The organism is Pseudomonas fluorescens (assembly GCF_902497855.1).
In the GTDB taxonomy this organism is placed as follows: Bacteria; Pseudomonadota; Gammaproteobacteria; order Pseudomonadales; family Pseudomonadaceae; genus Aquipseudomonas; species Aquipseudomonas fluorescens_BI.
In genome coordinates, this window is the sequence record NZ_CABVHU010000001.1 from 1,005,052 (window position 1) to 1,061,359 (window position 56,308).

At 59.6% G+C, this 56,308-nt stretch carries 43 protein-coding genes (1 of these 43 cut by a window edge); 25 read left to right on the plus strand and 18 right to left on the minus strand.

What is annotated here, in order from left to right:
- From F8N96_RS04770 to F8N96_RS04790, 5 genes are all read left to right on the plus strand, one after another.
- On the plus strand, nt 1–911 hold the 3' end of the coding sequence (locus F8N96_RS04770) for a xanthine dehydrogenase family protein molybdopterin-binding subunit (protein WP_150796801.1). The gene continues 1,258 nt to the left of window position 1, outside the view; 911 of the gene's 2,169 nt are visible here — the last part of the coding sequence; the start codon falls outside the window, past its left edge; it ends in the stop codon at nt 909–911.
- A gap of 1 nt (nt 912) precedes the next feature.
- Nucleotides 913–1,491 (plus strand): hypothetical protein, encoded by a 579-nt coding sequence (locus F8N96_RS04775; protein ID WP_150796802.1) that lies wholly within the window; start codon nt 913–915, stop codon nt 1,489–1,491.
- Nucleotides 1,492–1,565: 74 nt separating this feature from the next.
- Nucleotides 1,566–2,147, plus strand: a complete 582-nt coding sequence (locus tag F8N96_RS04780) for a GGDEF domain-containing protein (RefSeq protein ID WP_150796803.1) — start codon at nt 1,566–1,568, stop codon at nt 2,145–2,147.
- 339 nt (nt 2,148–2,486) lie between these two features.
- Nucleotides 2,487–3,956 (plus strand): hypothetical protein, encoded by a 1,470-nt coding sequence (locus F8N96_RS04785; protein WP_150796804.1) that lies wholly within the window; start codon nt 2,487–2,489, stop codon nt 3,954–3,956.
- Nucleotides 3,957–4,041: 85 nt separating this feature from the next.
- Nucleotides 4,042–6,636 (plus strand): SET domain-containing protein-lysine N-methyltransferase, encoded by a 2,595-nt coding sequence (locus F8N96_RS04790; RefSeq protein WP_150796805.1) that lies wholly within the window; start codon nt 4,042–4,044, stop codon nt 6,634–6,636.
- A gap of 71 nt (nt 6,637–6,707) precedes the next feature.
- Here the strand turns inward: F8N96_RS04790 and fabI are convergent, their stop codons facing one another.
- The 8 genes from fabI to gloB form a co-directional block, all read right to left on the minus strand.
- Entirely contained in the window at nt 6,708–7,502 is a 795-nt protein-coding gene (gene fabI, locus F8N96_RS04795) for an enoyl-ACP reductase FabI (RefSeq protein WP_008152082.1), read from the minus strand.
- Nucleotides 7,503–7,524: 22 nt separating this feature from the next.
- Complete coding sequence (locus F8N96_RS04800; protein WP_150796806.1) at nt 7,525–9,135, minus strand: ABC transporter ATP-binding protein; 1,611 nt, start codon at nt 9,133–9,135, stop codon at nt 7,525–7,527.
- 1 nt (nt 9,136) lies between these two features.
- A complete protein-coding gene (locus F8N96_RS04805) occupies nt 9,137–10,156 on the minus strand; it encodes an ABC transporter permease (RefSeq protein WP_150749002.1) in 1,020 nt (339 codons plus the stop codon).
- 1 nt (nt 10,157) lies between these two features.
- Nucleotides 10,158–11,231 (minus strand): microcin C ABC transporter permease YejB, encoded by a 1,074-nt coding sequence (locus F8N96_RS04810; RefSeq protein ID WP_150796807.1) that lies wholly within the window; start codon nt 11,229–11,231, stop codon nt 10,158–10,160.
- A gap of 3 nt (nt 11,232–11,234) precedes the next feature.
- Complete coding sequence (locus tag F8N96_RS04815; RefSeq protein WP_150796808.1) at nt 11,235–13,076, minus strand: extracellular solute-binding protein; 1,842 nt, start codon at nt 13,074–13,076, stop codon at nt 11,235–11,237.
- The gene (locus F8N96_RS04820) at nt 13,073–14,905 is read right to left on the minus strand and encodes an extracellular solute-binding protein (protein WP_150796809.1); all 1,833 of its coding nucleotides are present in this window, start codon (nt 14,903–14,905) and stop codon (nt 13,073–13,075) included. The genes F8N96_RS04815 and F8N96_RS04820 overlap by 4 nt, the downstream gene beginning before the upstream one ends.
- Nucleotides 14,906–15,188: 283 nt before the next feature.
- Nucleotides 15,189–16,619, minus strand: coding sequence for a transglycosylase SLT domain-containing protein (locus F8N96_RS04830; protein WP_150796811.1), 1,431 nt, complete (start codon nt 16,617–16,619; stop codon nt 15,189–15,191).
- Between the two features lie 99 nt (nt 16,620–16,718).
- Nucleotides 16,719–17,486 (minus strand): hydroxyacylglutathione hydrolase, encoded by a 768-nt coding sequence (gloB, locus tag F8N96_RS04835; RefSeq protein ID WP_150796812.1) that lies wholly within the window; start codon nt 17,484–17,486, stop codon nt 16,719–16,721.
- Nucleotides 17,487–17,552: 66 nt separating this feature from the next.
- On the opposite strand from gloB, the gene F8N96_RS04840 reads away from it, so the two are divergent.
- The 5 genes from F8N96_RS04840 (at nt 17,553) to F8N96_RS04865 (ending at nt 23,006) form a co-directional block, all read left to right on the plus strand.
- Nucleotides 17,553–18,311: a class I SAM-dependent methyltransferase gene (locus F8N96_RS04840; protein WP_150796813.1), complete on the plus strand. Its 759-nt coding sequence runs from the start codon at nt 17,553–17,555 to the stop codon at nt 18,309–18,311.
- Between the two features lie 91 nt (nt 18,312–18,402).
- Entirely contained in the window at nt 18,403–18,855 is a 453-nt protein-coding gene (rnhA, locus tag F8N96_RS04845; protein WP_008028618.1) for a ribonuclease HI, read from the plus strand.
- 214 nt (nt 18,856–19,069) lie between these two features.
- Nucleotides 19,070–19,828: a DNA polymerase III subunit epsilon gene (dnaQ, locus tag F8N96_RS04850; RefSeq protein WP_150796814.1), complete on the plus strand. Its 759-nt coding sequence runs from the start codon at nt 19,070–19,072 to the stop codon at nt 19,826–19,828.
- A 293-nt stretch (nt 19,829–20,121) separates the two neighbouring features.
- The gene (locus F8N96_RS04860; RefSeq protein WP_150796816.1) at nt 20,122–22,377 is read left to right on the plus strand and encodes an arginine/lysine/ornithine decarboxylase; all 2,256 of its coding nucleotides are present in this window, start codon (nt 20,122–20,124) and stop codon (nt 22,375–22,377) included.
- A 14-nt stretch (nt 22,378–22,391) separates the two neighbouring features.
- Complete coding sequence (locus F8N96_RS04865) at nt 22,392–23,006, plus strand: GNAT family N-acetyltransferase (protein ID WP_150796817.1); 615 nt, start codon at nt 22,392–22,394, stop codon at nt 23,004–23,006.
- On the opposite strand, the gene F8N96_RS04870 is transcribed toward F8N96_RS04865, so the two are convergent.
- Nucleotides 22,972–23,865, minus strand: coding sequence for a LysR family transcriptional regulator (locus tag F8N96_RS04870; RefSeq protein ID WP_150796818.1), 894 nt, complete (start codon nt 23,863–23,865; stop codon nt 22,972–22,974). The two genes, F8N96_RS04865 and F8N96_RS04870, sit on opposite strands and share 35 nt — an antisense overlap.
- An 88-nt stretch (nt 23,866–23,953) precedes the next feature.
- On the minus strand, nt 23,954–24,214 hold the full coding sequence (locus F8N96_RS04875) for a hypothetical protein (protein ID WP_150796819.1): 261 nt from the start codon (nt 24,212–24,214) through the stop codon (nt 23,954–23,956).
- 173 nt (nt 24,215–24,387) lie between these two features.
- Here F8N96_RS04875 and F8N96_RS04880 point away from each other — a divergent pair, with 173 nt between their 5' ends.
- The 3 genes from F8N96_RS04880 (at nt 24,388) to F8N96_RS04890 (ending at nt 26,863) form a co-directional block, all read left to right on the plus strand.
- Nucleotides 24,388–24,948, plus strand: coding sequence for an NADPH-dependent FMN reductase (locus F8N96_RS04880; protein WP_150796820.1), 561 nt, complete (start codon nt 24,388–24,390; stop codon nt 24,946–24,948).
- A 241-nt stretch (nt 24,949–25,189) separates the two neighbouring features.
- Nucleotides 25,190–25,537 (plus strand): metalloregulator ArsR/SmtB family transcription factor, encoded by a 348-nt coding sequence (locus tag F8N96_RS04885; RefSeq protein WP_150796821.1) that lies wholly within the window; start codon nt 25,190–25,192, stop codon nt 25,535–25,537.
- Nucleotides 25,538–25,579: 42 nt separating this feature from the next.
- Nucleotides 25,580–26,863 (plus strand): arsenic transporter, encoded by a 1,284-nt coding sequence (locus tag F8N96_RS04890; protein ID WP_150796822.1) that lies wholly within the window; start codon nt 25,580–25,582, stop codon nt 26,861–26,863.
- Between the two features lie 129 nt (nt 26,864–26,992).
- On the opposite strand, the gene F8N96_RS04895 is transcribed toward F8N96_RS04890, so the two are convergent.
- Entirely contained in the window at nt 26,993–27,943 is a 951-nt protein-coding gene (locus F8N96_RS04895) for a DUF1853 family protein (RefSeq protein WP_150796823.1), read from the minus strand.
- Nucleotides 27,944–28,051: 108 nt separating this feature from the next.
- Between F8N96_RS04895 and F8N96_RS04900 the strand changes: the two genes are divergently transcribed.
- The 8 genes from F8N96_RS04900 to F8N96_RS04935 all read left to right on the plus strand — a co-directional run bounded on the left by F8N96_RS04900 (nt 28,052) and on the right by F8N96_RS04935 (nt 38,455).
- Nucleotides 28,052–28,942 carry an NAD(+) kinase gene (locus tag F8N96_RS04900; protein ID WP_064677955.1) on the plus strand — a complete coding sequence of 297 codons (891 nt, stop codon included), beginning with the start codon at nt 28,052–28,054 and terminating at the stop codon, nt 28,940–28,942.
- Nucleotides 28,939–29,913 (plus strand): metallophosphoesterase, encoded by a 975-nt coding sequence (locus tag F8N96_RS04905; protein ID WP_191630774.1) that lies wholly within the window; start codon nt 28,939–28,941, stop codon nt 29,911–29,913. The genes F8N96_RS04900 and F8N96_RS04905 overlap by 4 nt, the downstream gene beginning before the upstream one ends.
- Nucleotides 29,910–30,779, plus strand: a complete 870-nt coding sequence (locus tag F8N96_RS04910; RefSeq protein WP_150796825.1) for a rhomboid family intramembrane serine protease — start codon at nt 29,910–29,912, stop codon at nt 30,777–30,779. Before F8N96_RS04905 ends, F8N96_RS04910 begins: the two co-directional genes overlap by 4 nt.
- Nucleotides 30,780–30,813: 34 nt before the next feature.
- Nucleotides 30,814–31,074 carry a YeaC family protein gene (locus tag F8N96_RS04915; protein ID WP_150796826.1) on the plus strand — a complete coding sequence of 87 codons (261 nt, stop codon included), beginning with the start codon at nt 30,814–30,816 and terminating at the stop codon, nt 31,072–31,074.
- On the plus strand, nt 31,071–31,901 hold the full coding sequence (locus tag F8N96_RS04920; RefSeq protein WP_064677951.1) for a DUF2797 domain-containing protein: 831 nt from the start codon (nt 31,071–31,073) through the stop codon (nt 31,899–31,901). The genes F8N96_RS04915 and F8N96_RS04920 overlap by 4 nt, the downstream gene beginning before the upstream one ends.
- Before the next feature lie 10 nt (nt 31,902–31,911).
- Nucleotides 31,912–34,569: an aminopeptidase N gene (pepN, locus tag F8N96_RS04925; RefSeq protein WP_150796827.1), complete on the plus strand. Its 2,658-nt coding sequence runs from the start codon at nt 31,912–31,914 to the stop codon at nt 34,567–34,569.
- A gap of 399 nt (nt 34,570–34,968) precedes the next feature.
- Nucleotides 34,969–36,042 carry a WD40/YVTN/BNR-like repeat-containing protein gene (locus tag F8N96_RS04930; protein ID WP_150796828.1) on the plus strand — a complete coding sequence of 358 codons (1,074 nt, stop codon included), beginning with the start codon at nt 34,969–34,971 and terminating at the stop codon, nt 36,040–36,042.
- 28 nt (nt 36,043–36,070) lie between these two features.
- Entirely contained in the window at nt 36,071–38,455 is a 2,385-nt protein-coding gene (locus tag F8N96_RS04935) for an efflux RND transporter permease subunit (protein ID WP_150796829.1), read from the plus strand.
- A 176-nt stretch (nt 38,456–38,631) separates the two neighbouring features.
- On the opposite strand, the gene F8N96_RS04940 is transcribed toward F8N96_RS04935, so the two are convergent.
- The 4 genes from F8N96_RS04940 to F8N96_RS04955 form a co-directional block, all read right to left on the minus strand.
- On the minus strand, nt 38,632–43,497 hold the full coding sequence (locus tag F8N96_RS04940) for a dermonecrotic toxin domain-containing protein (protein WP_150796830.1): 4,866 nt from the start codon (nt 43,495–43,497) through the stop codon (nt 38,632–38,634).
- Nucleotides 43,498–43,719: 222 nt separating this feature from the next.
- Nucleotides 43,720–44,523 carry a hypothetical protein gene (locus F8N96_RS04945; protein WP_150796831.1) on the minus strand — a complete coding sequence of 268 codons (804 nt, stop codon included), beginning with the start codon at nt 44,521–44,523 and terminating at the stop codon, nt 43,720–43,722.
- A 58-nt stretch (nt 44,524–44,581) separates the two neighbouring features.
- The gene (locus F8N96_RS04950; protein ID WP_150796832.1) at nt 44,582–44,920 is read right to left on the minus strand and encodes a hypothetical protein; all 339 of its coding nucleotides are present in this window, start codon (nt 44,918–44,920) and stop codon (nt 44,582–44,584) included.
- Between the two features lie 34 nt (nt 44,921–44,954).
- Nucleotides 44,955–45,533 carry a dermonecrotic toxin domain-containing protein gene (locus F8N96_RS04955; protein ID WP_412071801.1) on the minus strand — a complete coding sequence of 193 codons (579 nt, stop codon included), beginning with the start codon at nt 45,531–45,533 and terminating at the stop codon, nt 44,955–44,957.
- Nucleotides 45,534–45,554: 21 nt separating this feature from the next.
- Between F8N96_RS04955 and F8N96_RS04960 the strand changes: the two genes are divergently transcribed.
- Complete coding sequence (locus tag F8N96_RS04960; RefSeq protein WP_150796834.1) at nt 45,555–45,794, plus strand: hypothetical protein; 240 nt, start codon at nt 45,555–45,557, stop codon at nt 45,792–45,794.
- On the opposite strand, the gene F8N96_RS04965 is transcribed toward F8N96_RS04960, so the two are convergent.
- The 3 genes from F8N96_RS04965 to F8N96_RS04975 all read right to left on the minus strand — a co-directional run bounded on the left by F8N96_RS04965 (nt 45,789) and on the right by F8N96_RS04975 (nt 53,273).
- On the minus strand, nt 45,789–50,630 hold the full coding sequence (locus F8N96_RS04965; protein WP_150796835.1) for a dermonecrotic toxin domain-containing protein: 4,842 nt from the start codon (nt 50,628–50,630) through the stop codon (nt 45,789–45,791). The genes F8N96_RS04960 and F8N96_RS04965 overlap by 6 nt on opposite strands.
- A gap of 131 nt (nt 50,631–50,761) precedes the next feature.
- Complete coding sequence (locus F8N96_RS04970) at nt 50,762–51,478, minus strand: FadR/GntR family transcriptional regulator (protein ID WP_191626298.1); 717 nt, start codon at nt 51,476–51,478, stop codon at nt 50,762–50,764.
- Between the two features lie 58 nt (nt 51,479–51,536).
- Nucleotides 51,537–53,273: an IlvD/Edd family dehydratase gene (locus F8N96_RS04975; RefSeq protein WP_150796837.1), complete on the minus strand. Its 1,737-nt coding sequence runs from the start codon at nt 53,271–53,273 to the stop codon at nt 51,537–51,539.
- Nucleotides 53,274–53,466: 193 nt separating this feature from the next.
- Between F8N96_RS04975 and F8N96_RS04980 the strand changes: the two genes are divergently transcribed.
- From F8N96_RS04980 to F8N96_RS04990, 3 genes are all read left to right on the plus strand, one after another.
- Complete coding sequence (locus F8N96_RS04980; RefSeq protein ID WP_150796838.1) at nt 53,467–54,789, plus strand: MFS transporter; 1,323 nt, start codon at nt 53,467–53,469, stop codon at nt 54,787–54,789.
- Between the two features lie 183 nt (nt 54,790–54,972).
- Nucleotides 54,973–55,965 (plus strand): AraD1 family protein, encoded by a 993-nt coding sequence (gene araD1, locus F8N96_RS04985; protein ID WP_150796839.1) that lies wholly within the window; start codon nt 54,973–54,975, stop codon nt 55,963–55,965.
- A 10-nt stretch (nt 55,966–55,975) separates the two neighbouring features.
- A partial coding sequence (locus F8N96_RS04990; RefSeq protein ID WP_150796840.1) for an aldehyde dehydrogenase family protein occupies nt 55,976–56,308 on the plus strand: 333 nt, incomplete at its 3' end.

The window sequence follows — 56,308 nt, forward strand, 5'->3', positions numbered from 1 at the left end:
GTGGGCCGGTGAAAACCGTCTGGTCGCGAGAGGATGATATCCGCGGAGGTTATTACCGCTCCGCGTTCCTGCATCACGCACGCATCGGCCTGGATGCCGCGGGTCTGCCCATCGCCTGGAAGCATGTCCTGGTTGGACAGTCGATCATGGCCGGCACTTCATTGGAAGCGACCATGGTCAAGGATGGCATCGACAAGACTTCTGTCGAAGGGGTTGCCGACAGTCCTTACCTGGCGGGGCTGGCCCATCACCAGGTCGATCTGCATTCGCCGAAAACCGGGATCAGCGTGCTCTGGCTGCGTTCGGTCGGGCACACCCACACCGCGTTCGTGATGGAGTCGCTGATCGACGAACTGGCTGAGGCGGCCGGCAAGGATCCGGTCGACTATCGACGAACCCTGCTCAAGGATCATCCACGGCACCTCGGCGTGCTGAACCTGGCCGTCGAGAAAGCCGGCTGGAAGGCCCCTTTGCCGGACGGCCACGCCTTGGGTGTCGCGGTGCATGAGTCTTTCGGCAGTTACATTGCCCAGGTCGCCGAAGTGTCCCAGGACAATCTGGCGATCCGCGTGCATCGGGTGGTATGCGCGGTGGATTGCGGCATTGCGGTCAACCCGATGAGCATCGCCGCGCAAATGGAGTCGGCGATCACGTTCGGCCTCGGATTTACCTTGCACAGCAAACTGACCTTCAAGGACGGACGGGTAGAGCAGTCCAATTATCACGACTATCAGGTGCTGCGGCTCAACGAGATGCCACTGGTCGAAGTGCATATCGTGCCCAGCAGCGAGAAACCCGGCGGTATCGGCGAGGCCGGCGTACCGCCCACGGCGCCGGCGGTGGCCAACGCGGTGTTCGCCCTGACCGGGCAGCGCCTGCGGGAACTGCCGCTGCAATTGTCGGGGGTGTGAGATGAAACGACATCTGCTGCTTGGCGCGGTGGTGTTGATCGGCCTGATCGCCTACGCCGAGCACGTGCTTGCTGATGAAAAGGAAGCAGTCAAGGCATTCGATACCGTGCAAAAAGTCTTCCAGAGCCCGCGCTGCCAGAACTGCCATATCCCCGGTGACTCACCCTTGCAGTTCGACGCCGGCATTCCCCACGCGATGAATGTGGTGCGGGGGATGGACGGCAAGGGGGCTGCCGGTTTGCCCTGTGCCACCTGCCATGCCGAACGCAACCCGCCGGCCAGCTATGGCCCGGGCATGCCGCCGGGAGCGCCGCACTGGAGCCTGCCGCCGGCGGCCCACAAAATGGCCTGGATCGGCCTGCCGGCGGACAAGTTGTGCGCCATGATCAAGGACCGCTCCAGCAATGGCGATCGCGATTTCGCGGCGTTGATCAAACATGTCAGCGACGACAAATTGGTGCTCTGGGGCTGGAATCCGGGTGTGGGACGCGCGCCGGTGCCGGTGCCGCACGACATTTTTGTCACCCAGTTCAAACTCTGGGCGGACGCGGGAGGGCCCTGTCCGATCGAGGGCAGTTGACCGGCGGTCCGTTAACAGGGAGTCAAACCGGGTATGGACGACTCTAAAGAACATACCCGCCAATGGAGTGAGCAATGCTGATCCCAGGCAAACCGGTCAAACACGGCCCTTGCGCAGACCCCATGCGCACGCCACTGCAAGAGCGCGAATTGCTGCGTGAGCTGGCCCGTAAAGCCGAGCAAGCGCTGATGGGCGTGCAAATGTCGAACATGGATGAGCTCACGCTACTCTCCAATCGCCACGGTTTTACCGCGCTTGCCCAACTGGGGCTGAACGCCTGCCAGCAGATGGGCCGGCCAGCGACGCTGCTGTTTTTCGATCTCGATGAGTTCAAACAGATCAATTATCTGTATGGCCGTGCCGAGGGCGACAGCGCCCTGAAAACCTTCGCGGATGTACTGCGTATCGCCTTTCGCGAAAATGACGTGATCGGCCGGCTGGGCGACGATGAATTTGTCGCGTTGTTGACCGGCTCGGGGTGGGTGGACATCGCCCCGATCAAGGCGCGCCTCGAAGAGATGCTCGACGAGCGCAATGCCACGGTGCACCGCGGTTATGACATCCGTTTCAGTATCGGGCAGATCGAATACGACGCAAATCTTCACCACGATGTCGAGGAATTGCTGGCAGAGGCCGAAAGGGCGTTGCACCGGTAGGTAGTCGTGGTTCAAAAAAAACGCCTCATATCGAAAGATGCGCGGCGTTTCTGTCGAGGCTTCATCGATAAAAACCCCGCTTGCTTGGCGAACGGTAGTTCAGGTGCGTGGACCTGGTCGCCATTCGTACTTTAAATTTTTAGTTGTGCGGATGTGTGGAATGTTTCTGGTGTCTTTTCGTGTCATTGATTCGTGCTGCATTCTGCTGGTTTAATTTTTCTTGATGTTACCTGTGTTTTGGCTTGAATGAATTGTCACGTATTGATAGCTGAGTCGTACGTGAATGTCTGCTAAATATATAAGGACTAAAGCAAAGCTGTACTTCATGAGGGTTGTATCTTGAATAATGCTATTTCCGAATTCTATTTCAAGCGACCAGAGAATCGCCTGCAGGATATTGATCATTTAACTGATTACATGGAGCGACTCGTCCATGGTACGTTGCGGAGTCATGGTTATTCTTCGTCCGCGCCACATTGCTATTACCCACCTCCCACCCATTCTGAACTGGACAATGTCTGCGCCGAAGCGTTTACGGTTTTGGAAAAGCTTGACGCGGACGAAGAATTTCAGCAGTACTTGCAGGACAGGAAAAACGCAATCAGCCGCCCCGGCGAAACGGATTGGATCTGGCACGATATTATCGTACCGTTGTTCAGCAGTCCCAAGGTAGCCGCAGTCTTGCCCGTACTCACTAGCAATAACATAAAGTTACTGCTGAAAGACGTCCCAGTTTGCTGGCAGCACGATATTGAGGTTCTTCTAGGCATCCATCGCATCATTGGCGACGGCATCAGAAGCAACCGAACGATTCGGCTCGATCTTGTTTTGAAGTATTACTTGATTATCCCATCGTCGCCGCAGACGGCGGTTCAATGGACGGCTGTGCTGGATAGCCTGAAGGAGCGTCGCGCTGCCCGTGTACTGGGTCACGACGGTCAATTGAGTGATCTTGATCTGATTATGGATGAACAGGACGATAAGTGCATACTCGATATCATCTATAAAACTCAAGCGGAACATAATGATTCGCTGATCAATTATTTGGCTGTGTCTTTTCTTACGATCGAGTTGCAGCGACAAATTGCCAATACGCCTACCGTTGTTCTTGAACGACTGGTGAATACGGAAAACAGCCTTGCCTTGGGCCGCAGGCTCGTCAAGGCGTTGGACTGGTATGGTAGCAAAGAAGGGGAAACCTGCCCACAACCGGTATTGGCGAAATTGGTATGGCGCGCACTTTGGCTGAGTGTCGCTGCGCCGCCGACTCATCCGCAATGTTTATATTCAAACTTTGACTTGGTGAGATTCACCGGCCAGAAGGTTAACTATTCCTTTATCCGTAATGACATCGTAAGGGACTTGATGGAACGCTTGGGTATTTTCGCGCCTGTCGTGCGTCTGGTTATGCGCGTCATCGAAGCGAATACCTCTTCCGAGCTCTGGGTCCGTGATATTCCGGATGACCTGACCTATGCCGGTTCCAGCACGTGGGTCAATTTCAGGAGCGGTTTTATCTTGGCGGAGGCTATTGCTCCCGGCTCGTCAAGACACATGAACTTCGAGCAGTTGCTCAACCTGCCAGCCGAACATAGTCGCGCAGCTTCACCTGAACGCCAAGCGCTGGTTGCTGCATCCAGACTGGCTCCGGCAGTGCAGTGGGCGGTCGGCAATGGCGTGCAGGCGATAAAACATCAAGGTTACTCGGCCGAAGAAATCGAGAGGGCCATTGAGGTTCTGGAGGAGCATGAGCGCGGTCCAGAACTAAACGCCGCGATGCTCAGGGCCGTGCCTCATTACGAGCCCTAGTTTCCACCAAGCTACTCTTTCGTCTTGTTTCAGGCGCACTTCCTTGAATGAGAAATTTGAATAATTATTTATCTGAGCAACCGTCATGGCTAAAAAACCCAAGATAATTACTGATCCCAACTCGTCTGACACTTCATCGACACTTCCCAGAACCTCGCTAGAGGGTGATGTGGTACAGGGTGACCCTTCCGGCACGTTTGGCAGCGCGCTGCGAGACGGAGATTCCGGCACGTTTCGCAGCTCTCTGCGAGACGGAGAGCAAACACCCGGCCCACACGACTCGACTATTTGGCCAGACGTTGTCCCTCATCAGCCGGTTGTCGTAACCGACAATCCTGTAGAAGGCACGAACCCGCCCGGGAGGTCTGAAACACTGGCGATCATTGGACCGGGCCTGGCCGGCAAACTGACAAAAGTAGCAGGGGACCTGTTCCGCTATGACAAGCAGAAAAGAATCTATGTCGATGTAATAGATGAAGGCACCGTCATGGTCCACAAAAATACGCACGGAGATTATCAGGCGACCTCTGCCAGAGAGTTGACCCCGTCTGGTCCGGTGCTCGAACCCATCGAAGGAACGACGCTTTGGCAACGAAAGCCGCAAAGTGCCATGCCCATGGAAGAAAGTCAGCCAGGCATTCCTCAACAGCCTCCAGCCGTTGTAGACCTCGGCCCTGGCCCGAGCAAGCGTCCTCGCTCGCTGACATTACGCGAGCTGGAAGATTCCGTCTCGCTTAAAGCTGCCGCGGCAGACGCTAGGCAAGTAAATAGAGGTATCACTCAACTCGGCAAACGGTCGATGAAGATGGTTTCCCCGGGCGCCATTCGTTATCTGGTCTCAGTGAATCCAACGACCTGGACACCGCTGCGAACCGGTGATCAGCTGAGCAATGTCGGCGGTATCGATAACGTCCCGGTGCGTAATACAGGCGACCTCGTTTCCCGCGACTATCGCCTGATCGACTCATCAACCAACCATGTTTTCGGACCGAGTTACCTGGAGCCGAGAACAGCCATCAGCAACGTAATCTACCAGCATTATGCAGCGCCGGCATCATGCATAGCAGGGCTCACACACAATGGCAAAGGGATTTATCGAAGTGTGGATGGTCAGCGGTGTTACATATGCAATGTCGATGAGAGTGGAAGCATCGCGGTGTATCAGGTTCGGGATAATTTTAATCTCACTGCCGATATTGTTTCTGTCGACATCGTCAATTATAGAACCAACGAGCATACGGGCTTACAGGTATCGTCAGTCAAGGCAGGTCAATGGCAGAAGATCAGGTTGGAAGGAGAGACGCCGGAGGATTACAACTTGGTTACCCACAAACACCTGGAGGAGTGGCAGGAGTTGAATGATTCGGTCGAAGAGATGGCGATAAGTCAATTCACCACAAGATACCGACTCGACCCTCAAGACTTCAGACAGTATGCGCAGTTGAGCGTCGGACTCACGGGGGAAGGGCAACAAGTGCTCCTTAGAGCGAGGAACGTTCAGACAGCGATCACCGCCAAACATTTGAGGCACTGGGAAACTCAATCTCAGGAAGGGCGTGATGGATTGACGCAAGAGGGGTTTGCCAACCGACATAACCTCAATCCTGCATCATTCATGGAACATATCGACCAGTATGGCAAGCTAAAAGCCGCTGGAAAGGTACTGGTGAAGCACGCTAAGGGTGAGGAGTTTACCAACATTACCTATGAGCATCTGGAAGCCTGGCAGGCGTTGTACAAGTCCCAAACCAATAAAATAACGGCGGGTGATTTTGCCGAGAAAAATAACCTGAATCCAGTGCGTTGGGGAACTTACGTGGATGAAACGGGTGCACTTAAACAGTCAGGCAAAGACCTTGTCATATTGGGCGAACCGACGCCAAGGCCGCACTTGGCGCGCAAAGGTTCGGCAAGGCACGATACATCCGAGGGCACTAAGCGTCCCGCAGAAGAGAGCCTGCCCGGAAGCAGCAAGCGCCCCCGGCCAGACCCTGAGGCTGCACAGAGTTCAGAACGGCTTCACCTGGATCATGACATAGACAATTCGTTGCCGATTCTGCAGGACCCGAAAAATGTTAAAGAAAGCCTGACGCTAAAGGCTGAAGGCCCCAGTGGACTTGAAGGGCGTGAATCAACTGTTGGTGAAATCGAGGTTACCTACTGGAATCAACTACTTGATCAAGTGTCCAAAACCAAAAGGTTGAGATTGCAGGAAGATATCACCGTGGAGGTGCGAGACTGGATTCGCAACGAGAATAATCTTGCGCCGAGGTTTGATAAACTCATGGAAGTTAAAGTGCTGAGCAATGGGCCGGAGCGTGGTCGGTCGGTCGTTGCAAAGCGCGACATTGAAAGATTCGAAGTGCTGGGTCCGTACTCAGGGAAATTGCATTTGGGCAGTAAAACCCTGCGGGAGGAAATTTCAGAAAAAGGGCATAAAGCTGTGAATAGCTACACATTTAGCACGTTTTCAAATGACGGAACGCTCAGCGCCCATGGCAGCGGTAATATTCTTAGTTTGATCAATAGTCCTAATGCGCCAGGCAGGCCATCTTTAGGCAGTGAAAATGTTGCATCCATTAACGTTGGAAGATACATGACGTTCTTTGTTGCATGGAAAGACATCAAGAAGGGGGGGGAACTCCTTCTCGATTATGGAGACGGTTACGATTGGACTTGAGCAGCGGCAAAAACCGCACTCAAAAAACCCGCCAAAACAACAGGCGGGTTTTTTATTGGAACAGCTGAAGATTACTCTTCTAGGCTACCCATGGCCGTGGTGTTGAAACCACCGTCCACGTACATGATTTCGCCGCTGATGCCCGACGCCAGGTCCGAGCACAGGAAGGCGCCGGCGTTGCCGACTTCGTCGATGGTGACGTTGCGACGCAGCGGGGTTTGCGCTTCGTTGGCGGCCAGCATCTTGCGGAAGTTCTTGATGCCGGAAGCGGCGAGGGTGCGGATCGGGCCAGCCGATACGCAGTTGACGCGGGTGCCGTCCGGGCCCAGGGAGCCGGCCAGGTAACGTACGCCAGCTTCAAGGGAAGCCTTGGCCATGCCCATCACGTTGTAGTTGGGCATGGTGCGCTCGGCGCCCAGGTACGACAGGGTCAGCAGGCTGCCGTTGCGGCCTTTCATCATTTCGCGACCGGCCTTGGCCAGGGCCACGAAGCTGTAGGCGCTGATGTCGTGAGCGATACGGAAACCTTCACGGGTGGTGGCTTCAGTGAAGTCGCCATCCAGTTGGTCGCCCGGGGCGAAGCCGACGGAGTGCACGATGCAGTCCAGGCCGTCCCACTTCTTGCCCAGCTCAACGAAAACCTTGGCGATTTCTTCATCGCTGGCCACGTCGCACGGGAAGCACAGGTCCGGGTTGGAACCCCAGCTCTGTGCGAACTCTTCGACACGACCCTTGAGTTTGTCGTTCTGATAAGTGAAGGCAAGCTCAGCGCCCTCGCGATGCATGGCGGCAGCGATGCCGGATGCGATGGACAGCTTGCTGGCGACACCGACGATCAGTACGCGCTTACCGGCGAGAAAACCCATGTGTTGCTCCTCTCTTTTCAGGTTATTGCGCAGTGGCGGGGGCCAGGAAAGCGGCTTCCAGCAACTGCTGTGTATACGGATGTTTGGGGGCGGCAAAAATACTTTGCGCGTCTCCCTGTTCGACCACTTGGCCCTGCTTGACCACCATCAGCTGGTGGCTCAGCGCTTTGACGACAGCCAGGTCATGGCTGATAAACAGATACGTCAGGTTGTACTTGGTTTGCAGTGAACGTAAAAGCTCCACCACCTGGCGTTGCACGGTCCGGTCGAGGGCCGAGGTCGGCTCGTCCAGCAGAATCAACGCCGGTTTTAACACCAATGCCCGGGCAATGGCGATTCTCTGCCGTTGCCCGCCGGAAAATTCGTGGGGGTAGCGGTTCCGGGTTTCCGGGTCCAGGCCTACCTCCTTGAGTGCCGCAATAATCGCTTGTTCCTGTTCTGCCTCGGTGCCCATCTTGTGGATCCGCAGGCCTTCGCCGACGATCTGGCTCACGCACATCCGCGGGCTCAGGCTGCCGAAGGGGTCCTGGAACACCACCTGCATCTCCCGGCGCAGCGGGCGAACCTGTTGCTGCGTCAGGCAGTCTAGCTGTTTGCCTTCGAAACGGATCGCACCGGTGCTGCCGATCAGCCGCAGAATCGCCAGGCCGAGGGTCGATTTGCCGGAACCGCTTTCTCCCACAATCCCCAGCGTCTGGCCCTGGGGCAGGCTGAAATTGATCCCGTCGACCGCCTTGATGTGATCCACGGTCTTTTTCAGCAAGCCTTTCTTGATCGGGAACCAGACTTTCAGGTCCTCGACTTGCAGCAATGGCGGGCCAATCACATTGGTCGCCGGCGTCCCGCTGGGCTCCGCTGCCAGCAGTTCCCGAGTGTACGGATGCTGCGGCGCGCGGAACAACTCTTCGCACGATGCCTGTTCGACGATGCAACCGCGCTGCATGACACATACGCGATGCGCAATTCTTCGCACCAGGTTCAAATCGTGACTGATCAACAGCAGCGCCATGCCCAGTCGGGCCTGCAGTTCCTTGAGCAATTCGAGGATTTTCAGTTGAACCGTCACGTCCAGTGCGGTGGTCGGCTCGTCGGCGATCAGCAGTTCCGGCTCGTTGGCCAGGGCCATGGCGATCATCACCCGTTGGCGCTGGCCGCCGGACAATTCATGGGGCAGGGCCTTGAGGCGCTTCTCTGGCTCCGGGATACCGACCATCTCCAGTAATTCCAGGGTGCGTTTGGTCGCTACTTTACCGATCAGGCCCTTGTGGATGCCCAGCACCTCGTTGATCTGCTTCTCGATCGAGTGCAGCGGATTGAGCGAGGTCATCGGCTCCTGGAAGATCATCGCGATCCGGTTGCCGCGGATGTGGCGGATGGTTTTTTCTTTCAGGCTCAGCAGGTTTCGCCCGGAATACTCGATGGTGCCGGACGGATGCCGGGCCAGCGGGTAGGGCAGCAGGCGCAGGATCGAGTGCGCGGTCACCGACTTGCCTGAGCCACTTTCGCCCACCAGCGCCAGGGTTTCGCCGCGCTTGATGTCGAAGCTGACGCCTTCGACCACCCGCTGTACACGCTCGCCGACGACGAATTCGACGGCCAGGTCGCGCACTTCGATCAGATTGTCCTGATTCATTTCACTTCCTCGGGTCGAAGGCATCGCGAGCGGACTCGCCGATAAACACCAGCAAACTCAACATCAACGCCAGCACGGCAAACGCGCTCATGCCCAGCCAGGGCGCCTGCAGGTTGGATTTGCCCTGGGCCACCAGTTCACCCAGGGACGGCGCGCCCGGCGGCAAGCCGAAGCCCAGGAAGTCGAGGGCGGTCAGGGTGCCGATGGCGCCGGTCAGGATGAACGGCATGAAGGTCATGGTCGAGACCATGGCGTTGGGCAGGATGTGGCGGAACATGATCGCACCATTTTGCATCCCCAGCGCCCGCGCCGCACGCACGTATTCCAGGTTACGCCCGCGCAGGAATTCGGCGCGCACCACGTCCACCAGGCTCATCCACGAGAACAGCAGCATGATCCCCAGCAGCCACCAGAAATTCGGCTGTACGAAACTGGCGAGGATGATCAGCAGGTACAGCACCGGCAACCCGGACCAGATCTCGAGGAAACGCTGCCCGGCCAGGTCGACCCAACCACCATAGAAACCCTGCAGTGCGCCGGCGATCACCCCGATGATCGAGCTCAAGATCGTCAGGGTCAGGGCGAACAACACCGAGATCCGGAAACCGTAAATTACCCGGGCCAACACGTCGCGGCCCTGATCGTCGGTGCCCAGCAGGTTGTCGGTCGAGGGTGGAGCCGGAGCAGGGACTTTCAAGTCATAGTTGATGCTCTGGTAACTGTAGGGGATCGGCGCCCACAGCACCCAGGCGTCCTTGGCCTTGAGCAATTCGCGGATGTACGGGCTCTTGTAGTTGGCTTCCAGCGGGAACTCGCCGCCGAACGCGGTTTCCGGGTAGCGTTTGAGTGCCGGGAAGTACCAGCCGTCGTCGTAGTGCACCACCAGCGGCTTGTCGTTGGCGATCAGTTCGGCGCCGAGACTCAGGCCGAACAGCAGCAGAAACAGCCACAGCGACCACCAGCCACGCTTGTTGGCCTTGAACAGTTCGAAACGTCGGCGATTGAGAGGGGACAGGTTCATCTCAATGCTCCCGGCTTTCGAAGTCGATGCGCGGATCGACGAAGGTGTAGGTGAGGTCGCCGATCAGCTTCACCACCAGTCCCAGCAGGGTGAAGATGAACAGCGTGCCGAAGACCACCGGGTAGTCGCGGTTGATCGCCGCTTCAAAGCTCATCAGCCCGAGGCCGTCGAGGGAAAAGATCACTTCCACCAGCAAGGAGCCGGTGAAGAAGATGCCGATGAACGCCGACGGGAACCCGGCGATCACCAGCAACATGGCGTTGCGGAACACGTGGCCGTAGAGCACCCGGTGGTTGGTCAGGCCCTTGGCCTTGGCGGTGACGACGTACTGCTTGTTGATTTCGTCGAGGAAGCTGTTTTTGGTCAGCAGGGTCATGGTCGCGAAGTTGCCGATCACCAGTGCGGTCACCGGCAAGGCCAGGTGCCAGAAGTAGTCGAGAATCTTGCCGCCCATGCTCAACTCGTCGAAATTGTTCGAGGTCAGCCCGCGCAACGGGAACCAGTCAAGGTAGCTGCCACCGGCGAACAGCACGATCAGCAGGATGGCGAACAGGAACGCCGGGATCGCGTAGCCGACAATGATCAGCGAGCTGGTCCAGACGTCGAAGTGGCTGCCGTGGCGCGTGGCCTTGGCGATCCCCAGGGGGATCGACACCAGGTACATGATCAGCGTGCTCCATAACCCGAGGGAGATCGACACCGGCATCTTTTCCTTGATCAGGTCGATGACCTTGGCGTCGCGGAAGAAGCTGTCGCCGAAATCCAGGGCGGCGTAATTCTTGATCATGATCCACAAGCGTTCCGGCGCCGATTTGTCGAAGCCGTACATGTGCTCGATTTCCTTGACCAGCGCCGGGTCCAGCCCTTGCGCCCCACGATAGGCGGAACCTGCCACCGAGACTTCGGCACCGCCGCCGGCGATGCGGCTGGTGGCGCCTTCGAAGCCTTCGAGCTTGGCGATCATCTGTTCCACCGGCCCGCCGGGGGCGGCCTGGATGATCACGAAGTTGATCAGCAAAATGCCGAGCAAGGTGGGAATGATCAGCAGCAGTCGCCGAAAAATATACGCCAGCATCTGTTACTCCGTGCCCGCAGGGTCGGCTTGCAGTTTGGTTTCGACTTCTACCGCAGGTTTCGCGTCGGGCTTGATCCACCAGGTGGTGATGCCGATGTCGTACTTGGGTGAGAGGTTCGGGTGGCCGATGTGGTTCCAGTAGGCCACGCGCCAGGTCTTGATGTGCCAGTTGGGGATCACGTAATAGCCCCATTGCAGCACCCGGTCCAGTGCCCGGGCGTGGGCCACCAGGCTTTGCCGCGAGTCGGCGTTGATCAGTTGCTCGACCAGTTGGTCCACCACCGGGTCTTTCAGGCCCATGGAGTTGCGGCTGCCGGGTTTATCGGCCGCGGCGGCCATCCAGAATTCGCGCTGTTCGTTGCCCGGTGAGTTGGACTGCGGGAAGCTGCCGACAATCATGTCGAAGTCCCGTGAACGCACGCGGTTGATGTACTGCGAGACATCGACCCGACGGATCACCAGGTCGATGCCCAGATCGCTCAGGTTGCGCTTGAACGGCAGTAGCACCCGCTCGAATTCGGTCTGGGCCAGCAGGAATTCGATGGTCACCGGTTTGCCGGTGGCGTCGACCATCTTGTCGTCGACGATGCGCCAGCCGGCTTCTTGCAACAGTTGATAAGCCTTGCGTTGCTGGGCGCGGATCATGCCGCTGCCGTCGGTGACCGGGTTCTGGAACGCCTCGCTGAACACCTGCTCGGGAATCTTGCCGCGGAACGGGTCGAGAATCGCCAGCTGTTCGGCGTCCGGCAGGCCGCTGGCGGCCATTTCCGAGTTCTCGAAATAACTGCGGGTGCGCGCGTAGGCGCCGTTGAACAGTTGCTTGTTGGTCCACTCGAAGTCCAGCAACAGGGTCAGGGCCTGGCGCACGCGCAGGTCCTGGAACACCGGGCGCCGCAGGTTGAACACAAAGCCTTGCATGCCGGTGGGGTTGCCGTTGGGAATCTGTTCCTTGATCAACCGGCCCTCGGTGACGGCCGGGATGTTGTAGGCGTTGGCCCAGTTCTTCGCGGCCATCTCCAGCCAGTAATCGAACTGACCGGCCTTGAGTGCTTCCAGGGCCACGGTGTTGTCGCGGTAATAATCGGTGGTCATGACATCGAAGTTGTAGAACCCGCGGTTGACCGGCAGGTCCTTGCCCCAGTAATCCTTGACCCGCTCATAGCGCACCGAGCGCCCGGCTTTCACTTCGCTGACTTTGTACGGACCGCTGCCCAGCGGCAGTTCCAGATTGCCCTTGTTGAAGTCGCGGCTGGCCCACCAGTGTTTGGGCAGTACTGGCAGCTGGCCGAGGATCAGCGGCAGTTCGCGGTTGTTGTTGTGCTTGAATTTGAACAGCACCTTGAGCGGGTCTTCGGCGATCGCTTCGGCGACGTCGCTGTAGTAACCGCGGTAAAGCGGCGCGCCGTCCCTGGTCAGGGTCTCGAAGCTGAACACCACGTCTTCGGCACGGATCGGATGGCCGTCGTGGAAACGTGCTTCGGGGCGCAGGTAGAAGCGCACCCAGCTGTTGTCCGGGGCTTTCTCGATCTTGCCGGCGACCAGCCCGTACTCGGTGAACGGTTCGTCCAGGCCCTGCTTGGCCAGGGTGTCGTAGATCATGCCGATGTCGTCGGCCGGCACCCCCTTGCCGATGAACGGGTTGAGGCTGTCGAAGCCGCCGAACCCGGCCTGGCGGAAAATCCCGCCCTTGGGCGCATCGGGGTTCACGTAATCGAAATGCTGGAAGTCGGCCGGGTATTTCGGCGGCTCGTTGTACAGGGTCAGGGCATGTTGCGGCGCGGCGAAGGCCAGCCCGGCGAACAACAGGCCGCTGGCGTGCAACAGCAGGGCACGGACGGGTTTCATCGATCCTTCTCCGAAGATTTCAGCCACCACGCGCTCAAACCCAGGGTGTAGGGCGGCGTGGTGACAAAGGCTAACCGGTTGCGGTAGGCCAGGCGGTGATAATTGAGGTACCAGTTGGGGATGATGTAGTGCTGCCACAGCAGCACCCGGTCCAGCGCCTTGCCGGCGGCGACCTGCTCATCGCGGGTCTGGGCGGCGAGCAATTGGTCGAGCAAGTGGTCGATCACCGGGTTGGCGATGCCCGCGTAGTTTTTGCTGCCCTTGACCCCGACCTGGCTGGAGTGAAAGTACTGCCATTGCTCAAGGCCCGGGCTGAGAGTCTGGTTGAGGGTCATCAGGATCATGTCGAAATCGAACTGATCGAGGCGCTGCTTGTATTGGGCGCGATCGACCGTGCGCAGGCGCGCGTCGATGCCGATGCTGGCGAGGTTCTCCACGTAGGGCTGGAGGATACGTTCGAGGTTCGGGTTGACCAGCAGGATCTCCAGGCGCAACGGTTGCCCGGCGGCGTTCTGCAGGCGTTGGCCAATGAGCTTCCAGCCGGCCTCGGCCAGCAGGCCCAGGGCTTTGCGCAGGGTTTCCCGGGGGATGCCGCGGCCTTGGGTCCGCGGCAGGCTGAACGGCTCGGTGAGCAGTCTGGCGGGCAGTTGTTCGCGATAGGGCTTGAGCATCAGCCATTCATGGCCGACTGGCAGGCCGGTGGCGGAAAACTCGCTATTGGGGTAGTAGCTCAGGGCACGCTTGTAGGCGCCGCTGAACAGCGTGCGGTTGGTCCATTCGAAGTCGAACATCATCCCCAGGGCCTCACGGACCCTGGCGTCGGAGAAGGTTGGGCGCCGGCTGTTCATGAACAGGCCCTGGGTCTGGGTCGGGATCTGGTGCGGGATTTGCGCCTTGATCACGTCGCCGCGGCGCACCGCCGGGAAGTTGTAGCCGTTTTCCCAGTTCTTGGCCTGGTGTTCGATGTAGATGTCGAACTCGCCGGCCTTGAAGGCTTCGAACGCGACGTCGCTGTCACGGTAGAACTCCACTTCCATGCGGTCGACATTGTACTTGCCGCGATTGACCGGCAGGTCCTTGCCCCAGTAATCCTTGACCCGTTCGAACACGATCTGCCGCCCGGGCGTGACCGATGTCATGCGATAAGGGCCGCTACCCAGGGGCGGTTCGAAGGTGGTGGCCTTGAAGTCGCGACCTTTCCAGTAGTGCTGCGGCAGCACTGGCAACTCCCCAAGGCGCAGGATCAGCAAGGGATTGCCGGCGCGCTTGAAGACGAAGCGGATCCGATGTGGGTTGAGGATGTCGACCCGCAACACTTCCTGGAGATTGGTGCGGTACTGCGGGTGGCCTTCCTTGAGCAGCAGGCGGTAGGAAAACGCCACGTCGTAGGCGGTAATCGGCGCGCCATCGTGGAACCGCGCTTGCGGGCGCAGGTTGAACACCACCCAGCTGCGGTCCTCGCTGTACTCCACCGATTGGGCGATCAGGCCATAACTGGACGTCGGCTCGTCGCCGGACGGTGCGTACTGGCCGGTGCCGACCATCAAGGGTTCGTTGAGCTCGTTGATGCCGTACTGCAGGAAATTGGGGGTGGAAACCGGGCTCGAACCCTTGAAGGTGTAAGGGTTGAGCGTATCGAAGGTGCCAAACGCCATCACTCGCAAGGTACCGCCCTTGGGCGCTTGCGGGTTGACCCAGTCGAAGTGGGTAAATCTGGCCGGGTACTTGAGCGTGCCGAACTGCGCATAACCATGGCTTTCGCTGATCGTCGCGCTTGCGGGGGAGCTCAAGGCCAGGCTGATCAGGAACAGGAGGAGGGGACGCTTCAAGTCAGAGATCCGATCCAGGCGGCTTGGGCTTTGTGGGCCGTACAGTAACAGCTTGTCTGGGCAGGAAAAAGACGGGGATTTAATGCGCGGTTAATAGCTGGTTGTAGGAGCGAGCTTGCTCCGGGCGGCGTTCCGACGATGGTCGTCAACGATAACGCGTGTGTACTGGTTAAACGCGGCGCTCTTGAATCCATCGCGAGCAAGCTTGCTCCTACAGAACGCGGCGCTCTCGAGTCCATCGTCGGAACGCCGCCCGGAGCAAGCTCGCTCCTACATTCCTACATCAACGCGGCGAAGCCACCGTCAACATCTGCCCGGGCTTCAGCGCCTGGCCAATCCGGGGGTTCCAGCGCTTGAGGTGCTGCATTTCAACATTGAAGCGCTTGGCCACCATGTACAGCGAATCGCCTTGCTTGACCTTGTACTGGGTCTGCTGCTTCTTGCTGGTGGCCGCCACCACAGTGTTGACGCGCCCGGAGCTGCGCTTGGTGGTGTCCTGCATGACCAGGGTCTGACCGGCCTTGAGATTTTTGCCGGTCAGCTTGTTCCAGCGCTGCAGGTCCTTGACGTCGACCTTGTTGGCCTTGGCAATGGTGCCGAGGTTGTCGCCGCGCTTGACCCGGTAGGAACGCTTGACGCCGGCAACGGCGGGGCTGTCGGCACCCTCGAAGACCGGCTTGAGCGGCTTCTTGCTGATCAACTCTTCAGGCCGCATGGTCGACAGGCTGGTGGTCAGCAGCTGCGCCTTGGACGTCGGCACCAGCAAATGCTGGGGGCCATCGATGGTGGTGCGTTGTTTGAACGCGGGATTGAGCTGGTACAGCTCGTCTTCGTCGATATTGGCCACCGCGGCAACCTTGGACAGGTCCATGCGCTGGTTGATTTCGACGACCTGGAAGTAGGGTTCGTTGGCGATCGGGTTGAGGTTCACGCCATAGGCGTCCGGCGCGAGTACCACTTGCGACAGGGCCAGCAGCTTCGGCACGTAGGCCTGGGTTTCGGCCGGCAGTGGCAGGTTCCAGTAATCGGTCGGCAGGCCAAGCTTTTCGTTGCGCTCGATGGCCCGGCTGACGGTGCCTTCGCCGGCGTTGTAGGCCGCCAGGGCCAGCAACCAGTCACCGTTGAACATGTCATGCAGGCGGGTCAGGTAATCCATCGCCGCCGTGGTCGAGGCGGTGATATCGCGCCGGCCATCGTAGAAGCGGGTCTGACGCAGGTTGAAGTAGCGGCCGGTGGAAGGGATGAATTGCCAGAGTCCCACCGCGTTGGCCCGGGAATAGGCCATCGGGTTGTAGGCGCTTTCAATCACCGGCAGCAGTGCCAGCTCCAGCGGCATGTTGCGTTCTTCGAGGCGTTCGACGATGTAATGGATGTACAGGCTGCCGCGCTCGCCGGCGTTTTCCAGGAAGGACGGGTTGCTGGCGAACCACAGGCGCTGTTGCTCGATGCGCGGGTTGACGCCGACGGTGTCCTGCAGCTGGAAGCCCTGGCGCATGCGCTCCCAGACATCCTGGGGTATTTCCGGAGCCGGTTTCACGCTGAGCAGGACAGGTTTTGGCTTGGCTCGAGCGGCGAGGTTCGGAACGTGCGTCGCTTCGGTCTGCGGCACATGGCTGGAACAGCCCGCCAGTGTGGCGGACACAGCCACCGCGATGGCTTGAGCCAGGCGGGTCAATGCGTCTGTATTGATGGCTTTGCGAATGGATGACGACATTGGCTGGAAGTAAGTTCCGGGCAAAAATGTCGGGGGATTCTAGAAAGCGTACCCCCTGCGGTCAACCATTCAGAATTTTTGTACCATCGGCAACACGGCTTAGAACTTATCTTTCCAAGCCCGAAGAGCAGCAAAGACCGCACTCGGAGCCCGGTTATGAGTTCCGTTCCGTTCGTCCAGTTTTTCTTTAACGGATGTTTCTCCGGTACGTAAAAACGGATTGGTGAGCTTTTCCAGGGCCAATGTCGACGGCAGCGTGATCATCCCCGCTTCCCGTTGTTTAGTGACAGTGGCCAGCCGTTCGGCGATGTCGGGATTGCCCGGTTCGACCGCGAGGGCGAAACGCAGATTGCTCAAGGTGTATTCATGACCGCAGTAGACCTGCGTCTCCTCGGGAAGGGCCGCCAGGCGTGTCAGCGAGCTGTGCATTTGCTCAGGCGTGCCTTCGAACAGGCGCCCGCATCCGGCGGCGAACAGGGTGTCACCGCAAAACAGCCGCCCCTGGTGATAAAGGGCTATGTGCCCCAGCGTATGGCCAGGAATTGCGATGACCTCGAAGTCGCAGCCCAGCACGTTGAAGCGGTCGTTGTCCTTGAGGGCGACGTCCCGCGCCGGGATGTGTTCATTGGCCGGTCCGTAGACGGTCGCGCCCGTCGCTTTTTTCAGCTGCTCGACGCCGCCGACATGGTCATGATGATGGTGAGTGATCAGAATATCGCTCAGGACCCATTCCGGATGCGCCGCGAGCCAGGCCTGGACCGGCCCGGCATCCCCAGGATCGACGACCGCGCAGCGCCGGGTGGGGTGGTCTTGTAACAACCAGATGTAGTTGTCGGTGAAGGCGCAGAGGGCACTGATCTGTATCATCGTCGGATTCGCCAAGCGGAAAACAATGGCGCATCTTAGAACTTCCTGGCGCGTTGGAGAAATGCAATGACCGATAAAGCGTTCGCTCAGGCCGATCCTGAGTGGCTGACGTTGATCAGCGCGGCCCGTGAATGGCTGTCCGGCCCGATCGGGCAATTTCTGCTGGACGAAGAGCGCCACATGCTCGAAGACGAGCTGGGGCGCTTCTTCGGCGGCTACCTGGTGCATTACGGTCCGTCGGCCCAGACCCCGCCGTCGGCGCCGCAGGTGCAGCGCAATGTGCGGCTCGGCGCGCCATTGCCGGGCGTCGAGATCGTCTGCGAAGAGCAGGCCTGGCCATTGAGCGAGCACGCCGCCGATGTGGTGGTGCTGCAACACGGGCTGGATTTCTGCCTGTCGCCTCACGGTTTGCTGCGCGAAGCCGCCAGCAGCGTGCGCCCCGGCGGTCATCTGCTGATCATCGGGATCAACCCCTGGAGCACCTGGGGCCTGCGCCATATATTCGCTCACGATGGTTTGCGCAAGGCGCGCTGCATTTCCCCATTCAGGGTCGGCGACTGGCTGAACCTGCTGGGGTTTGCGCTGGAGAAACGCCGCTTCGGGTGCTATCGTCCGCCGCTGGCGTCCCCCGCCTGGCAGGCCCGCCTGGCCGGTTGGGAGCGCAGGGCCGGTGACTGGCAACTGTCGGGTGGCGGCTTTTATCTACTGGTCGCGCGCAAGATCGTGGTGGGCCTGCGGCCGCTGCGTCAGGAGCGGCGCGAGCCGATGGGCAAGCTGATTCCGTTGCCGATGGCCAAGGTCAACCGTCGCCGCATCGAACCGTAATACACATTCATATTCCCGGCCGGGTGCACCCCGGCCTCGGGCATCGTCGGTCCTGGATCGGCGAACCACGGCATTTTCTGGATAGATTGGCATGAGCGATAGCGTAGAACTCTTCACCGACGGCGCCTGCAAAGGCAATCCTGGCCCTGGCGGCTGGGGCGCATTGCTGGTGTGCAAGGGCGTTGAAAAAGAACTCTGGGGCGGCGAAGCCAACACCACCAACAACCGCATGGAGTTGATGGGGGCGATCCGCGGCCTGGAGGAGCTCAAGCGTTCCTGCGACGTGCTGCTGGTCACCGACTCCCAGTACGTGATGAAAGGCATCAACGAGTGGATGGACAACTGGAAGAAGCGCGGCTGGAAGACCGCGGCGAAGGAACCGGTGAAAAATGCCGATCTGTGGAAGCTGCTGGATGAGCAGGTCAACCGGCACAACGTCACCTGGAAATGGGTGCGCGGGCACATCGGCCACCATGGCAACGAACGGGCCGACCAACTGGCCAACCGTGGGGTGGATGAAGTGCGTGGGTACAAGCAGGCCTGATTACGATTCCACGCGGTACACCGCGTCGCGGCATTCGCGAGCAGGCTCGCTCCCACATTTGATCTTCAGTGAATACAAACTCTGTGTGCACTGCCGATTCAATGTGGGAGCGAGCCTGCTCGCGAATGCCGCGACACGGTGCACCTGAAAGACCCTGGCGAGCGTGTTAACATCGCCGCTTTTGCAAGAACGACCCGTTGAGAGCTGAGCACTGATGGCCACCAGATCCGTTGTACTCGATACCGAAACCACCGGCATGCCGGTGACCGATGGCCACCGGATTATCGAAATCGGTTGTGTCGAGTTGATCGGTCGGCGCCTGACGGGCCGGCATTTCCACGTTTACCTGCAACCGGATCGCGAAAGCGATGAAGGCGCCATCGGCGTCCACGGCATCACCAACGAATTCCTGGTGGGCAAGCCGCGTTTCACCGAAGTCGCCGACGAGTTCTTCGAGTTCATCAAGGGCGCGCAGCTGATCATCCATAACGCGGCGTTCGACGTTGGCTTCATCAACAACGAATTCGCCCTGATGGGCCAGCACGATCGCGCGGACATCACGCAGCACTGCTCGATCCTCGACACCCTGATGATGGCCCGGGAGCGCCACCCCGGGCAGCGCAACAGTCTCGATGCCTTGTGCAAACGCTATGGCGTCGACAACTCCGGCCGTGAGCTCCACGGCGCCTTGCTCGACTCCGAGATCCTGGCCGACGTCTACCTGACCATGACCGGCGGCCAGACCAGCCTGTCCCTGGCCGGTAACGCGTCCGATGGCAACGGTTCCGGCGAAGGCGCGGACAACTCGGCCACGGAAATCCGCCGCTTGCCGGTCGACCGTCAACCGACGCGCATCATTCGCGCCAGCGAAGACGACCTGGCCCGGCACATCGCGCGCCTCGAAGCCATCGCCAAGTCCGCCGGCGCGCCGTCGTTGTGGCAGCAACTGGCGGAAGCCAAGGCGCAGGCGTAACCCAGGATTTCCAGATATTGAGCGAAAGAGCTTTTGTGGCTAGGGGGCTTTACATAATACCGTTCAGTCAAGCTCAGCCCACTGTAGGAGCGAGCTTGCTCGCGATGGTCGTTAACGATAACGCTTGATTACTGGTTAAACGCGGCGCTCTTGAGTCCATCGCGAGCGAGCTCGCTCCTACAATTTCCTTGACTGACTGGCATTGGCGCTTGCCCGCTCGCCACCAGCGCTCGAACCCTCTACCCTGAGGTGATTGGCAGGCCACGGCCCGCCGCCTCAGGACACTGAGCCTCATGTATAAAGATTTGAAATTCCCGGTCCTGATCGTTCATCGCGACTTCAAGGCCGACACCGTCGCCGGTGACCGTGTGCGGGGCATTGCCCGGGAGCTGGAGCAGGAAGGCTTCAGTATCCTCGGCGCCGTGGATTACACCGAAGGGCGCCTCGTCGCCTCGACCCATCACGGCCTTTCGTGCATGTTGATCGCCGCCGAGGACGCCAGTACAAACTCGCACCTGCTGCACAACATGGCCGAGCTGATCGGCCTGGCGCGGGTGCGTGCGCCGGACCTGCCGATTTTCGCCCTGGGCGAACAGGTGACCCTGGAGAACGCCCCGGCCGACGCCATGGCTGAACTCAATCAGCTGCGCGGCATTCTGTACCTGTTCGAAGACACCGTGCCGTTCCTCGCCCGACAGGTGGCCCGCGCTGCGCGCAAATACCTGGATGGCCTTCTGCCGCCGTTCTTCAAGGCCCTGGTGCAACATACCGCCGACTCCAATTATTCCTGGCACACGCCCGGTCATGGCGGTGGCGTGGCGTATCACAAAAGCCCGGTGGGGCAGGCGTTCCACCAGTTTTTCGGAGAAAACACCCTGCGTTCGGATTTGTCGGTGTCGGTGCCGGAACTGGGTTCGCTGCTCGATCACACCGGTCCCCTGGCAGAAGCCGAGGCCCGTGCCGCCCGCAACTTCGGCGCCGATCACACCTTCTTCGTCATCAACGGCACCTCGACCGCCAACAAGATCGTCTGGCATTCGATGGTCGCCCGGGATGACCTGGTGCTGGTGGATCGCAACTGCCACAAGTCGGTGCTGCATTCGATCATCATGACCGGGGCCATTCCGCTGTACCTGTGCCCGGAGCGTAACGAGCTGGGGATCATCGGCCCGATTCCATTGAGCGAATTCAGCCGCGAATCGATCCAGGCCAAGATCGACGCCAGCCCGCTGACCAAGGGCCGGGCGCCCAAAGTCAAACTCGCGGTGATCACCAACTCCACCTATGACGGCCTCTGTTACAACGCCGAGCTGATCAAGCAGAACCTGGGCACCAGCGTCGAGGTCTTGCACTTCGACGAGGCCTGGTACGCTTATGCGGCCTTCCATGAATTTTTCGCCGGGCGTTACGGCATGGGCACTTCCCGCAGTGAAGACAGCCCGCTGGTGTTCACCACCCATTCCACCCACAAGCTGTTGGCCGCGTTCAGCCAGGCCTCGATGATTCACGTCCAGGACGGCGGCGCACGGCAGCTGGACCGGGATCGCTTCAACGAAGCGTTCATGATGCACATCTCCACCTCGCCGCAGTACAGCATCATCGCGTCCCTGGACGTGGCATCGGCCATGATGGAGGGCCCGGCAGGACGTTCGCTGTTGCAGGAAATGTTCGACGAGGCCCTGAGTTTTCGGCGGGCCCTGGCCAATCTGCGGCAGCACATTGCCAAGGATGACTGGTGGTTTTCCATCTGGCAGCCACCATCGGTGGAAGGCATCGACCGTGTCGTCACCGAAGACTGGTTGCTGCAAGCCGACGCCGACTGGCACGGTTTTGGCGGCGTGACCGACGACTACGTCCTGCTCGATCCGATCAAGGTCACCCTGGTGATGCCGGGCTTGACCGCAGGCGGAGCACTCAGCGAGCGCGGGATTCCGGCGGCGGTGGTCAGCAAGTTCCTCTGGGAGCGTGGGCTGGTCGTCGAGAAGACCGGGCTGTACTCCTTCCTGGTGCTGTTTTCCATGGGCATCACCAAGGGCAAGTGGAGCACGCTGCTGACCGAGTTGCTGGAATTCAAGCGCAGCTACGATGCCAACGTCAGTCTCGCCAGCTGCCTGCCGTGCGTGGCACAAGCGAATGTCGCGCGCTATCAGGGCATGGGGCTACGCGATCTGTGCGATCAATTGCACGCCTGCTACCGCAGCAACGCCACGGCCAAACACCTCAAGCGCATGTACACCGTACTGCCGGAAGTCGCCATAAAGCCATCCGACGCCTATGATCAGTTGGTACGAGGCGACGTTGAAGCGGTGTCGATCGATGACCTGGACGGGCGGATCGCCGCGGTGATGCTGGTGCCGTACCCGCCGGGGATACCGTTGATCATGCCCGGCGAACGTTTTACCGGATCGACACGCTCGATCATCGATTACCTGGCATTTGCCCGTACGTTTGACAGCAGTTTTCCGGGATTTGTCGTTGATGTGCATGGCTTGCAACACGAAGACGAGGGCAATGGACGGCATTACACCGTCGATTGCATCAAGGAATGAGGACCTTTCCCAGTATGCAACCGGTCATGAATCCGCAATACCCAGGGCTGTCGGTGCGCGTTGCCGACGATGGTTTCGCCGCTTATATCTGGGGCAGTGATTTCAGTTTTGAAGTCGCGGCCTATGGCGCCGCCGACATCGGCAAGCCGGTGGAGCGCTGGCCCGTGACGCCCATCACGCCTTACCGCAAGTGCTACGGCATCGATCCCGAGGAATTCAGCAGTTTCCACGAGGCGACCGACAGCGAGATTTTCATGGCTTATCTCGATGACGAGCCGGTGGGGCATCTGGTGGTGAGCACCAACTGGAACGGCTTTGCCCATATCGATGAGTTGGCGGTGCATGCGCCGGCCCGCCGACACGGTGTGGCCAAGGCGCTGCTGGATGTGGCGCAGTTCTGGAGTCGCAAGAAAAAACTGCCGGGCATCATGCTTGAAACCCAGAACAATAACCTGGGCGCCTGTCGGCTTTATGAGCGTTGCGGCTTCACCGTGGGCGGAATCGATCATCTGCGCTATCGCGGCATTGATCCGAACACCGCCGAAGTGGCGCTGTTCTGGTACCGATTGTTCGATAACCCGCTGGAAAATCCGTTTAGCTCGTCAGCATCGCCGCGGCTTGTTCCGTGACAATGTCCAGCAATGCCTGAACGGCCAGCGAGGGTTCGCCGTTTTTCAAGGTCAGGGCATAAAGGCTGATCGGCACCGCGGGCGCCAGCGGGCAAGCGTCGAGCCCGGTCGATCTGGCCCCGAGCGCGGTAAACGGGTCGACGATCGCCAGGCCTTCGCCGGCCTCGACCATGCTGCGCATCATCTGATGAGTCTGCACCCGGGTATGGACCACAGGGGTCGGGCGTAACGCGTGCAGTTTGTGGTCGAGCGCCGGGCTCAACGGATCATGGCCTTCCAGCCCCACCATCGATTGACCCGCCAGGTCTTGCAGCGAGATGTACTTCTGTTTGGGTTGCAGCCAGCCATGGGGGGCGAGCAGCTGGAGTTTGCCTTGGGCAATCACCTGGCAATGGATGTCGGCGTGATCGGGGTCGTGCAGGCTCAGGCCCAGATCGCTTTCGCGCAGCAGCAGGCTTTTGACGATCTCGCGGGTGGGTTGGCTCAGCAGGCTGCAAGGCGCGTCGGGCAGGCGTCGGCGCAAGGTCGCGATGCTCTGCGGCAACAGCTGTTGGGCCAAGGGCGGGGTGCAGATGATGCGCAGGGGCGGGGCTTGATATTGCTTGAGGCTGCTGGCCAGGCGCTGGACCGGTTCAAGGGCGTCATACACGTGGGCGATTTCCACCTGCAACGCCCGCGCCTCGCGCGTGGCCTGCAGGCGTCCACGCACGCTGGAAAACAGCATGAAACCCAACTGGTCCTCGGCATCGCGCAGAATGCGTTCAACTTCGGCCACCGGCAACTGCAGCCATTCGGCGGCGGTGCCCAGGTGACCGGTCTGCAACAGCGCCTGGATCACTTCGATATGACGTAAACGCATGCGTGAAGTCCATGTTCGGCAGGTGAGGGAGTCAGTGATTGAATCCTAACCCAAGTGCGCGCATATGACTTCTGCTCATAACAGCCGGTTATGAGGCGACGGTGGTTTCCGGCATCTGGCCGACATAAGTGTCAGGTTCGCGCGTGACAGTGACCTTCGATTGAATCAGCTCAAACCGGTTGTCATCGATTTTTTTCATTCGGTCGCCAATGGCCAGCTTATAGGTAGTGACAGGCACCGAGCCGGTAAGACCGTCTGCCGACGGGGTGGAGTCCTGGAACTCATGCACTAGATAAACGCGGCCTTCCGCGTCTCTTGCATGGAACTGACCGACGAGTACTGCTGCCATCTGCTTAAAACCTCTGGAGATAAATCACTCAATTTGCGGGTTGGTAGACCGTGGTTGGGCGAAGTAAGTTTTCCTGCTGGAAAAAAATAGTCAGGGGCGGTGTTTAAGTCGCCGCTGCTTGAATCGTCATCTATAACTACTAGCTCTTTCTATCGGATAGTCGAGAATCTTCCATGAGCAATGTCTACACGATCGCCGTACTGGTCGGCAGCTTGAGAAAGGAATCGATCAATCGCAAGGTGGCCCTGGCCCTGGCCGATCTGGCACCGGCGAATCTCAAGCTGAACATCATCGAAATCGGCGACCTGCCGCTCTACAACGAAGACATCGATGGCGCTTCACCGCCGGCAGCCTACAGTACTTTCCGACAACAAGTGAGCTCATCCGACGCGTTGCTGTTCGTGACCCCCGAATACAACCGTTCGGTACCGGCGCCCTTGAAGAATGCGATCGACGTCGGTTCGCGTCCCTATGGCCAGAGCGCCTGGGGCGGCAAGCCGGGGGCGGTGATCAGCGTTTCACCGGGGGCGGTGGGCGGATTTGGTGCCAACCATCACTTGCGCCAGTCCATGGTGTTCCTCGATGTACCCTGCATGCAGCAGCCGGAAGCCTATCTGAGCGGCGCCGGTTCGGCGTTCGACGAGGCGGGCAAGCTGTCCGAGACAGTCAAGCCGTTCCTGCAGAAATTCATCAATGCCTACGGAAAATGGGTCGAACAGCACAAGAAAGAGTGAAGAACCCTGTAGGAGCGAGCTTGCTCGCGATGGTGTGTCAGTCGACACCTATGTGACTGACACACCTTCGCGAGCAAGCTTGCTCCTACAACATGGGTGTCAGTTGGCACCATGTTGCTGACACACCCTCGCGAGCAAGCTTGCTCCTACACCAGGAATGGGTTACTCCGGGAATCAGTGCTTTACTGTATATTCGAAATTCCATATATTCACGCTTCGTTACCCCAGAAGCGTGCTCCCCATGTCCGACTCCCGCAGTCCAGTCGATATTTTCAAGGCCCTCGCCGATGACACCCGCAGTCGAATCGCCTTGCTGATTGCCCGCGAAGGCGAGTTGTGCGTGTGCGAGTTGACCGCCGGGCTGGACCTCAGCCAACCGAAGATTTCCCGTCACCTGGCGCTCTTGCGCAGCAATGGCCTGTTGACGGACCGGCGCCAGGGACAATGGGTGTTTTATCGCCTGCACCCGGACTTGTCGCCCTGGGTGATCACGCTATTGCAGGGCGCGCTGGCCGATCATCAAGGCTGGCTGGCGGCGGATGTTGCGCGACTGCACGCCATGAGCGACCGACCTGAACGCTGCTGTTGACCCCTGATTTTCGTTTCGCCCCCTTTTTGAAGGCTGTTGTGCATGCTCATTGCGTCGTTGATTTTCCTGCTGACCATCACCCTGGTGATCTGGCAACCCCAAGGCCTCGGCGTCGGCTGGAGTGCGGTATTCGGCGCAGTGCTGGCGTTGATCTTCGGCGTGGTGCACCTGGGCGACATCCCGATTGTGTGGCAGATCATCTGGAACGCCACCGGCACCTTTGTCGCCCTGATCATTATCAGCCTGTTGCTGGACGAGGCGGGGTTCTTCGCCTGGGCGGCGCTGCATGTGGCGCGCTGGGGTCGGGGCAGTGGACGCAAGTTGTTTGCTTATATGGTGCTGCTTGGAGCGCTGGTCTCGGCGTTGTTTGCCAATGACGGTGCGGCGTTGATTCTTACGCCGATCGTGATTTCCATGCTGCTGGCCCTGCGGTTTTCTCCGGCGGCCACCCTGGCGTTCGTCATGGGCGCCGGTTTCATTGCCGACACCGCGAGTCTGCCGCTGGTAGTGTCTAACCTGGTCAACATTGTTTCCGCAGACTTCTTCAATATCACGTTCAATCGTTATGCGGCCGTCATGATCCCGGTCAACCTGGTGAGCGTCGCAGCGACCCTTGGGATGTTGATGTGGTTTTTCCGGCGCGACATCCCCAAGGATTATGACCCCGAGCAGCTGGAACACCCGGCATCCGCGATCCATGACAACGCGACGTTTTTTGCCGGTTGGGCGGTCCTGGCGATTCTGCTGCTCGGCTGCTTCGCCCTGGAACCGCTGGGCATTCCGATCAGTGCCATTTCGGCGGTGTGCGCAGCGTTGCTGTTGGCCATCGCTGCCCGTGGCCACAGGATTTCCACGCGCAAGGTCCTCAAGGAAGCGCCATGGCAGATCGTGATCTTCTCACTGGGCATGTACCTGGTGGTCTACGGCCTGCGCAACGCCGGGCTCACCGGCTACCTGGCCGGCTGGCTGGACGGCTTTGCCCATTACGGCATCTGGGGCGCGGCCATGGGCACCGGGGTGCTGACGGCGCTGCTGTCGTCGATGATGAATAATTTGCCGACCGTGCTGATCGGGTTGCTGTCGATCGAGGCCAGCCAGGCAGCGGGGGTGGTGAAGGAGGCGATGATCTATGCCAACGTCATCGGCAGTGACCTGGGGCCGAAAATCACGCCGATCGGCAGTCTGGCGACGTTGTTGTGGCTGCATGTGCTGCAGCGCAAGAACATTCGGATTGGTTGGGGGTATTACTTCAAGGTCGGGATTGTGTTGACGGTGCCGGTGTTGTTGGTGACGTTGGCGGCGTTGGCAGTGCGGTTGTCCATCTAGAGCGCGTCGGCCTGTTCGCGGGCAAGCCTCGCTCCTACAGTATTGGGTAGATCACAGAATGTGCGAACGACACAAGCCCTGTAGGAGCGAGGCTTGCCCGCGAACAGGCCATAGCAATCACCTCAAAATTTAACCACTGCCCGGCACATTCGGCCAGAGATCCGCCACCAGGAACAACCGTTCCGCTTCCTCCCAATCCCCATCGCCATTCTCCACCAATCGCACCAGCAACTGCGCCGGGGCCAGTGGCTCCAGCTCGCTGAGCCACGCATCCAGCTGCCCGGTATTCCAGGTCTGCTCCACCGGATAATGCGCCGGTGCCAGCCAGGCATGGCGGGGCAGGGGTTGCCAGCGGCCGAACGGGCGCTGCACGACAAAGTCCGCCCAGTCCTTTTGATGCAACCAGCTGCCACGCAAATGCTGCGGATGCGCGCCGTCTGGCGGTGCGGACTGCCCCGGCCACGGGTACAGCAAATAGCCGCCGAGCCACAAATGCGCACTGAACTGCTGGATATCCAGCGCCGCCAGTACCTCACGGCTCTCCGGGCGAGCGGAAATCGGCAATTGGTGCTGGCTGAGGTGGGCGAGTTTGCGGTCCAGCCGATCGTGGCAGCCGGGGCCGAGCCACTGCGCCGTGTCGTGTCCGTCGCCGTTCTGCGGGCCGAGGTAGAGTTTGATCGCCAGTTCCAGGTGGTGCACGCCGTCGCAATCGCGCAGCAACATGTCCAGTTCGCCCAGGGTGTGACCCTCGCGGCGGATCGGCATGTTGGCGGCAATCAGTTCGATGCCCGGTGCGTGACGCACCGCGTACTGCCACAGACGTTCGTAATACAAACCCAGGCGCCGGGTCCTGGCCTGGGCCAGCCAGTGCAGCAGGTCATAACTGTCGCGATCGAGCTGGCGCAGCCACAGCTCCAGCCGTTGCGGCGCCTGTACCCAGTCACTGCCGGCCAGCGGGTGGCGCTGCGGCCACGGGGTGACGTCGAGCATCGGTGGCGCGAGGATGACCCAGGCCAGGTCGCGCACTTCGGGGTGGCGCAACTGGTGGGGTAACTGCAACAAATCGGGAAATAGGATCATCTTGCGAGCATAGCCTCAATCGTGAGTACACCGTTGTGGCTGAAAGGATTTTGTCTATCCCGCGCTTTCGCCCATAATCGTGTTTTTCGCCGGCCTCGCAGGAAATCCATGGAGCAATTTCGTAATATCGGCATCATCGGTCGCCTGGGCAGTTCGCAGGTGCTGGATACCGTCCGCCGACTGAAACGGTTTCTGCTCGATCGTCACTTGCACGTGATTCTCGAAGACACCATTGCCGAAGTCTTGCCCGGTCATGGCCTGCAAACCTCGTCACGCAAGATGCTCGGCGAAGTCTGTGACATGGTGATTGTGGTCGGCGGTGACGGCAGCCTGTTGGGTGCCGCGCGGGCGCTGGCCCGACACAATATCCCGGTGCTGGGCATCAACCGCGGCAGCCTGGGTTTCCTGACCGATATTCGCCCCGACGAACTGGAAGTGAAGGTCGCCGAAGTGCTCGACGGCCACTACCTGGTGGAAAACCGCTTCCTGCTGCAGGCCGAAGTCCGGCGCCATGCCGAGGCCATAGGCCAGGGCGATGCGCTGAACGACGTGGTGCTGCACCCTGGCAAATCGACGCGGATGATCGAGTTCGAGCTGTACATCGACGGCCAGTTCGTCTGCAGCCAGAAGGCCGACGGCCTGATCGTCGCCACGCCCACCGGCTCGACGGCCTACGCGTTGTCGGCGGGCGGCCCGATCATGCACCCCAAGCTCGACGCCATTGTGATTGTGCCGATGTACCCCCATACCTTGTCAGGCAGGCCGATCGTGGTCGATGGCAACAGTGAGCTGAAAATCGTCGTGTCCAAGGATATGCAGATCTACCCGCAAGTGTCCTGTGACGGGCAGAACCATTTCACCTGCGCGCCCGGCGACACCATTACCATCAACAAGAAAGCGCAGAAGTTGCGGCTGATTCATCCGCTCGACCACAACTACTATGAGGTGTGCCGGACCAAACTCGGCTGGGGCAGTCGATTGGGTGGTGGAGGCGACTGATGTTCGATCCCGCGCGAGGTTATGACCTGATCGGTGACGTGCACGGTTGCGCTCTGACCCTTGAGCACTTGCTCGACCGACTCGGTTATCGAAAACAGGGCGGCGTCTGGCGGCATCCGTCGCGCATGGTGGTGTTCGTCGGCGACATCATCGACCGCGGCCCACGGATTCGCGAGGCGCTGCACATCGTCCACGACATGGTCGAGGCCGGTCAGGCGCTGTGCATCATGGGCAACCATGAATTCAACGCCCTGGGCTGGAGCACCCCGGCGCTTCCAGGCAGCGGCAAGCAATTCGTCCGAGAACACACGCCGCGCCATGCCCGTCTGCTCAACGAAACCCTGACCCAGTTCGAACACCACCCGGCGGACTGGCACGACTTCCTGCAATGGTTCTATGAACTGCCCTTGTTCATCGATGCCGGGCGCTTCCGGGTCGTGCATGCCTGCTGGGATGCCGGCCTGATCGAACCGCTGCGGGCCCTGTTCCCCAACGGTTGCGTCGATGAGCATTTCCTCCAGGCCTCGGCGGTGCCCGGCAGTTTTGCCTGCACCGTATTCGATCGCTTGCTGCGCGGCACCGACATGCGGTTGCCCCATGGGCTGACCATGACCAGCGGTGATGGCCTGACACGGTCGTTCTTCCGCACCAAGTTCTGGGAAGACGATCCGCAAACCTACGGAGACATAGTGTTCCAGCCCGATGCATTGCCAGAGCCCGTGGCGCAGACGCCCTTGTCGTCCACCGAGAAAGACACCTTGTTGCGCTATGGCGTCGACGAGCCTCTGCTGTTCGTCGGTCATTACTGGCGCAGCGGCAAACCGGCACCGATCCGGCCGAACCTGGCCTGCCTCGACTACAGCGCGGTGCTCTACGGCAAGCTGGTTGCCTATCGCCTGGATCAGGAAACCCGTCTCGACCCGCATAAGTTCGTCTGGGTCGATGTCGAGCGGCCGGAGGTGTTGCAATGAGTGCCGTTGCGGTATTGCGCCTGCCCTTGGCGGTGGACCTGAGTGGCTTCGTCAAGTTGCTGCAACGCATGCAGGTGCCGCATCGGGTCAGTGAAGAGGCGGGCGAGCAGGTGCTGTGGGTGCCGGCGAACATCAGTGAAGACGTGCGTTCGTTATACGAACGTTTTCCGGCGGGCGATCCCGATCAACAACTGGACATCCCCGTGGCGCCGAGCACCAGCCGCCCCGGTTTTGTCGAGCAACTGCGCTACGCCAAGGCGACTGCACTGGTACTGGTGCTGAGCCTGCTGGTCGGCGCGGTGACGCTGCTGGGCGCCAACTTCGACACGATGCGCTGGCTGACCTTTCTCGATTTTCGCATCGTCGGCGACTACATCCATTTCGTGCCGTTGGCCGACAGCCTGGCGGCGGGGCAGTGGTGGCGCCTGGTGACGCCGATGCTGATCCATTTCGGCATCCTGCACCTGGCCATGAACGGCATGTGGTACTGGGAACTGGGGCGGCGCATCGAGTCGCGCCAGGGCAGTGTCAACCTGATCGGCCTGACCTTGCTGTTCAGCCTGGTGTCCAACTATACCCAGTTCGTTTTCAGCGGCCCGACCCTGTTTGGCGGATTGTCCGGGGTGCTGTACGGCCTGCTGGGGCATTGCTGGATTTTCCAGGTCCTGGCGCCGAACCCGGCCTATCGCCTGCCGCGTGGCGTGCTGGTGATGATGCTGGTGTGGTTGCTGCTCTGCCTGTCCGGGCTGGTCTCGATGATCGGCTTCGGTGAAATCGCCAACGCGGCCCACGTCAGCGGGTTGCTCATCGGATGCCTCACCGGCCTGTTGGGTGGTTTGTACAACCGCCGTAAACTGGCTGCCTAAATTTAGTTGTGTCTTGAAGAGCACGGAGACCTAGATGTCCTCTTTTAACGAAATGATCAGCAACATCACCCCCGAAATCTACCAGAGCCTGAAACTGGCGGTGGAAATCGGCAAATGGTCCGACGGTGGCAAACTCACCGCCGAACAACGGGAACTGTCGCTGCAGGCGATGATCGCCTGGGAAATCCAGAACCTGCCCGAAGACCAGCGCACCGGTTACATGGGCGTGCAGGAATGCGGCTCCAAGTCGATCGAAGTGCCCAATATCCTGTTCAAGTCGGATGCTGTCCATTGATCGAGATCGGCCGCGGTGCAATCAGCAAAATGTCGGCGCGCCTGGACGGGCCGAACGTGCAATACGCGTTTCGTCTGGACGACCTCGAGGTACCGGTCAATCCCTTGATCGGCACCACGGTGCGCCTGGAATACCTGGGGGCGATCTTCTGCTCCCATTGCGGACGCAAGACCAAAACCAGTTTCAGCCAGGGTTACTGCTACCCGTGCATGACCAAACTGGCGCAGTGCGACCTCTGCATCATGAGCCCGGAGCGTTGCCACTACGACGCCGGCACCTGTCGGGAGCCGGCGTGGGGCGAGCAGTTCTGCATGACCGATCACATCGTGTACCTGTCCAACTCGTCGGGGGTGAAGGTCGGCATTACCCGTGCCACCCAACTGCCGACCCGCTGGATCGATCAGGGCGCCCGTCAGGCACTGCCGATCATGCGCGTTTCGACCCGTCAGCAATCGGGCTTTGTTGAAGACCTGTTTCGCAGCCAGGTCGCGGACAAGACCAATTGGCGTGCTTTACTCAAAGGCGACGCGATGTCGGTGGACCTGGCCCAGGTTCGCGATCAGCTGTTTGACAGCTGTGCCGAGGGTTTGCAAGGTTTGCAGGAACGATTCGGCCTGCAGGCGATCCAGACCATTGCCGATGTCGAACCGCTCGAAATCCGCTACCCGATCGAGCAATACCCGGCGAAGATTGTCAGTTTCAACCTGGACAAGAACCCGATTGCCGAAGGCACGCTGTTGGGGATCAAGGGCCAATACCTGATTTTCGACACCGGCGTGATCAATATTCGCAAGTACACGGCCTATCAGCTCGCCGTGCATAGTTAAGGACTCCAGCATGCGCACCGAACAACCGAAGATGATTTACCTGAAGGACTATCAGGCCCCCGAATACCTGATCGACGAGACGCACCTGACCTTCGAGTTGTTCGAGGACCACAGCCTGGTCCATGCGCAACTGGTGATGCGCCGCAATCCCGAGCGTGGCCCTGGCCTGCCGCCGCTGGTGCTGGACGGCCAGCAGCTCGAACTGTTGTCGGTGACCCTGGCCGATCGTGAGCTGGGCATTGCGGACTATCAGTTGACCGAGAATCACCTGACCCTGCAGCCGACCGGCACCACCTTCACGGTCGACACCAGCGTCAGGATCCACCCGGAAACCAACACCGCCCTGGAAGGTCTGTACAAGTCCGGCACCATGTTCTGCACCCAGTGTGAGGCCGAAGGCTTCCGCAAGATCACCTATTACCTCGACCGCCCGGACGTGATGAGCAGGTTCACCACCACGGTCGTTGCCGAGCAACACAGCTATCCGGTGCTGCTGTCCAACGGCAACCCGATTGCCTCGGGTCCCGGCGAAGACGGCCGGCACTGGGCGACCTGGGAGGACCCGTTCAAGAAACCGGCCTACCTGTTCGCGCTGGTGGCCGGTGACCTGTGGTGCGTCGAAGACAGCTTCACCACCATGACCGAGCGCTCCGTGGCGCTGCGTATCTATGTCGAGCCGGAAAACATCGACAAGTGCCAGCACGCCATGAACAGCCTGAAGAAGTCCATGCGCTGGGATGAAGAGGTCTACGGTCGTGAGTACGACCTGGACATCTTCATGATCGTTGCGGTCAATGACTTCAACATGGGCGCCATGGAGAACAAGGGCCTCAACATCTTCAACTCCAGCGCCGTGCTGGCGAAGGCCGAAACCGCCACCGACGCCGCACACCAGCGCGTAGAAGCGATCGTCGCCCACGAGTATTTCCATAACTGGTCGGGTAACCGCGTGACCTGTCGCGACTGGTTCCAGCTGTCGCTCAAGGAAGGCTTTACCGTGTTCCGCGATTCGGGCTTCTCCGCCGACATGAACTCGGCCACGGTCAAGCGCATCCAGGACGTGGCCTACCTGCGCACCCACCAGTTCGCCGAAGACGCCGGTCCCATGGCTCACGCCGTGCGCCCGGACAGCTTCATCGAGATTTCCAACTTCTACACCCTGACCGTGTACGAAAAGGGCTCGGAAGTGGTGGGCATGATCCACACCTTGCTCGGTGCCGACGGCTTTCGCAAAGGCAGCGACCTGTACTTCGAACGCCATGACGGCCAGGCCGTGACCTGCGACGACTTCATCAAGGCCATGGAAGACGCCAACGGTGTCGACCTGACCCAGTTCAAGCGCTGGTACAGCCAGGCCGGCACGCCGCGATTGGCGGTGAGCGAGTCCTACGACGCAGCAGCGAAAACCTACAGCCTGACTTTCCGCCAGAGCTGCCCGCAAACCCCGGACAAGGTTGAAAAACTACCGTTCGTGATTCCGGTCGAACTGGGCCTGCTGGACAGCAAGGGCGGGGAGATTGCCCTGCGCCTTTCTGGCGAAGCAACTGCTCAAGGTACATCGCGGGTTATTTCGGTGACCGAAGCCGAGCAGACGTTCACCTTCATCGACATCGCTGAAAAACCACTGCCTTCGTTGCTGCGCGGCTTCTCGGCCCCGGTGAAGCTGAGCTTCCCGTACGACCGCGACCAGCTCATGTTTCTGATGCAGCATGACAGCGACGGCTTCAATCGCTGGGATGCCGGCCAGCAATTGTCGGTTCAGGTCTTGCAGGAGCTGATTGCCGATCACCAGAAGGGCGAGAAGCTGGTGCTCGACCAGCGTCTGATTTCTGCCTTGCGTACGGTGCTGTCGGACGAGACCCTGGACCAGGCGATGGTCGCCGAAATGCTCTCGCTGCCGGGCGAAGCGTATCTGACCGAGATCAGCGAAGTGGCCGACGTTGAGGCCATCCACATCGCCCGGGAGTTTACCCGTAAACAATTGGCAGAAGGGTTGTTCGAGGCGCTGTGGCTGCGTTACCAGGCTAATCGCGATCTCTCGAAACAGACCCCCTATGTGGCCGAGGCCGAGCACTTCGCCCGTCGCGCGTTGCAGAACATTGCGCTGTCGTACCTGATGTTGAGCGGCAAGCCGGAAGTGTTGGCGGCGACCCTTGAGCAGTTCGAGACCAGCGACAACATGACCGAGCGCCTGACGGCATTGGCGGTGCTGGTGAATTCGCCGTTCGAGGAGCAGAAGGCGACGGCCCTGGCGAGTTTTGCCGAGCACTTCAAGGATAATCCGCTGGTCATGGATCAGTGGTTCAGCGTTCAGGCCGGCAGCACCTTGCCGGGCGGTCTGGAGCGGGTGCGTCAGTTGATGCAGCATCCGGCGTTCAACATCAAGAACCCGAACAAGGTCCGGGCACTGGTCGGTGCGTTTGCCGGGCAGAACCTGATCAACTTCCATGCGGCGGACGGTTCCGGCTACCGGTTCCTGACGGATCTGGTGATCGAGCTGGACGGGTTCAACCCGCAGATCGCCTCTCGCCAATTGGCGCCGCTGACTCGCTGGCGCAAATACGATGATGCGCGTCAGGCGTTGATGAAAGGTGAGCTGGAGCGGATTCGTACTTCGGGTCAGTTGTCCAGCGATGTGTTCGAAGTGGTCAGCAAGAGCCTGGCCTGAATCCGGCTTATCTCCTGCAGGGTGTTCACCGCGGCCCCCTGTAGGAGCTGGCTTGCCAGCGAAGGCGTCCGTTCAGTGATAAATATGTCGACTGACACACCGCCTTCGCTGGCAAGCCAGCTCCTACATGTCTTGCGCAAGCCCTCAATCCCGAGCCGAACCGCAATCACCCCACCTGATACCCCATCATTCATCCTCTCCCCATCCCCCCCTGGTTAACAAAACATAACGTGGCGTCGATTGTCAGACCTTTCCAAACCCCGATAGGATAAAGCCAGCTTCCGAAGGGGCTCTGGATTGCGGGTTTCAGGACTATGCTCCAGAACAGGCAATCCCGATGCACCCTTTGCGGCGCCCAGAAAGGTTGAACGACCTAACAATAATAATGGGGGAAGGTCTATGAGTGAGCCTGTCATGGGTGTGGGTATCTGCCGCCCGCCGGCACTGCGCAAATTCGCGTTGCTGGCTACAGCGCTCTCGCTGTTGGGCTGTGCCGTGCTGTCGGCACCTGTGCTGGCCGCCGCGGCGCCGGCGTCCGATGGGGTTTATTCGGTTGAATCCGCCAAGGCCAGCAAAAGCCTGATGCTCGACGTCGTGCACGCCGGCAATCGTCTGGTGGCGGTCGGGGATCGCGGGCACATCCTGTATTCCGATGACCAGGGCGCGACCTGGACCCAGGCCAAGGTGCCGACCCGGCAACTGCTGACCTCGGTATTCTTCGTCGACGACAAGCATGGCTGGGCTGTCGGCCATGACGCACAGATCCTCGCCAGCGAGGACGGCGGTGTCAGCTGGACCAAGCAATTTGAAGACCTCACACGCGAATCGCCGCTGCTCGACGTCTGGTTCCAGGACGTCGACAGCGGCTTTGCCGTGGGCGCCTACGGTGCCGTGATGGCAACCACCGACGGTGGCAAGCACTGGGAAAACGTCAGCGACCGCCTGGACAACGAAGACCAGTTCCACCTCAATGCGATCGCGGCCGTCAAGGATGCCGGGCTGTTCATCGTCGGCGAGCAGGGCAGCATGTTCCGCTCTGCCGATGGCGGCCAGACATGGGAGAAACTTGAAGGCCCCTATGAAGGCTCGTTGTTCGGCGTGATCGGCACCGCTCAGGCCAAAACCCTGCTGGCCTACGGGTTGCGGGGCAATCTGTATCGCTCCACGGATTTCGGCAGCACCTGGGAACAGGTCGAGTTGCAGGCCGCTCGCGGTGCGCTCGAGTTCGGTTTGTCCGGCGCCACGCTGCTCGACGACGGTTCCATCGTGATCGTCGGCAACGGCGGTTCGGTGATCCGCAGCAACGACAACGGCGAAACCTTCAGCGTGTTCAATCGCCCGGATCGCATTTCCGTTTCGGCCGTCACCGCGGCGGGCAACGGCAATCTGGTTCTGGCAGGACAGGGCGGCGTTCGCGTCACCTCGCCAACCGGCGCCGGCGCAGGGAATGGCAAAAACGGCTCGTCCAAATGAGCCGGGCACATAATAAGAAGGCGGGTCTATGACATCCTTGAGCAGTCATCATCACGACAAGGCGACGTTTCTCGAGCGCCTGATTTTCAACAACCGCCCGGCAGTGATCTTCATCTGCCTGCTGGTCAGTGTGTTCCTGTTCTGGCAGGCGACGCTGATCCGGCCGTCCACCAGTTTCGAAAAAATGATCCCGCTCGATCATCCGTTCATTCAAAAGATGATGGAGCACCGCAACGATCTGGCAAACCTGGGCAACACCGTGCGGATCTCGGTGGAAGCCACCGATGGCGACATCTTCTCCAAGGAGTATATGGAGACCCTGCGCCAGATCAACGACGAAGTGTTCTACATCTCCGGCGTCGACCGTTCCGGCCTCAAGTCGCTGTGGAGTCCGAGCGTGCGCTGGACCGAAGTGACGGAGGAGGGGTTCGCCGGTGGCGAAGTGATTCCCCAGAGCTATAACGGTTCGCAGCAGAGCCTCGACCTGCTGCGCAATAACGTGCTCAAGTCCGGGCAGGTCGGGCGCCTGGTGGCCAACGACTTCAAGTCGAGCATCGTCGACATCCCGCTGCTGGAGTCCTACCCGGACCCGCAGGACCAGGGCACGTTGCTGGCACTGGATTACCGCAAGTTCTCCCACGAGCTGGAAGAAAAGATACGCGACAAGTTCGAAGCCCAGAACCCTAACGTGCAGATCCACATCGTCGGTTTTGCCAAGAAAGTCGGCGACCTGATCGATGGCCTGGTCATGGTGGTGATGTTCTTCGGCGTGGCCTTCGTCATTACCCTGATCCTGCTCTACTGGTTCACCAACTGCATGCGCAGCACCGTGGCGGTGTTGAGTACGACGCTGGTGGCCGTGGTCTGGCAACTCGGCCTGATGCACTTTTTCGGCTTCGGGCTGGACCCGTATTCGATGCTGGTGCCGTTCCTGATCTTCGCCATCGGTATTTCCCATGGCGTACAGAAAATCAACGGTATCGCTTTGCAGTCCAGCGAAGCGGACAACGCCCTGACGGCTGCGCGCCGTACCTTCCGCCAGCTGTTCCTGCCGGGGATGATTGCGATCCTCGCGGATGCGGTGGGTTTCATCACGCTGCTGATCATCGATATCGGGGTGATCCGTGAACTGGCGATCGGCGCGTCCATCGGCGTCGCGGTGATCGTGTTCACCAACCTGATCCTGCTGCCGGTGGCGATTTCCTACGTCGGCATCAGTAAACGCGCGGTCGAACGCAGCAAGAAAGACGCGCATCGCGAACATCCGTTCTGGCGCCTGCTGTCGAACTTCGCCAGCCCGAAAGTCGCCCCGGTGTCCATTGCCCTGGCACTGGTCGCCTTCGGTGGCGGCCTCTGGTACAGCCAGAACCTGAAAATCGGTGACCTCGATCAGGGTGCGCCGGAGTTGCGTCCGGACTCGCGCTACAACCAGGACAACAACTTCATCATCAGCAACTACTCCACCAGCTCCGACGTATTGGTGGTGATGGTCAAGACCAAGTCCGAAGGCTGCTCGCGCTACGAAGCCATGGCGCCGATCGACGAGCTGATGTGGAAGATGCAGAACACCGAGGGCGTGCAGTCGGCGATCTCGCTGGTGACCGTGTCCAAACAGATGATCAAGGGCATGAACGAGGGCAACCTGAAATGGGAAACCCTGTCACGCAACCCGGACGTGCTGAACAACTCCATCGCCCGCGCTGACGGCCTGTACAACAACAGCTGCTCCCTGGCGCCGGTGCTCATATTCCTCAATGATCACAAGGCGGAAACCCTGGACCGCGCGGTGCATGCGGTGCAGGACTTCGCCAAGGAGAACAACAAGGACGGCCTGGAATTCATCCTCGCCGCCGGCAACGCCGGGATCGAGGCAGCCACTAACGAGGTGATCAAGGAGTCCGAGCTGACCATCCTGATCCTCGTCTACATCTGTGTCGCGACCATGTGCATGATCACCTTCCGTTCCTGGGCGGCGACCCTGTGCATCGTGCTGCCGCTGGTGCTGACCTCGGTACTTGGCAACGCGCTGATGGCGTTCATGGGCATCGGCGTGAAGGTGGCAACCTTGCCGGTGGTGGCGCTGGGGGTGGGGATTGGCGTGGATTACGGCATCTACATCTATAGCCGCCTGGAAAGCTTCCTGCGTGCCGGCTTGCCGTTGCAGGAAGCGTATTACCAGACGCTGAAGTCCACGGGCAAGGCCGTGCTGTTCACCGGCCTGTGCCTGGCCATCGGCGTGTGCACCTGGATCTTCTCGGCCATCAAGTTCCAGGCCGACATGGGGCTGATGCTGACCTTCATGCTGCTGTGGAACATGTTCGGCGCCCTGTGGCTGCTGCCGGCGCTGGCGCGGTTCCTGATCAAGCCGGAAAAGCTGGCGGGGCAGAAGGGCAATTCGCTGTTCGCTCACTGACCCAAGTGCTAGAAACAATCCCGCCCGGGCTGGATGCCGGTCACTGTAGGAGCGAGCTTGCTCGCGATGGTCTTGAGGGCGACGCGTATATTCTGAATACACGCGTAATCGTTGACGTCCATCGCGAGCGAGCTCGCTCCTACAGTGACCGCATCAAGCTTGGGCTGAGCTTTTTATCAGTCCGCTTTTGGCAGAGGAGGTTCCAGTTTCAGGAACAGTTTCTCGGCCAAGGCCGGGGCAATTTCCGCTTTTTCCAGATAGACCACGACACGGTTGTCCGCCCGGGCTTTTTCCATCAGTTCCTTACGGGTAAATCTGCGCTCTTCTATGGTTTTCAGATGGCCGTACTCAGGCTGTAATGCAGGCGTATCGACCGCCGGGTAATGGAAATGCGCATACCACAAGACGTTTGCCTCGCCTTTTTTCCCTTCTTTTATTTTGTTTTTGTCGCGCACCGCATACTCGGTGAGGTAGTCACCCGCCTTCAAAGGGATGCGACTGCGAACCAGGTTGATATCGACAAATCCATTGACCCGCAGGTATTCGATCCTGGAGTCCTTGGGACGCTGTAGCTTGTAGCCCTCGGCGCACACTTCGCGAGCCCGTAGTTTCACGGCCTTCACCTCGTCAAGGTACATGCTCCGCAGTTCGCCGGCGCTTGCATCGGTGGCGTGGTCGCGGTTGATTTCGTTGGCCAGGGCTTCGAGTGCTTGCGCATGCTGGGTCAGCATGAGCTCCCAATCTTGCGGTTCGAGACCTTCGCGTCGGCTCGGATCCAGAAGTTTTTGCTGTTGAAAGCGAATGCTGCTTTCAATACCTGTACGCTCGCCCATGATCGTGTCCCCCGCGGCCTTGATTTTTTTCAAGGAGCGGACCGCAGGGGCGGGCACCGGCTCCTGCGGCGGAGGTGCGGCTACCAGCTGTTTCCAGACTCCTTCGCTGGCATGTTCGAGGTAAGTGGCGACGGTTTGCCCGGTGATCGGGTCCTTGATGTCGACAAAATTGCCCGGTTGCTCAGGATTGCTCTGGCGAAGGTCTCCCACCAGGCTACCCCTGTCGAGGGTCTTGATCACTTTTCTGGTGGCGGGTTTCGTTCTCGTGGGCCTGCTTGGCTTTGACACAGGGGCGAACCCTTCGTCAATGAGGATCAGGTCCGCCAGTTGTGTGTCGAGGCTGGTCCGGGCTTCGCTGAGGGACTTCAGAAAAGGGCTTGTAAATTCGTCACGCAAGTGACCGGAACGCATGTCGGTCAATGAGTTCACGGCGTTCTCCATCCGCTCGTACACTGCGGCGATGTCCATGAGTACAGCCCTTTGCTCGGACGCAGAGTAGCCATCAGTTTCGCTCATCTCCAGATGTACGAGGATGCTTTGGTACGACTGATTGTTGCTGAGCTGGTTAACGAAATGCATCTCTAGTGGCTCTTCAGAGAAGAAGGCACGGTTCAACACCAGTTCAATAAGGATCAGCAATTCTTCATGCAAGATAGTGGTCGTGGATATGTATTTGATGTGGGCCGGCGCATCGTTCAATAGCCGTTGACGCTGGTGGGGATCCGCCTGGTCAAGGAGTTTCCTGATTTCTGTCGCGGGCTCGATGCATTTTTTTTCTATATCGAGCTGCGCCTTTCTCTTATCGATGAACATCTCATAGGCGACTGTAATATCTTGATCCAACTCTTCTTCGATACGCATAAAGCGTTCAGAGGAGCTCTCACCGCGCTCGGACTCACCCACGAAAGCACGTTCTGCCCCTAGATAATCATAGATATTGACCCACCCACTAAAGATCTGCTGGACTATTTGATCGCGATTCTGGCGGTAGGACTCCTCGGTCCTGTCGACTGCCATCAGTTCGGTGAGCTTGTCGATGAGTTGGCGCGCCATTGGCAAAAACGCCGAGAATTTTTCATGGTGGTCATGGAATGCGATACCCCAATGCACCTTGGCTTGTGCCGTATCCACCTGCTGCTGTTCATGACGTGCGGTGATCGTTTCTTTCAGTGCCTCAATTGCTGTGCGGCGCAATTTCCAAAGCTGTTTCAGTTTTGTTCTTTGTGACTCCAAGGTATCGCTGGCACTTTTCAACGTTTCCAAGGTGCTTGCAACAGAATCATCTAGATCGGTGTACTCCGCCCTGATACGCATGAGGTCGGTCTCTAGCACCTCAACACGCTTCTCGCGCGCCTTGTTCCAAACCTTGAACTTGTCCTTGGGCATGCCGCCTTCCAGCTTGACCCCGCGATCCAGCCGCCAGTGTCCCTGTCCATCACTGGCAAGCTTGAAGCCGGGATGGAGAGGGCGCTTCGGATCGACCAGATAGACCTCGGCAAAGCCGGGTTCAATACTGACTTGAAACAGCAGCCCGCCGACGCTGGCGTGCCAGGTGTTGGCGATCCGGTACAAGCCTTTGTAGGGGCCGCTGGCTTGCGCAATTGGCAGGGTCTCAGGCCAAGGCACATTGACCGCGAGCAACGCATCGAGCAGGCGAGTGCTTGCCGTGGCGCTGGCAATGGATCGACCAAAGTCCACTGTTGTATGTCCGTTGGAGGGGGGCATGCCAGGTAGCGCCGTCGAGTCCTGTCGAACGACAGGAGTGCTGTGTGGACGTGACAGTGCATTCTCAACGTGGCGCCAGTCGGCAAGGTGCAACTCGCGGTCTTGCGGAGCCGGATCGGCCAGCGGCTGCCGGCTTCTGTTGGAGGGTGTGGCCGCGTGCAGCAGGATCATGGCGGTGTTGAGCAGCAGGTCGATCAATGCCTGTTCGCGGGTGGTCGGGTCGACGCTGTCCAGGCCGGCCAGATCCTGCTCCAGACTACTGACCAGCACCAGGAACCAGCCCGCCAACATGGCTGGGCCCTGGATCAGCGGCAGCAACAAGGTATTGAACAGCAGCCAGGCACCTTCCATCAAAATCGCCCAACGGCTTTCGCTGTTGGACACTGAATCGCGGTCAGCCAGGTCGACCAGTGCCCTTGCGGTGCTGCTGAACAACTGGTTGAGCAGCGTGCCGTTGACGTGTGCGTGCAGCCATTCTTCGGCCCCTTCGTCGACGGCCAGGGTCGCCGGTGCCGGTTTTTCATAAAAGCCGAACTCATCCCCGCTGAGGAAGTGAAGGAGGTGCGGTTCCTTGATGCCGCCGTGGTCGTAGATCGGACGCGCCTTGTCGGTCAGCCAGGTCAGCACGCTGTCCTGCAGCTCGCCGGGGGTGGCGATGGCGTCCAGCAAAGCCTGGCGTGTCGGGTATTCCTGCAGGGACTCGGCATACAACGGACGATAGAGCAGGTGCGGACCGACGTCAGTGTCGCGGGGCTCGATAATAAAGATATTGTTGACCTGATCGGGCACGGCGCCGGGTTTTCGGCACAGCGACAGTGGCCGCAGGACGATCTCCTGATCGTCGGCGATTCTGTCCGAGGAAGTCTCACCCAAGAGGGCCGTTACATAGCGATAACCCTTGGCCGAGACGCCATAGAGTTTCCTGATCTTGTATTCCAGCGCCAGCATCGGCAACTTGACCTTGAGTTCGCGGGTGAACAGCGTCTCTCGCCGCCGGGCGTCGGCGGTGTCGGACAGCAACAGCTCGTTGATTTTTTGCGGATAGATGGTGCCGATGTCGACGCGCGAGATCAGCCCTGTGCTACCCAACAGGTAATCGTCGTTCAGCCAGGACGGCAGTGTCTTGCCGTTTTTGGAGGAGAGTGCCAGTGTGCCCTTGGGCTTGCCGGCCAGGTTCTTCAAGGCCAGTTCCGTCAGCGACATCCGCACATGCTCGATAATGCCCGCGCCGCCCGGGTAGCCGGCGGCCACGGAGAAGTCCAACACCACATCGTCGGGATCGTATTCGGCATGATCGGTCTGCAACTGCTTGCGCAAGGCGTCGCGGCTGAAGTCGTGGATGTTTTCAATGCCTTCGTTGTATGAGCGCCCCCGGTTCTGCTTTAACACTTGCGCCATGTCCTGCAGATGACGGTGGTAGGCGAACCGGTCGCCGCTATCGGCACGCTTGAGCCACTCGGGCAGTTGGTTGTTCACCTTTTGGAGAAGGGCGGGGCTGGCCGCGGGGGCTTTGGTAAACAGCAGCGCCGGGTCGGTGATTTTTTCCAGACGTCGCTCCAGTGCGATTTCACTGTTGTCCCGGAAGTTGAATGCTTGCAGGTCTTCAAGTTGCTGATTGAGGATCAGCCCGGCCTGCTGTTCAAAGACATTGCCGTCGGGCTCGTTGCGCCTCCAGGTCATGCTGTCGAATTGGAACTGGCGCTGCATCCTGGTCCCCCAGGCGCTGCCGAAAGCTTCAATTGAATCATAGGTTTCGACAGCACCGCCGAGGCCGCACAGTAGCACCTGTCTGTCGCGAATCAACAGCAGGTCCGGTGTCAGCAGGTTCACCTGTTGTTGGTCCCGGGTGAGGGTGGTTTCAATGAAATAGGCATAGGTGAAGGGTGTGGTGCCGGATATACGCTTGAGCCGATCCGGGCAGGCGGCGACGAGCGAGAGCATGTCCTGCTGGGTCTGGCTCAGATGTGAGCGACCCGCAGCGGCGGCGGTCACTTGCCCGTTGAGGACCTCTGCGAGCCATTGCCAGCGACTGATGCCATCGCTGTCGACCTCGCTCCAGTAGTCAGCCAGTGCCTGCTGAAAATAGAGGTAGAGCGTTGCAGGCAGCGCGTCGATGATTTGAGCGATGACTTGCATGTCGATATGCGGCAGGACGGCAGGCTTCAGGCGCGTGGGTATCTTTTGGGTCAGGTAAAACGGCAGTTCGCGATGCGAGTGCAGATCAAGTAACCGCGGGTGGAGAACATGAGCAATCGCGACACTCGTCAACAGCTCAAATGTATAAACGCCAGAGGGGTGTGGACTGGCCAGCTTGGTAGTGAGCAGGTCCAGTTCCAGAGTTGGGTAGCGTTCCAGAATGCGCTCGCGCAGGGTATTGAAAACCACTGAGAACAGCGCCGGCCGATGGGCGAAACGTTCATGGATAGCCTGGGCGGGCAATTGGCTCAAGGTCGTGGATAATGCGGGGGTGTTCGGGTCGGGCATGACGAAATCCTTTTTCCTGTTCAAATCCGGTGCCTTCGTGGCGGCCGGGATTGCGGACCGATAATCGGTCCGGCACAGCAAATCGCATTTAGTCGTCGCGAGTGCAGTATTGGGATACCACAAACATGATTAGCGCAACCTGAACCGCCGTATACGGAATCGTACGTACGGTGACGTGAGAAGAAAGCGGACGTAAATCCGCCTCCTGCTCGATGTCCCCAATCAGCGCGGCTCCAACGGCAAGAATTCGCTGATCGCCAACTCATCGCTGATTGTCCCGTGATGAATGTCGATTTTTTGCTGAGGATCCTTGGCCTTCAACATGGCCGATTCATAGGTTTCATATCGCTGTTCTGTGGTCTTCAGAGGAGCTTCGGTATAATTGGCTTTCGCGTCAGCTGCGTTTGCATAGTGAAAGTGGGCGTACCACAAAGGTTGATGTTGCCCGTTGAGCAAAACGTATTCCTGCATGAAGTCTTTCCGGCCGGTTTTCAGCCGGATCCGATTGCCGACGATCCGGGCGTAAATGACTTTGCTGCGCAGCAGAAACTCCACCCCTTCACTGTCCGGTGACCTGACCAGGGTCATGCGCTTGCGAAGTTCAGTCGCTTTGGTCTCAAGAGCATTTGCCTTGGCCCGCAGTCCGCTGATCAGGTCCTTATCCTGCCCGCGATCAACCGGAGCATTTTCATGGTCCGCGAGTTTGCCTGCAAGTTCTCTCAACTTCTTTGCCTCGCGCTGCAACTGTTCTTCAATTTCCTGTGGTGAACTCCCACGCCGCACATAACCCTCGATTTTATGAACCTGCTTGTCAACGTTGGCCAAGGCCTTGCGGGCATCGCCTTTGAGTTGTGGGTAGGGGGTCGCAGGTGTATGAGGTGTCGGCCGGCGGGGCTCGACGATTTCTTCCCAGACATTCGGTTCCTGTTCTCGAAAAGAAATCAGAGTGCTGTCTTCCAAAGGACTTTTGATGTCGACGATGTCTGCGCCCTGGTTGGCAATCCGTGGACGAAGGTCGCCAATCAAGGTGCCTTTGGTGTTGGTTTTGATGACCCTCTTACGACTCGCCCTCGGCGCGGGAGGTCTAACGGGGGGGGCGGCTGGGATTGGTTGAAGGGCCAGGCGATTCCACCTGTTCAGGCAGGCTTTGTAGTTCGTCAGCCAGCCGACGCTCGGCATCGACACGCAGTTCGCCGATGATCTCGCGTAGACGATTGAAGGCGGTGGGTTCCAATTCATCGCTATTGAAAATGCCGATACTTTCCAGCGCGTCCTGCGTCTTGTTGTAGCGATCGACCAGATTATCAAACACCGCAATACGATCGGCGCGTTCATAGACTTGCGAGCCTTGCAGCTCAGAATGCGAACGAGACAATATCACTGCGGGATCAACAGCGTCGTCCAGCCCTATGATCGTTTGCACTCCCCACGTTTTGATACTGAGCGGGCGCAATATCTCAACTGACGAACAGACTGGACAACACTCGATCTTCTTCGACAGCTTTCAACCAATCCGCTGCCGCTGCATTGCCCACCAGAATCGCCGGCGCAGGTTTTTCGAAAGGAGTGAAGTCGTCGCCGACATGAAAATGGACGATGTGCGGTTCATTGAAGCCGTTATTGGAGTAGATCGGCCTGGCACGATCGGTGAGCCACGTCAGTACACTGCTTAGCAGCGGTCCGGCGAGGGCGATCGCTTTGAGCAGATCACTGCGGGTAGCATATTGCTGGAGGGCAGGCGTATACAGCGGTCGATAAAGGATATGGGGACCATCGGCATTCAGATCCTTGGCTTCGATGATAAACATGTTGGCGACCACATCATAGGCCGCGTCTGCCTTGCGTTGAAACGCCAAGGGCCTGATGACAATGGCCTGCTCCTCGACGATGCGTTCGGCGGCTGTGTTCTTCATCAGTGCATTGACGTATCGGTAGCCCAGCCGGTTGAAACCGTGTTCGCCCTGGATCGAGTGTTCGAGCGCTTGCAGCGGTAGCTGAATGGCTCCTTGAGCAGGTGAGCGGTTTGCGAATGTAATGTCGGTCGGCTATTGAATTGGATGCTGACGGCACGCGCGATGATATCGGTTGAGTCCAGTGCAGTGGGTGTTGGCAATGTTGGCATGGTGCAATCCTTGGCACGTCTGGGATTGCACACAGTAAAAGGGGAAAATCCTCAAGGTGCGGTAACTGGATACCGCATATTGGAGAAGAACAAGGATGCCCTGGAATTCATCCTCGCCGCCGACAAAAAACGCAGCCCGAGTTTAGCGGGCTGCGTTTTTTGGGTCGGGTTATAGTTGTTCCAGTTTCAGGAACAGTTTCTCGGCCAAGGCCGGGGCAATTTCCGCTTTTTCCAGATAGACCACGACACGGTTGTCCGCCCGGGCTTTTTCCATCAGTTCCTTACGGGTAAATCTGCGCTCTTCTATGGTTTTCAGATGGCCGTACTCAGGCTGTAATGCAGGCGTATCGACCGCCGGGTAATGGAAATGCGCATACCACAAGACGTTTGCCTCGCCTTTTTTCCCTTCTTTTATTTTGTTTTTGTCGCGCACCGCATACTCGGTGAGGTAGTCACCCGCCTTCAAAGGGATGCGACTGCGAACCAGGTTGATATCGACAAATCCATTGCCCCGCAGGTATTCGATCCTGGAGTCCTTGGGACGCTGTAGCTTGTACCCCTCGGCGCACACTTCGCGAGCCCGTTGTTTCCCGGCCTTCGCCTCGTCAAGGTACATGCTCCGCAGTTCGCCGGCGCTTGCATCGGTGGCGTGGTCACGTTCGATTTCGTTGGCCAGGGCTTCGAGTGCTTGCGCATGCGGGGTCAGCATGAGCTCCCAATCTTGCGGTTCGAGACCTTCGCGTCGGCCCGGATCCAGAAGTTTTTGCTGTTGAAAGCGAATGCTGCTTTCAGTACCTGCTCGCTCGTCCAATATCCTGTCCCCCGCGGCCTTGATTCTTCTCAAGGGGCGGACCGCAGGTGCGGGCACCGGCTCCTGCGGCGGAGGTGCGGTTACCAGCTGTTTCCAGACTCCTTCGCTGGCATGTTCGAGGTAAGTGGCGACGGTTTGCCCGGTGATCGGGTCCTTGATGTCGACAATATCGCCCGGGTCCTGCGACTGATGCGGTCGCAGGTCGCCCACCAGGTTGCCCTGTCTTTCGGTCTTGATGACTTTTTTGGTGGGGGCCTTCGTCTTGGCAGGCGTGTCTGGCACAGCGGGAGGGGCGAACCCTTCGTCAACGAGGATCAAGTCGGCCAGTTGTGCTTCGAGGCTGGTACGGGCTTCACCGAGGTGCTCCAGAAAAGGGAGTCGATATTCGTCTCGAATGAAACCGGAATCCGTGTCATGTAATGACTTGACGGCATTCTCCAAGCGCTCGTAATGCTCGAGAATATCCTTGAGTACGGCAGTCATCTCCTGCGCCAGATAGCCTGTGCTGGAGCGCATCTCTGCATGGGTCAATATGGTTTGGCTCAATTGAGGGTCGGCGAGCTGTTGGGCGAAGCGCAGCTCTGCCGGCTCTTGGGAGGGGTCGCCACGATCAACCAACAGTTCGCGAAGCGTCAGCAACCGGGACATCTTCAGGGTGGTGGTGGAGATATGTTGATCCTGGGGCGATATCATCAACAGGATTTGACGCTGGGCAGGGTCAGCTTCAGCGAGGAGCGTTTCTATTTTCTGTGCGACTTCGATCTGCTTTTTTTCCAGCTCAAGCAACACTTTTTCATTAATGATGAACGTCTCATAAGCGCTGGTAATCCCCCGGTTCAACTGTTCCTTCACACGGATGCTCAGTTCGGTCAGGTTCTCACCGGTCTCGATTTCATACAGGTCGATGCGAGACTCGATGAGGTATTCATAGGCCAGGGCCCAATTATTGTAATTCTGCAAGGCCACCCGGTTGCGGTTGCTACTGTGGGATTCATTGGTTCTGTCGATCGCTATCTGCTCGGCATGCTTGTCGAGGAGTTCGCGCAGCAACGGGGTAAGCGTCTCGACGTTTGCCAGGTAGTTATCGAAGGCGACGTTCAACTGCGTTCTGAGGCGTGACGTTTCGCGCTGCTCTTGTTCATGGCGCTCAGTGACCCTGGCCCGCAGTGCCTCGATCGCGTTGCCGAGTAACACCCAAACCTGTCTTAAGGTCTTTTTCTGTTTATCCAGATCCTTGCGGATCGTTTTAAGCGTTTCCCTGGATTCCTGAACAGCCAGGACCAGCGGGTGGGCTTGGGCCTTCAGGCCGACCACCTGGTTTTTGAGCGCAAGCAGGCGTCTTTGATGCACCCCGTCCCAGTCCTCGACCCTTTTCCTGGGCATTCCGCCTTCCAGCCGGGCCCCGCGATCCAGTCGCCAATGCCCTTGGCCGTCGCTGGCCAGTTTGAAGCCTGGATGGTCAGGGTGCTTGGGATCGACCAGATAGACCTCGGCGAAGCCGGGTTCGATCCTGACTTGAAACAGCAGCCCGCCGACGCTGGCATGCCAGAGGTCGCCGATTCGGTACAGACCCTGAAACAGGCCGCTGGCCTCAGGTCTTGGTAGCGTGGCCGGCCAGGGCACATGGACTGCGACCAGGGCGTCGAGCAAGGTTGCGCTGGCCTTGGGGCTGGCAAGCGAACGGCTGAAGTCCAGGGCGGTGCGTCCTGTCGCCGGGGGCTCTCCCGGCAGCGCAGCCGGACCCTGTCGGACCACCGGAGGGGCTTGCGGGTGGGGCGCGGCCAACGGACGACGCCACGAGGCGAGGTGCAGGTCGCTGTCCTGGGGTTTGAGCTCCGGCAACGGTGGTCGATCGGGATCGGAGGCAGCGTGCAGCAGCACCATGGCAGCATTGAGCAGCAGGTCGATCAACGCCAGCTCCCGGGTGGTGGGATCGGCGCTGTCGATTCCTGCCAGATCCTGTTCCAGGCTGCTGACGAACACCAGGAACCAGCCTGCCAACATGGCGGGCCCCCGCACCAATGGCAGCAGCAGAGAATTGAACAGCAGCCACGCCCCTTCCATCACAATGGCCCAGCGACTTTCGCTGTTGGACACCGAACCCTGGTCCGCCAGATCGACCAGCGCCTGCGCGGTGCTGATAAACAACTGATTAAACAGTTTGCCGTCGACCAGAGCCTGCAGCCATTTTTCCGCGCCCGTATCGACCGCCAGGGTCGCGGGGGCCGGTTTTTCATAAACGCCGAACTCATCCCCGCTGAGGAAGTGAAGGAGGTGCGGTTCCTTGATGCCGCCGTGGTCGTAGATCGGACGCGCCTTGTCGGTCAGCCAGGTCAGTACGCTGTTCTGCAGATCACCGGGTGCGGCAATGGCGTCCAGCAGGGCCTGGCGTGTCGGGTATTGCTGCAGGGAGTCGGCATGCAGCGGACGATAGAGCAGGTGCGGGCCGACGTCAGTGTCGCGGGGCTCGATGATAAAGATAGTGTTGACCTGATCGGGCACCGCGCCGGGTTTTCGGCACAGCGCCAATGGCCGCAGAACGATTTCCTGGCCGTCGACGGTTCGGTCCGAAACGGTTTCACCCAGCAGCGCCTTCACATAACGGTAGCCCGTGGCGCAGACGCCATACTGGTTCCTGATCTTGAATTCCAGCGCCTGGGTCGGTAACCGGACCTTGAGTTCCCGGATGAAGAGTGTTTCCCGTCGCCGGGCATCGGCCGTGTCGGACAGCAGCAGGTCGTTGATTTTTTGTGGGTAGGCCGTGCCGATATCGACACGCTGTATCAGCCCCGTGCTGCCCAGCACGTAGGCATCGTCGAGCCAGCCCGGCAGTGCTTCAGCGCTTTTGGAGGACAGCTTGAGGGTGCCTTTGGGCTTGCCGGCAAGGTTCTTCAGGGCCAGTTCGGTCAGCGACATCCGCTCATGATCGATAAAGCCCGCACCGCCCGGGTAGCCGGCGGCCACGGAGAAGTCCAACACCACATCGTCGGGATCGTGATCGCCATGATCAGTCTGCATCTGCTTGCGTAACGCGTCACGACTGAAGTCATGGATGTTTTCAATCCCTTCGTTAAACGAGCGGCCCTGGTTCTGCTTCAGCACCTGGGCCAGGTCCTGTAAATGCCGATGGTAGGCAAATCGGTCGTCGGTGCTGGCTTGCTTGATCCACTCGGGCAGCTGGTTGCTCAGTTGCTGAAGTTGGGCCGGCGGAGCTTCGGGCACTGCCGCAAACAGCAGCGCTGGATCGGTGAGCGTGTCCAGGCGGCGCTCAAGCGATCGTTCGCTGAGCCCCTGAAAGGTAAGGGTTCCCAGGTCTTCGAGTTGGCGGTTGAGGATAAGCGCGGCCTGCTGTTCAAAGACATTGCCGCCGGGCTCGTTGCGCCTCCAGGTCATGCTGTCGAATTGGAACTGGCGTTGCATCCGGATCCCCCAGGCTTGGCTGAAGGCATCGATGGAGTCAAAGATCTCGATCGCCCCGGCCACGCTGTAAAGCAGCACCTGTTGGTCGCGTACGAGCAGCAGGTCCGGTGTCAGCAGGCGTTGTTCTTTCCCCGCGTTGATCAGCGTGGTCTCGATGAAGGAGGCGCAGGTGGGCGGTGTTGCAAGGGGCGAACGCTTGACGTGCTCTGGCCAGGCGGCGACGAGGGACAGCATGTCCCGCTGGTATGGAGTCAGGTCCGGCCGCGAGGCTGCAGCAGCCGTCATCTGACCGTTGAGAAACTCGCCGAGCCATTGCCAGTGGCTGATGCCTTGGGCATCGGTCGCGCTCCAGTAATCGGCCAATGCCTGCTGAAAATAGATGTGAATCGTCGATGGCAGGGCGGCGATGATGTCGGCAATGACCTGCATGTCGATCGTGTAGGGCGGCTCCGGTATTTTCAAACGGCTCGGTATTTTCTGAGTCAGGTAGAACGGCAGTTCATGCCGAGGGCTCAGGTCCAGCAGTTGCGGGTTCAGTACATGCTCAACGGCGACATTGATCAGCAGCTGGAATTCCCAACCGCCAGACGGGTGCGGGCTGGCCAGTTTGACGGAGCGCAGGTCCATTTCCAGGGTGGGATAGTGTTCAAGCATTCGATCGCGCAGTGCATTGAATACCACTGAAAACAGCAACGGGCGATGCGCGAAGCGTTGGTGCACTGCCTGAGCGGCCAATTGGCTCGGGGGCATGGTTGAGGCGGGAGTGTTTGGGGTGGGCATGACGAAATCCTTTTCCTGATTAAATCCGGGCCTTGCTGGCTGCCAGAGTCGCGGACCGATGATCGGCCCGGCACAGGAAATCGTATTTCGTCGCGGTGAGTGCGGTATTGGGGTATTGGGTATCGCGAGTGTTACAAGGTTTGACCCAGCACCGTGCTCAAGGCACTGCGCGCATCATCCAACTGCACCAGCGTCGCATGCCGTGCGCCGAGGGCGTCGCGGTTTTCAATGGCGGTCAGGATCGCCTTGTGTCGCGGCAGCGCCAATTCATGCAGATTCGGCCGCTGGTTGGAGTGCTTCAACGCTTCGGCGATCGCCACCGACAGCATGTTGCACAGGTTCGCCAGCAAATCGTTGTGCGTGGCGTCGGCGATGCGGCTGTGAAAATCCAGGTCGGGCTGCAGCAATGCTTCAGGCGTCGGGGCGGTCTCCATGCGCTGGTAAGCCTCGCCGATGGACGCGATGTCTTCGTCCGTGGCGAACTGTGCAGCAAGGGCGGCAGCGGCCGGTTCGATGATGCTGCGCACGCTGGTCAGCAGATCGAAGAATTCATTTTGCGGACTGCTTTGCATCAGCCAGTGCAACACGTCCGGGTCGAGCATGTGCCATTCCTTGCGCGGCTTGACCACCGTGCCGACCCGCGGGCGCGAGTACACCAGGCCCTTGGCAACCAGCACACGGGTGGCTTCGCGCAGCACCGGCCGGCTGACCGCGTACTCCTCGCACAATAGCGCCTCGGCGGGCAGCTTATCGTCCGGTTTGAACCGTCCCGAAACGATCTGCATGCCCAGTTCCTGGACGATGCGCGAGTGCATGCTTTTACGGTCGGAGGGTTTGCGGTAATCCATGGGGCGCGGCGCGATCCTGAGCGATGGGGTATCGTCCATGATAACAGGCGCGGTGGGGTCAGTGAGAGTGGCGCGGGACTTCAGAACCGCGGCAGCCGACCAGGAAGTCAAAGTCGCAACCCTGGTCCGCCTGCAGCACATGGTCGATGTACAGCTGACGATAGCCACCCACGATCAATGGCTGCGGCGGTTGCAGATCGGCCATGCGCGCGGCCAGTTCGGCGTCTGGGATGTCCAGGTGCAGACGGCCGTTGGCGCAATCGAGCTCGATCCAGTCACCTTCCTTCACCGTGGCCAAAGGCCCGCCGGCCGCCGCTTCCGGGGCCACATGCAAAACCACCGTGCCGTACGCCGTGCCACTCATGCGCGCATCGGAAATACGCACCATGTCGGTCACCCCCTGGGCCAGCAGCTTGGCGGGCAGGCCCATGTTGCCGACTTCGGCCATGCCCGGATAACCCTTCGGTCCGCAGTTTTTCATCACCAGGATCGAGTTGGCATCGACGTCCAGCTCCGGATCGTTGATCCGCGCCTTGTACATGTCGAAATTCTCGAACACCACCGCACGGCCGCGATGTTGCATCAGCTTGGCGTTGGCGGCGGAGGGTTTGAGCACCGCGCCCAGTGGCGCCAGGTTGCCGCGCAACACACAGATGCCGCCGTCGGCGCGGATCGGGTTGTCGAGGGTGCGGATCACTTCGTCCTGGCCATAGATCGGCGCGTCCTTGGTGTTTTCGCCGATCGACTTGCCATTGACGGTCAAGGCATCCGGGTTGGGAATCAGGTTGGCTTCACCGAGGCGGCGCAGCACCGCAGGCAAACCGCCGGCGTAGTAGAACTCTTCCATCAGGAAGCGCCCGGACGGTTGCAAGTCGACGATGGTCGGCATGCCGCGACCGATGCGGGTCCAGTCGTCCAGGTCCAGCTCGACACCGATGCGCCCGGCAATGGCTTTCAGGTGGATCACCGCATTGGTCGAACCCCCGATCGCCGCGTTCACCCGAATGGCATTTTCGAAGGCTTCCTTGGTCAGGATCTTCGACAGCCTCAAATCTTCGCGAACCATCTCCACCGCACGCATGCCGGACATGTGCGCCAACACATAACGACGCGCATCGACCGCCGGAATCGCTGCGTTGTGGGGCAGGGAAGTGCCAAGGGCTTCGGCCATGCAGGCCATGGTCGAGGCGGTGCCCATGGTGTTGCAAGTGCCCGCCGAGCGAGACATGCCGCCCTCGGCCGCCAGGAAATCGTCAATGGTGATGGTGCCGGCTTTCACTTGTTCACTGAGCTGCCAGACCACGGTGCCCGAGCCGATGTCCTGGCCCTTGTGCTTGCCGTTGAGCATCGGCCCGCCGGTGACGACGATCGCCGGCACGTCACAACTGGCCGCCCCCATCAGCAGGGCCGGGGTGGTCTTGTCGCATCCGGTCAGCAACACCACGCCGTCGATCGGGTTGCCGCGGATCGCCTCTTCGACGTCCATGCTCGCCAGGTTACGGGTGAGCATGGCGGTAGGACGCAGGTTCGATTCACCGTTGGAGAACACCGGGAATTCCACCGGGAAGCCGCCGGCTTCGATCACCCCGCGCTTGACGTGCTCTGCGATCTGGCGGAAGTGCGCGTTGCAGGGGGTCAGTTCCGACCAGGTGTTGCAGATGCCGATGATCGGCTTGCCGTGGAACTGGTGGTCGGCGATGCCCTGATTCTTCATCCAGCTGCGGTACATGAAGCCGTTCTTGTCGGCGGTGCCAAACCATTGGGCGGAACGCAGGGTGGTTTGCTTATCAGACATGATCGATTCTCTTATTGTATGACTATATTGTTCGAGCTGAGGCTTAACATAAGCGAAAATGCGTCTGTTTGGAAGTGTTGTTGATTAAATAGTATTACTATATAGTCGCTTTCAACGGAGGGATGGCCCTGGCGGTTTTCCGCGAGAGGCGTCCCCCGAGGTTCTATAACAACAACAATCGGAGACCGATCTCATGAGCCAGGAACTGCGGCTTATTCGTCGCATCACACTCAAACTGATTCCCTTCCTGATCCTGCTGTACCTGATTGCCTATGTGGATCGCTCCGCCGTAGGCTTTGCAAAGCTGCACATGGGCGCCGATATCGGCATCGGTGACGCCGCCTACGGTCTGGGGGCCGGGCTGTTTTTCATTGGTTACTTCCTGCTGGAAATCCCCAGCAACCTGATGCTCGAACGCTTCGGCGCCCGGCGCTGGTTTGCGCGGATCATGGTCACCTGGGGCGCCATCACCATCGGCATGGCCTTTGTACAGGGGCCGCACAGCTTCTATGTGATGCGCTTCCTGCTCGGCGCCGCTGAAGCCGGGTTCTTCCCGGGCGTTCTCTACTACATCACCCAATGGTTCCCGGTTCGTCATCGCGGCAAGATCCTCGGGTTGTTCATCCTGTCCCAACCCATCGCCATGCTGATCACCGGTCCGGTGTCCGGCGGCCTGCTTGGCATGGACGGCATCCTGGGGCTGCACGGCTGGCAGTGGCTGTTCATCGTCATCGGCACGCCGGCGATCCTGTTGACCTGGCCGGTGCTGCGTTGGCTGCCCGATGGGCCCAAGCAAGTGAAATGGATGGATCAGGCCGAAAAGGACTGGCTGGCTGGCGAGTTGAAAAAGGATCTTGAGGAATACGGCCAGACCCGCCACGGCAATCCGCTGCATGCGCTCAAGGACAAACGCGTGTTGTTGCTGGCGCTGTTTTATCTGCCGGTGACCCTGAGCATCTATGGCCTGGGTTTGTGGCTGCCGACCTTGATCAAGCAATTCGGCGGGACCGATCTGGTGACTGGCTTCGTGTCGTCGGTGCCCTACATCTTCGGGATCATTGGGTTGCTGATCATTCCACGCAGTTCCGATCGCTTGAATGATCGTTACGGGCACCTGGCCGTGCTTTACGTGTTGGGCGCCATCGGTCTGTTCCTCAGCGCCTGGCTGACGGTGCCGGTGCTGCAATTGGCCGCGTTGTGCCTGGTGGCGTTCGCGCTGTTTTCCTGCACGGCGGTGTTCTGGACCTTGCCGGGTCGTTTCTTTGCCGGCGCCAGTGCGGCGGCCGGGATCGCCTTGATTAATTCGGTGGGCAACCTGGGTGGCTACATCGGGCCGTTCGTGATCGGCGCGTTGAAGGAGTACACCGGCAATCTGGCGTCGGGGCTGTACTTCCTGTCCGGTGTGATGGTGTTCGGCCTGATCCTGACCGGCGTGGTGTATCGCGTGCTGGAGCGCAGGCACGTGTTGCCTGCCGACCAATTTGCGGCCAGCGCCCGGGGGGCGAGCCGTACTTGACGCACACCCCTCTATCACGGACCTGATACGGACCTGTAGGAGCCAGGCTTGCCGGCGAAGGCGGTGTGTCAGTCGACATTGATATTGGATGTGCCGCCGTCTTCGCTGCGGTGCGGCGATCCGACAAGCCAGCTCCTACAGGGATTTGCGTTGTATTGAAGATTTGATTACAGGAGAAAAACCATGCGTTTGGTTCAGTTCGAATTGAGTAACGGCGAGCGCCGCGTTGGCGTGGTCGAAGACGATCGGGTGCGCGAAGTGCAGGACGCAGGTACGGTTCGCGACCTGGCTTTGGCAGCGATCGAGGCCGGTGTCAACCTGGAACAACAGGTGAAAACCCAGGGCCTGGGCATCAGCCATGACTATGCCCAGCTGCTGGCCACGCTGCGTATCCTGCCACCGCTGGACCATCCGGACCCGGCGCACATGCTGGTCAGCGGCACCGGCCTGACCCATCTGGGCAGCGCCTCTGCACGGGACAAGATGCATCAGCAGGCCGGTGACGACGCTGCGATGACCGACACCATGCGTATCTTCAAGTGGGGCGTAGAAGGCGGCAAGCCAGCTGCGGGGGAGGCCGGTGTGCAACCGGAATGGTTCTACAAGGGCGACGGCAGCATTGTCGTACGTCCGGGCCAACCGTTCCCGCTGCCACCCTTTGCCGAAGATGCCGGTGAGGAACCTGAGCTCGGCGGCCTGTACGTCATCGGCCAGGATGGCAAACCCTGGCGCCTGGGTTTTGCCGTCGGCAACGAGTTTTCCGATCACGTGATGGAACGCAAGAATTACCTGTATCTGGCCCACTCGAAATTGCGCAGTTGCAGTTATGGGCCGGAACTTCGGGTCGGTGAGCTACCCCGGCACCTGGCAGGCACCAGCCGCATCCTGCGTGACGGCGAGGTGCTGTGGCAGAACGAGTTTCTCAGCGGCGAAGCCAACATGTGCCATAGCCTGGAAAACCTCGAGTACCACCATTTTAAATACAGCCAGTTCCTGCGCCCGGGGGATGTGCACATTCACTTCTTCGGTACCGCAACGCTGTCTTTCGCCGACGGCATTCGCACGCGACCGGGTGACGTGTTCGAGATCAGCCAGGCCGAGTTCGGTGCGCCACTGATCAACGGCATCAAACCCGTTGAAGCGGCGTTCGAACCCGGCACCGTCGGCACCCTTTGAGGAGATTTACATGATCCGGATTCTTGGCCACAACTACATCGGCGGCCAGCGCCGTGCTGGCGGTACTGTCATCGTTAAAAGCGTCGACGCCAGCACCGGCGAAGCCTTGCCCCATGATTTCTACCAGGCCACCCCGGAAGAAGTCGACGCCGCCGCCAAGGCTGCCGCCGCCGCTTATCCGGCCTATCGCAGCCTGAGTGCCGAACGTCGGGCGCAGTTTCTCGATGCGGTGGCCGATGAGCTCGATGCCCTGGGCGATGAGTTCGTCGCCCTGGTCTGCCGCGAAACCGCGTTGCCGGCCGCACGGATTCAAGGCGAGCGCGGTCGCACCAGCGGCCAGATG

Coding starts and splice junctions, on each gene's coding strand:
- F8N96_RS04780 (WP_150796803.1), top strand. CDS start 1,566: ATGCTGATCCCAGGCAAACCGGTCAAACACGGCCCTTGCGCAGACCCC.
- F8N96_RS04915 (WP_150796826.1), top strand. CDS start 30,814: ATGTCCTCTTTTAACGAAATGATCAGCAACATCACCCCCGAAATCTAC.
- F8N96_RS04865 (WP_150796817.1), top strand. CDS start 22,392: ATGCAACCGGTCATGAATCCGCAATACCCAGGGCTGTCGGTGCGCGTT.
- F8N96_RS04930 (WP_150796828.1), top strand. CDS start 34,969: ATGAGTGAGCCTGTCATGGGTGTGGGTATCTGCCGCCCGCCGGCACTG.
- fabI (WP_008152082.1), bottom strand. CDS start 7,502: ATGGGTTTTCTCGCCGGTAAGCGCGTACTGATCGTCGGTGTCGCCAGC.
- gloB (WP_150796812.1), bottom strand. CDS start 17,486: ATGATACAGATCAGTGCCCTCTGCGCCTTCACCGACAACTACATCTGG.
- F8N96_RS04790 (WP_150796805.1), top strand. CDS start 4,042: ATGGCTAAAAAACCCAAGATAATTACTGATCCCAACTCGTCTGACACT.
- F8N96_RS04975 (WP_150796837.1), bottom strand. CDS start 53,273: ATGTCTGATAAGCAAACCACCCTGCGTTCCGCCCAATGGTTTGGCACC.
- araD1 (WP_150796839.1), top strand. CDS start 54,973: ATGCGTTTGGTTCAGTTCGAATTGAGTAACGGCGAGCGCCGCGTTGGC.
- F8N96_RS04965 (WP_150796835.1), bottom strand. CDS start 50,630: ATGCCCACCCCAAACACTCCCGCCTCAACCATGCCCCCGAGCCAATTG.
- F8N96_RS04805 (WP_150749002.1), bottom strand. CDS start 10,156: ATGAACCTGTCCCCTCTCAATCGCCGACGTTTCGAACTGTTCAAGGCC.
- F8N96_RS04890 (WP_150796822.1), top strand. CDS start 25,580: ATGCTCATTGCGTCGTTGATTTTCCTGCTGACCATCACCCTGGTGATC.
- F8N96_RS04910 (WP_150796825.1), top strand. CDS start 29,910: ATGAGTGCCGTTGCGGTATTGCGCCTGCCCTTGGCGGTGGACCTGAGT.
- F8N96_RS04940 (WP_150796830.1), bottom strand. CDS start 43,497: ATGCCCGACCCGAACACCCCCGCATTATCCACGACCTTGAGCCAATTG.
- rnhA (WP_008028618.1), top strand. CDS start 18,403: ATGAGCGATAGCGTAGAACTCTTCACCGACGGCGCCTGCAAAGGCAAT.
- F8N96_RS04875 (WP_150796819.1), bottom strand. CDS start 24,214: ATGGCAGCAGTACTCGTCGGTCAGTTCCATGCAAGAGACGCGGAAGGC.
- dnaQ (WP_150796814.1), top strand. CDS start 19,070: ATGGCCACCAGATCCGTTGTACTCGATACCGAAACCACCGGCATGCCG.
- F8N96_RS04935 (WP_150796829.1), top strand. CDS start 36,071: ATGACATCCTTGAGCAGTCATCATCACGACAAGGCGACGTTTCTCGAG.
- F8N96_RS04885 (WP_150796821.1), top strand. CDS start 25,190: ATGTCCGACTCCCGCAGTCCAGTCGATATTTTCAAGGCCCTCGCCGAT.
- F8N96_RS04815 (WP_150796808.1), bottom strand. CDS start 13,076: ATGAAACCCGTCCGTGCCCTGCTGTTGCACGCCAGCGGCCTGTTGTTC.
- F8N96_RS04860 (WP_150796816.1), top strand. CDS start 20,122: ATGTATAAAGATTTGAAATTCCCGGTCCTGATCGTTCATCGCGACTTC.
- F8N96_RS04775 (WP_150796802.1), top strand. CDS start 913: ATGAAACGACATCTGCTGCTTGGCGCGGTGGTGTTGATCGGCCTGATC.
- F8N96_RS04895 (WP_150796823.1), bottom strand. CDS start 27,943: ATGATCCTATTTCCCGATTTGTTGCAGTTACCCCACCAGTTGCGCCAC.
- pepN (WP_150796827.1), top strand. CDS start 31,912: ATGCGCACCGAACAACCGAAGATGATTTACCTGAAGGACTATCAGGCC.
- F8N96_RS04870 (WP_150796818.1), bottom strand. CDS start 23,865: ATGCGTTTACGTCATATCGAAGTGATCCAGGCGCTGTTGCAGACCGGT.
- F8N96_RS04980 (WP_150796838.1), top strand. CDS start 53,467: ATGAGCCAGGAACTGCGGCTTATTCGTCGCATCACACTCAAACTGATT.
- F8N96_RS04880 (WP_150796820.1), top strand. CDS start 24,388: ATGAGCAATGTCTACACGATCGCCGTACTGGTCGGCAGCTTGAGAAAG.
- F8N96_RS04810 (WP_150796807.1), bottom strand. CDS start 11,231: ATGCTGGCGTATATTTTTCGGCGACTGCTGCTGATCATTCCCACCTTG.
- F8N96_RS04960 (WP_150796834.1), top strand. CDS start 45,555: ATGCTGACGGCACGCGCGATGATATCGGTTGAGTCCAGTGCAGTGGGT.
- F8N96_RS04830 (WP_150796811.1), bottom strand. CDS start 16,619: ATGTCGTCATCCATTCGCAAAGCCATCAATACAGACGCATTGACCCGC.
- F8N96_RS04970 (WP_191626298.1), bottom strand. CDS start 51,478: ATGGATTACCGCAAACCCTCCGACCGTAAAAGCATGCACTCGCGCATC.
- F8N96_RS04900 (WP_064677955.1), top strand. CDS start 28,052: ATGGAGCAATTTCGTAATATCGGCATCATCGGTCGCCTGGGCAGTTCG.
- F8N96_RS04800 (WP_150796806.1), bottom strand. CDS start 9,135: ATGAATCAGGACAATCTGATCGAAGTGCGCGACCTGGCCGTCGAATTC.
- F8N96_RS04840 (WP_150796813.1), top strand. CDS start 17,553: ATGACCGATAAAGCGTTCGCTCAGGCCGATCCTGAGTGGCTGACGTTG.